The 51,308-nt window shown below is 59.3% G+C and carries 41 protein-coding genes and 6 pseudogenes; 21 read left to right on the top strand and 26 right to left on the bottom strand.

The window, feature by feature from the left end; genetic code table 11:
- Nucleotides 1-30: 30 nt before the first annotated feature.
- The 6 genes and pseudogenes from AC0L3A_RS30095 to AC0L3A_RS30070 all read right to left on the bottom strand — a co-directional run.
- Nucleotides 31-414 carry a response regulator transcription factor gene (locus AC0L3A_RS30095; protein WP_473255713.1) on the bottom strand — a complete coding sequence of 128 codons (384 nt, stop codon included), beginning with the start codon at nucleotides 412-414 and terminating at the stop codon, nucleotides 31-33.
- 1,023 nt (nucleotides 415-1,437) lie between these two features.
- Nucleotides 1,438-2,301: pseudogene (locus AC0L3A_RS30090) on the bottom strand (transposase); the annotation flags it as partial.
- 392 nt (nucleotides 2,302-2,693) lie between these two features.
- Nucleotides 2,694-3,116, bottom strand: coding sequence for a hypothetical protein (locus tag AC0L3A_RS30085; RefSeq protein WP_007601728.1), 423 nt, complete (start codon nucleotides 3,114-3,116; stop codon nucleotides 2,694-2,696).
- 17 nt (nucleotides 3,117-3,133) lie between these two features.
- A complete protein-coding gene (locus AC0L3A_RS30080) occupies nucleotides 3,134-3,355 on the bottom strand; it encodes a hypothetical protein (protein WP_007601727.1) in 222 nt (73 codons plus the stop codon).
- A 1,058-nt stretch (nucleotides 3,356-4,413) separates the two neighbouring features.
- A complete protein-coding gene (locus tag AC0L3A_RS30075; protein WP_007601725.1) occupies nucleotides 4,414-4,674 on the bottom strand; it encodes a hypothetical protein in 261 nt (86 codons plus the stop codon).
- A pseudogene (locus AC0L3A_RS30070) lies at nucleotides 4,671-4,802 on the bottom strand (SOS response-associated peptidase); the annotation flags it as partial. The gene AC0L3A_RS30075 and the pseudogene AC0L3A_RS30070, both read right to left, overlap by 4 nt.
- A 368-nt stretch (nucleotides 4,803-5,170) precedes the next feature.
- Here AC0L3A_RS30070 and AC0L3A_RS30065 point away from each other — a divergent pair.
- Nucleotides 5,171-6,913, top strand: a complete 1,743-nt coding sequence (locus AC0L3A_RS30065; protein WP_473255712.1) for an ethylbenzene dehydrogenase-related protein — start codon at nucleotides 5,171-5,173, stop codon at nucleotides 6,911-6,913.
- Nucleotides 6,914-7,060: 147 nt separating this feature from the next.
- The gene (locus AC0L3A_RS30060; RefSeq protein WP_219681336.1) at nucleotides 7,061-8,071 is read left to right on the top strand and encodes a 2Fe-2S iron-sulfur cluster-binding protein; all 1,011 of its coding nucleotides are present in this window, start codon (nucleotides 7,061-7,063) and stop codon (nucleotides 8,069-8,071) included.
- A gap of 30 nt (nucleotides 8,072-8,101) precedes the next feature.
- On the opposite strand, the gene AC0L3A_RS30055 is transcribed toward AC0L3A_RS30060, so the two are convergent.
- The gene (locus AC0L3A_RS30055; protein WP_219681333.1) at nucleotides 8,102-8,905 is read right to left on the bottom strand and encodes a substrate-binding domain-containing protein; all 804 of its coding nucleotides are present in this window, start codon (nucleotides 8,903-8,905) and stop codon (nucleotides 8,102-8,104) included.
- Between the two features lie 371 nt (nucleotides 8,906-9,276).
- Here AC0L3A_RS30055 and AC0L3A_RS30050 point away from each other — a divergent pair, with 371 nt between their 5' ends.
- Nucleotides 9,277-11,766, top strand: a complete 2,490-nt coding sequence (locus AC0L3A_RS30050) for a bifunctional diguanylate cyclase/phosphodiesterase (protein ID WP_007601719.1) — start codon at nucleotides 9,277-9,279, stop codon at nucleotides 11,764-11,766.
- 596 nt (nucleotides 11,767-12,362) lie between these two features.
- On the opposite strand, the gene AC0L3A_RS30045 is transcribed toward AC0L3A_RS30050, so the two are convergent.
- Together AC0L3A_RS30045 and AC0L3A_RS30040 are read right to left on the bottom strand one after the other, a co-directional pair.
- Nucleotides 12,363-12,872, bottom strand: coding sequence for a hypothetical protein (locus tag AC0L3A_RS30045; protein ID WP_219681331.1), 510 nt, complete (start codon nucleotides 12,870-12,872; stop codon nucleotides 12,363-12,365).
- A gap of 357 nt (nucleotides 12,873-13,229) precedes the next feature.
- A pseudogene (locus AC0L3A_RS30040) lies at nucleotides 13,230-13,466 on the bottom strand (DDE-type integrase/transposase/recombinase); the annotation flags it as partial.
- A 1,375-nt stretch (nucleotides 13,467-14,841) separates the two neighbouring features.
- Here AC0L3A_RS30040 and AC0L3A_RS30035 point away from each other — a divergent pair.
- Complete coding sequence (locus tag AC0L3A_RS30035; RefSeq protein ID WP_354202585.1) at nucleotides 14,842-15,012, top strand: hypothetical protein; 171 nt, start codon at nucleotides 14,842-14,844, stop codon at nucleotides 15,010-15,012.
- 34 nt (nucleotides 15,013-15,046) lie between these two features.
- Entirely contained in the window at nucleotides 15,047-15,259 is a 213-nt protein-coding gene (locus tag AC0L3A_RS30030) for a hypothetical protein (RefSeq protein ID WP_009859263.1), read from the top strand.
- A gap of 104 nt (nucleotides 15,260-15,363) precedes the next feature.
- Here AC0L3A_RS30030 and AC0L3A_RS30025 read toward each other — a convergent pair whose 3' ends face one another.
- Together AC0L3A_RS30025 and AC0L3A_RS30020 are read right to left on the bottom strand one after the other, a co-directional pair.
- Complete coding sequence (locus tag AC0L3A_RS30025; protein WP_007601715.1) at nucleotides 15,364-15,564, bottom strand: cold-shock protein; 201 nt, start codon at nucleotides 15,562-15,564, stop codon at nucleotides 15,364-15,366.
- Nucleotides 15,565-15,950: 386 nt separating this feature from the next.
- Entirely contained in the window at nucleotides 15,951-16,232 is a 282-nt protein-coding gene (locus tag AC0L3A_RS30020) for a hypothetical protein (RefSeq protein WP_354171677.1), read from the bottom strand.
- 437 nt (nucleotides 16,233-16,669) lie between these two features.
- On the opposite strand from AC0L3A_RS30020, the gene AC0L3A_RS30015 reads away from it, so the two are divergent.
- A complete protein-coding gene (locus AC0L3A_RS30015) occupies nucleotides 16,670-16,951 on the top strand; it encodes a hypothetical protein (protein WP_473255711.1) in 282 nt (93 codons plus the stop codon).
- 856 nt (nucleotides 16,952-17,807) lie between these two features.
- Here the strand turns inward: AC0L3A_RS30015 and AC0L3A_RS30010 are convergent.
- The 3 genes and pseudogenes from AC0L3A_RS30010 to AC0L3A_RS30000 all read right to left on the bottom strand — a co-directional run.
- Nucleotides 17,808-18,047, bottom strand: a complete 240-nt coding sequence (locus AC0L3A_RS30010; RefSeq protein ID WP_219681326.1) for a PilZ domain-containing protein — start codon at nucleotides 18,045-18,047, stop codon at nucleotides 17,808-17,810.
- Between the two features lie 457 nt (nucleotides 18,048-18,504).
- The gene (locus AC0L3A_RS30005) at nucleotides 18,505-19,647 is read right to left on the bottom strand and encodes an EAL domain-containing response regulator (protein WP_473255710.1); all 1,143 of its coding nucleotides are present in this window, start codon (nucleotides 19,645-19,647) and stop codon (nucleotides 18,505-18,507) included.
- 353 nt (nucleotides 19,648-20,000) lie between these two features.
- Nucleotides 20,001-20,473: pseudogene (locus AC0L3A_RS30000) on the bottom strand (ISL3 family transposase); the annotation flags it as partial.
- Nucleotides 20,474-20,838: 365 nt separating this feature from the next.
- Here AC0L3A_RS30000 and AC0L3A_RS29995 point away from each other — a divergent pair.
- The 9 genes and pseudogenes from AC0L3A_RS29995 to AC0L3A_RS29955 all read left to right on the top strand — a co-directional run bounded on the left by AC0L3A_RS29995 (nucleotide 20,839) and on the right by AC0L3A_RS29955 (nucleotide 32,350).
- Entirely contained in the window at nucleotides 20,839-21,327 is a 489-nt protein-coding gene (locus tag AC0L3A_RS29995) for a septal ring lytic transglycosylase RlpA family protein (RefSeq protein WP_473255709.1), read from the top strand.
- Nucleotides 21,328-21,512: 185 nt separating this feature from the next.
- Complete coding sequence (locus tag AC0L3A_RS29990; RefSeq protein ID WP_473255707.1) at nucleotides 21,513-21,752, top strand: hypothetical protein; 240 nt, start codon at nucleotides 21,513-21,515, stop codon at nucleotides 21,750-21,752.
- Between the two features lie 1,573 nt (nucleotides 21,753-23,325).
- The gene (locus tag AC0L3A_RS29985) at nucleotides 23,326-25,044 is read left to right on the top strand and encodes a pyrroloquinoline quinone-dependent dehydrogenase (protein WP_219681323.1); all 1,719 of its coding nucleotides are present in this window, start codon (nucleotides 23,326-23,328) and stop codon (nucleotides 25,042-25,044) included.
- A gap of 126 nt (nucleotides 25,045-25,170) precedes the next feature.
- Complete coding sequence (locus AC0L3A_RS29980) at nucleotides 25,171-25,503, top strand: c-type cytochrome (RefSeq protein ID WP_009859258.1); 333 nt, start codon at nucleotides 25,171-25,173, stop codon at nucleotides 25,501-25,503.
- 26 nt (nucleotides 25,504-25,529) lie between these two features.
- On the top strand, nucleotides 25,530-26,297 hold the full coding sequence (locus AC0L3A_RS29975; RefSeq protein WP_473255705.1) for a substrate-binding periplasmic protein: 768 nt from the start codon (nucleotides 25,530-25,532) through the stop codon (nucleotides 26,295-26,297).
- 6 nt (nucleotides 26,298-26,303) lie between these two features.
- Nucleotides 26,304-26,756, top strand: coding sequence for a sugar phosphate isomerase/epimerase family protein (locus AC0L3A_RS29970; protein ID WP_473255704.1), 453 nt, complete (start codon nucleotides 26,304-26,306; stop codon nucleotides 26,754-26,756).
- Nucleotides 26,757-26,849: 93 nt separating this feature from the next.
- Entirely contained in the window at nucleotides 26,850-27,167 is a 318-nt protein-coding gene (locus AC0L3A_RS29965) for a sugar phosphate isomerase/epimerase family protein (RefSeq protein WP_473255702.1), read from the top strand.
- 555 nt (nucleotides 27,168-27,722) lie between these two features.
- Nucleotides 27,723-28,563 (top strand): annotated as a pseudogene (locus AC0L3A_RS29960) (SMP-30/gluconolactonase/LRE family protein); the annotation flags it as partial.
- Nucleotides 28,564-30,229: 1,666 nt separating this feature from the next.
- Nucleotides 30,230-32,350 carry an MASE1 domain-containing protein gene (locus AC0L3A_RS29955; RefSeq protein ID WP_354129111.1) on the top strand — a complete coding sequence of 707 codons (2,121 nt, stop codon included), beginning with the start codon at nucleotides 30,230-30,232 and terminating at the stop codon, nucleotides 32,348-32,350.
- On the opposite strand, the gene AC0L3A_RS29950 is transcribed toward AC0L3A_RS29955, so the two are convergent.
- On the bottom strand, nucleotides 32,345-33,007 hold the full coding sequence (locus AC0L3A_RS29950; protein ID WP_219681317.1) for a response regulator: 663 nt from the start codon (nucleotides 33,005-33,007) through the stop codon (nucleotides 32,345-32,347). The two genes, AC0L3A_RS29955 and AC0L3A_RS29950, sit on opposite strands and share 6 nt — an antisense overlap.
- 557 nt (nucleotides 33,008-33,564) lie before the next feature.
- Here AC0L3A_RS29950 and AC0L3A_RS29945 point away from each other — a divergent pair.
- Entirely contained in the window at nucleotides 33,565-35,043 is a 1,479-nt protein-coding gene (locus AC0L3A_RS29945) for an OpgC domain-containing protein (protein ID WP_473255701.1), read from the top strand.
- Between the two features lie 236 nt (nucleotides 35,044-35,279).
- Nucleotides 35,280-35,768: a hypothetical protein gene (locus tag AC0L3A_RS29940; protein WP_246648707.1), complete on the top strand. Its 489-nt coding sequence runs from the start codon at nucleotides 35,280-35,282 to the stop codon at nucleotides 35,766-35,768.
- A gap of 974 nt (nucleotides 35,769-36,742) precedes the next feature.
- Here AC0L3A_RS29940 and AC0L3A_RS29935 read toward each other — a convergent pair.
- From AC0L3A_RS29935 to AC0L3A_RS29920, 4 genes and pseudogenes are all read right to left on the bottom strand, one after another.
- Nucleotides 36,743-37,064 (bottom strand): annotated as a pseudogene (locus AC0L3A_RS29935) (DNA polymerase/3'-5' exonuclease PolX); the annotation flags it as partial.
- A gap of 380 nt (nucleotides 37,065-37,444) precedes the next feature.
- Nucleotides 37,445-37,831 (bottom strand): hypothetical protein, encoded by a 387-nt coding sequence (locus AC0L3A_RS29930; protein ID WP_473255699.1) that lies wholly within the window; start codon nucleotides 37,829-37,831, stop codon nucleotides 37,445-37,447.
- 105 nt (nucleotides 37,832-37,936) lie between these two features.
- On the bottom strand, nucleotides 37,937-38,200 hold the full coding sequence (locus AC0L3A_RS29925) for a GlsB/YeaQ/YmgE family stress response membrane protein (RefSeq protein WP_219681314.1): 264 nt from the start codon (nucleotides 38,198-38,200) through the stop codon (nucleotides 37,937-37,939).
- Between the two features lie 24 nt (nucleotides 38,201-38,224).
- The gene (locus AC0L3A_RS29920) at nucleotides 38,225-38,683 is read right to left on the bottom strand and encodes a YidB family protein (protein WP_219681312.1); all 459 of its coding nucleotides are present in this window, start codon (nucleotides 38,681-38,683) and stop codon (nucleotides 38,225-38,227) included.
- 384 nt (nucleotides 38,684-39,067) lie between these two features.
- Between AC0L3A_RS29920 and AC0L3A_RS29915 the strand changes: the two genes are divergently transcribed.
- Nucleotides 39,068-39,250, top strand: coding sequence for a DUF3606 domain-containing protein (locus tag AC0L3A_RS29915; protein WP_219681310.1), 183 nt, complete (start codon nucleotides 39,068-39,070; stop codon nucleotides 39,248-39,250).
- Nucleotides 39,251-39,292: 42 nt separating this feature from the next.
- Here the strand turns inward: AC0L3A_RS29915 and AC0L3A_RS29910 are convergent, their stop codons facing one another.
- The 6 genes from AC0L3A_RS29910 to AC0L3A_RS29885 all read right to left on the bottom strand — a co-directional run bounded on the left by AC0L3A_RS29910 (nucleotide 39,293) and on the right by AC0L3A_RS29885 (nucleotide 46,291).
- Complete coding sequence (locus AC0L3A_RS29910; RefSeq protein WP_219681396.1) at nucleotides 39,293-40,192, bottom strand: 3'-5' exonuclease; 900 nt, start codon at nucleotides 40,190-40,192, stop codon at nucleotides 39,293-39,295.
- A gap of 1,073 nt (nucleotides 40,193-41,265) precedes the next feature.
- Complete coding sequence (locus tag AC0L3A_RS29905; protein ID WP_473255696.1) at nucleotides 41,266-42,225, bottom strand: alpha/beta fold hydrolase; 960 nt, start codon at nucleotides 42,223-42,225, stop codon at nucleotides 41,266-41,268.
- Nucleotides 42,226-42,403: 178 nt separating this feature from the next.
- Nucleotides 42,404-42,916: a phasin family protein gene (locus AC0L3A_RS29900; RefSeq protein ID WP_009859254.1), complete on the bottom strand. Its 513-nt coding sequence runs from the start codon at nucleotides 42,914-42,916 to the stop codon at nucleotides 42,404-42,406.
- A gap of 495 nt (nucleotides 42,917-43,411) precedes the next feature.
- Nucleotides 43,412-44,602 carry an extracellular catalytic domain type 1 short-chain-length polyhydroxyalkanoate depolymerase gene (locus AC0L3A_RS29895; protein ID WP_473255695.1) on the bottom strand — a complete coding sequence of 397 codons (1,191 nt, stop codon included), beginning with the start codon at nucleotides 44,600-44,602 and terminating at the stop codon, nucleotides 43,412-43,414.
- A 3-nt stretch (nucleotides 44,603-44,605) separates the two neighbouring features.
- Nucleotides 44,606-45,025 carry a CopG family transcriptional regulator gene (locus tag AC0L3A_RS29890; protein ID WP_354129107.1) on the bottom strand — a complete coding sequence of 140 codons (420 nt, stop codon included), beginning with the start codon at nucleotides 45,023-45,025 and terminating at the stop codon, nucleotides 44,606-44,608.
- Between the two features lie 771 nt (nucleotides 45,026-45,796).
- Nucleotides 45,797-46,291, bottom strand: a complete 495-nt coding sequence (locus AC0L3A_RS29885; RefSeq protein WP_354129106.1) for a YybH family protein — start codon at nucleotides 46,289-46,291, stop codon at nucleotides 45,797-45,799.
- Nucleotides 46,292-48,603: 2,312 nt separating this feature from the next.
- On the opposite strand from AC0L3A_RS29885, the gene AC0L3A_RS29880 reads away from it, so the two are divergent.
- The 3 genes from AC0L3A_RS29880 to AC0L3A_RS29870 all read left to right on the top strand — a co-directional run bounded on the left by AC0L3A_RS29880 (nucleotide 48,604) and on the right by AC0L3A_RS29870 (nucleotide 50,978).
- A complete protein-coding gene (locus tag AC0L3A_RS29880; protein ID WP_354129121.1) occupies nucleotides 48,604-48,858 on the top strand; it encodes a hypothetical protein in 255 nt (84 codons plus the stop codon).
- An 896-nt stretch (nucleotides 48,859-49,754) separates the two neighbouring features.
- Nucleotides 49,755-50,027 (top strand): hypothetical protein, encoded by a 273-nt coding sequence (locus AC0L3A_RS29875; protein WP_354129105.1) that lies wholly within the window; start codon nucleotides 49,755-49,757, stop codon nucleotides 50,025-50,027.
- A gap of 750 nt (nucleotides 50,028-50,777) precedes the next feature.
- Complete coding sequence (locus AC0L3A_RS29870) at nucleotides 50,778-50,978, top strand: hypothetical protein (protein ID WP_354129104.1); 201 nt, start codon at nucleotides 50,778-50,780, stop codon at nucleotides 50,976-50,978.
- A 147-nt stretch (nucleotides 50,979-51,125) separates the two neighbouring features.
- Here the strand turns inward: AC0L3A_RS29870 and AC0L3A_RS29865 are convergent.
- Nucleotides 51,126-51,308, bottom strand: a 183-nt coding sequence (locus tag AC0L3A_RS29865; RefSeq protein WP_473255694.1) for a hypothetical protein, incomplete at its 5' end; no start/stop codon positions are given.

Below are 51,308 nucleotides of genomic sequence, written 5' to 3'. Positions count from 1 at the left end.
TTGCAGAAGAAGACTCTTCTAGCGGTGCTCTCAGGACTGAGTACAAAAATTCTCAAGGGCCTCAACGCCACGCTTACAGTCATCCTGTGCGAACGGCTTGCGCAAATAGGCGATGCATCCGGCGTCCATCGCCTCATTGCGCGTGGCCTCGTCGTCGCTCGCGGTCATGAAGATGACCGGCCACTTCGATCCCGATGCCGCAAGCCGGCGCTGCAGCGCGATCCCCGAAATTCCCCCGAGGTGAATGTCAAGCAGCAAGCAGGTTGCCGTCTGCACGCTGTCGCTCTCAAGCAACGCCTCGGCCGAGGCGAACGTCCGGCTCTCAATGCCGTGGCACGCCAACAGCCGCGCCACGCTCTTCAGAAGGCTCGCATCGTCGTCGATCACGACCACAACTGTCCGCTGCGCCATCATAGCCATGTCCAGCCTGCCTAGGCGTATATGACCCCCAAGGGGTAGGCCAATCCCTTGATCTGGATCACGGAAAGTCTGCGGGCGCTGATGTCATCACTGGGCCTTGCGACGCGCAGTGCGACTGACCACTGGTAAGTCGTGCGACATGCGGATCTTTTCTTTACAGGCGTCTCTGGTTGCTCAAATATCTTCTGCGGTGGGTCTCAGGGTATCCACCTGGTGCCCCCTCCACATCTGTTACAGGTAGGGAGGCTTCTATGATCCTATTCAGGATAGTCTTCGCACTAACCGCTATCTTGGTAAGCAGAGATGCATTTGCGGAGTCAGGGATGTGGATCGGGACAGCCCCATTTTGCTATGGGTCGCCAGCAGACTGCACTGATCTGGGAATGACATACGTGAAGAGTGATTCAAAAGGGAACGGTGGCAAATGCTGGACTGGAACGAAAGTGTATTGTTCAGGTTATCCCGCCCCTGAAATTGCATTCATGGGTTATGATGCTTGTGACGGTTTTCAATGTCATCGAACGATGTGCGGTTACAATCCCAGTCCGGGTCCGAGGGTAATCGCAAGTGAGTCTTGGTTCTTCTGTCCTGTCTGCGTCAGTGCAAATGTTAGAACGATCATGAGATTGAACAAAGTTCCTAGCGCACAGATTGCGCGTGCTTGTCCGTGGCGATATTTCTAGGTTCGTGATCATCGGGCAGTGCGTAGGTCAGCCACATGATTCCCTTTTTCTCCGATGCAGGTCCGATCCTCGTCGCCGCCGTTGTGCTTGCAATCGCGGCATTTGGATAGGTAGTCACCTAGCGTGCGGAAGATTGATGCCCGGAGCGGCATCGCTCGAATTTCCACCGACGTTCAGCGTCCGCGTCGACTGGGTGATCGAACAGGTTGGCTACTTCCGGTATTGGCCGATTTTGTTGCAGAAGTCGGCCGTTAGCGATGGATCGTTCGGCCATTTCTCTAAGGACGACCGGCTTTGATCCGCCGGCCCTGACGCTCTCTACGCAACTCGAACGCTACGCAATGCACAGAGCCCGAGCGGGTGGTGGACGAGCGCCCAGCGACGCGAGCCGCCGCAGGTTCTGGGCGATGGCAGCAAGAACAAACTCGTCCTGAGCGCCTTTTGGTCCCCGCAGTCGAAGCCTACCGAGCTTCAGGATGCGCTTCAAATGTGCGAACCGCATCTCGACCTTCTTGCGCTCACGTCGTGACTTCTCAAAGTCTTCGGTGTCGGCAATCGACCGGGCAACGTCTCGGGCGTATTCATGGATGTCGCGCGGGATCTTGCGCGACGGTTCTTTTGGACAGCACTGCGATTTAAGCGGGCATACATCGCAGTCGAGCTTGCTTGCTCGATACAGCAGCGTCTTGCCTTCATGCACGGTACCGCTTGTCCCAAGCCGCTTACCACCCGGGCAGTGATAGACGTCGCCGGCCGGGTCATATCGAAAGTCGCTCGGCGAGAAGGTACCGTCATCCCGCTTCGACTTATCGAACACAGGGATATGCGCCCCGATGCCCTTCTCCTCGACCAGCCAGTTCAGCATCGGAGCAGCCCCGTATGCGGTATCTCCGATAAGCCGTTCTGGCTTGAGACCGAAGCGCTCCTCGGTCCGTTCGACGATGGTCTTTGCTGCGCCGACCTCGGCCTGGCGAATGGCGCGGGAGGCCTCGACGTCAACGATGACACCGAACTTCACGTCGATCAGATAGTTATCGGAGTACGCGAAGAATGCCGCCCCCTTGTGAGCCCCGGTCCATTGCGCTGCCGGATCGGATGGCGAAACAAACTTCGGGACGACATCGCTGGCGGCGCCCCACGCCGTATCGTTGAGGGTCGCCAGATACTCCTTCACCGCGCGTCTAGACTTGGCTGGATCGCGATCCCTGTGCCAGCGCGCGGTGCCTTCCTTGACGGCCTTGTAGGTCTTTATCTTTCCGGCTGGTAGTTCCTGGATGTGCGAATAGCCGGCGGCGCGAAGCTTAGCGATGATCTCCTCCGACGTCAGGCTGAGCGCGGACGAGGATCCCCAACCCAGTGCGAGGGCAGTCATGATGAAAGATCGCAGCACTTGTCCTCCTTGCGCACTCGCCGCCACCGGGTTGGCCCGTTAGCCTAACTGGCTTCAGACCCCGAAAGCGCCTCCAGCCCGTGTCTATCGCCGCGATGTCCTGCTCTATCTGGGCAATCGGCAGCCTGCAATCGAAGCCCTCCCAGGCCTTCAGGTCGACCACCAGGCGCTGGCGGTGCATCCCTAGATCCTTGGGCGACCTAGTAAGCACGCCGCACTACTCGGGGCAGAGACGGCAGTCTCAGAGAAAACCGGTGGGCAAGCGCGAGCACTGCGGCTTCGTCGGTTTCGAGCGCGATCTTCTGGGCGAGCATCACATCGCCAGCCGCCAGAGGACGTTCGGGAACGAAACACCAGCCGATCGCGGGCTGCCCTGATGCGTCGAGCTCTACAACATTGCTCAGGGTACCATATTGAACTCGATATCGTCTGCCGGTGTGAGAACCGGTGACTTCGAAATAGTTGTTGGCATCGAATTGCGCGCGCTGCTCTGGAGATAACCAATCCCGCAGCAGACGCCGCGAACGCGCTTCCGGGCCATTTTGCTCGGTGAAGCTCCGATAAAGCTCACGGAGGGCGCGGAAGCGCGTATTGTTAGCGTCGCTGCGTCTGGACAGAAACATCGTCGCATCGCGATAGCTTAGCCGCCGACGAGACGCGGATAGAATAGCGTCTCTTCCGCGGTGGGATCAAACGACCGTGTGACCTTCAGTTCACTGCCCGCCTTTCGCGTCGCGGCAGTAAACCCCTGATTGGTGAGCTGCTTAAATCGCCGTTCAGCCTCGGCGAGCCCCTTCGGATCAGTTTGTTCAAAGAAATGTCTGCTTTCGCCTGTGTGGTCCATCACGATCTGGGTATCCATGGAAGAGAACTCCGCAATGCTAGGCCTCTGATGAGGAAGGAAACCTCGCGGCACCAAAAAGTGTTCCTAAGCTCGGCATGACTGGCAGTTCTTCTGGCGACGCTCGAACTCCACAAATACCTGATCCGCCGCCACTAACGCCGGCACGGATCGGCGCGGTCGATCCGCCGCGACCCGACCCGCGCCAACGCGTAAGGCGCCGATCTCGACCGTTTCACGACGTCGCGTACCAACCGTCAGGAAATGGAATGAGCGGCCAGTGCGTGTTTTCGGCGTTGTCTTTCGCGGCGGCGGGTTTACTCGCAGTTGTAATATCGGAGGGGCAGTCCTCCACCTCAGCATCCCTCGCCGGGCTGCGCTCGGCGGACCTCAAATCGATTTGCATGAACAAAGCTCCCCACCGGAAGCGCGGTTAAATTTGCAGGGTTCAAAAGTCGATCAAAACTTAATCACCCAGAGAAGATATCGGGTCGCCTTGGTTAGCGATGGGAGCGCGAACCTGACTTAGTTGGTGGGCAGCGCTATCGGGCGTTGCCGCGCGGCCAACACTCATCCCTCGACCGAAAGAGACGGCGCGTCACAGTCGGCATGGTTGAGCAGGCAAACGCCGAAGCCAAGGCGCTGCTCCCTCCGGGGTCTCCATCCGGTGACTTTTTTGGTAGGGCCGTTGGTATCGCGCCGAAAGCGTGTTGGTAGAGCGGACGGGATCGTCACATCGACAACTTTCTTCCGCGCTCGTGAACTCGCTTTGTTACCCTTGGATGAGGGCCTCTACATCCTGAGCATAACGCCCGTGAGTGATGTGTGGGCATTGCCGCCCCCGGCTTGGGCGCCGGTGTTAATGCCGGGGCCGCTCCGCCGGCTCAATCGAACCAGCGAAATTAAACTTTCCACGGGCGCCGGGTCCTAAGGCGCGCGGACTGCACCCAAAGATTCCTAGCAGTCGTCGTCCAAGCATGACATGATGATTCTTAATTGCGTTTCGGAGGGAAAGCCCGATGCGCCTTGCATTGCCTTATCTCGGAATTGGTCTCTGCGCGTCACTGGCGACGTGGTTGTCATTCACGCTGATCTATTGACTGAGCAGCCCGTTCGACAGCCGTCAGCAGCCGCACGTAAGTCCCACTTTCGTGCAGCTCGAGCCAACCCTTTTCAACAGCGCACCTGATGCCGGCGCCGAACCCGGTACCTTTTCCTTTGAGTGTATAGAGGAAGGGATAATTGATCTTCTCGATGTGGATGCGGTCGTTGATCGGCTGCACGCCTGCGGCGAGTTCAAGGAGTTCTCGTGCGTAGGGACGTGCCTCTGTGTGTTTCATGCAGCAGTTCGATCCTCTTTCACCCCTCGTGCCACGATTCGCAGCGCACCGTCTGCAAGAGGACGCTGTAGGCCCTTGGCTTCATCCCATGTCGCGGTCATCCACGTCTCTCCGTCTGGCTTGGTGTAGGTCAACGGTTTCTGCCGAGGCTATGATGGACATGGTCTAGCCACCCGCCGTCTTGGCTGCTTCGGCGACCACGTCCATCTCGCCAAATCCCCAATGCTTCGCCTGATTGCCTTCGCCAGCAGGGTGTCCCCAAGGGGGAGCAAAACTGCCCGCCAGAAATCCCACGGACCTCGCGATGCTCGCGCCTTCTCGAATGTCCAGAGGACAGCCAACTGGGGACGAATTGTCGCCAAAAGAGCGATCTCGCCAGACTTGACAACTTGCTTATGATATCGCGGAGGTAGTTTATTCGCAGCTGTCCGCTTTTCCGGGAGAGCGAGAACCGGACGCTGTGGCTCTGCCGGTTGACCAGGGTAAGCTTTACGCAATGAAAAATGACACCGCTCGAACGAACGCCGACGCCTTGACCGAGAGAAGCCTCGCTCAAACAAAGCCTCACGATGGCCCGCCACGCACGGATGTCGGGACGATAACGCTCCATTGGGCGACCGCCCTCGCGTTCGTCGTCAGCCTCGTTACCGGCCTACGCATCGCAGCGGACGCGCTGCACGCCCCCTTCTCGAAATGGCTCGCTCCCGTCCTGCCACAGGGCGAGATCTTCTCCTGGCATTTGCTCGCCGGACTCGCCGTCTTCTTCTGCGGGTCGGCCTACGTCGCCTACCTCGCGCGCAGCGGCCTCGTCGAGCGCAACAGCCCCAAAAAGACGCGGATTCTCGCGATGCGCGCTCCGGCTCGCCTCAAATGGGGAGCCGTCAACGTCATCCTGCACTGGTTCGTCTATGCGCTCGTGATCTTGCTCACGGCGACGGGCGTCATGATGTATCTCGGCTATGGCGGCTGGTGGGCTTATCTCCACTCGACCGCCGCCTTCGTTTCGCTCGTCTATATCTTCGCGCATGTCGCCGCGCATTATCTCTATGGCGGGTGGCCGCAGATTTTCCGCGTGTTTCGGCCCACCCCGCTCGCGATCACGAAGGCCGTGCGGCCGCGGCCTCTTCTCGTCGCCGCGGCAATCGGGGTGGCAATCGCGTGCGGCGTCGCCGGGCTCGACTGGGCGACGCGCGATACGCTCGTCATCGCGCGGGTGAGCGACGCGCCCAAGCTGGATGGCGCCATGGGCGATCCCGCCTGGTCGCGCGCGCGCCCGGTCTTCATCCGCGCCCAGCAGGGTGCCAATCTCAGCGGATCGGGCGAATCGCTCGTGGAGGTGCGCGCCCTGCACGACGGGCAGAAGATCTATTTCGCCTTCCGCTGGGAAGATCCCACCCGCTCCCTGCGCCGCATTCCGATCATCAAGAAGGAGGACGGCTGGCACGTCCTCGACGAGCGTGCGGGCCTGCAAGACGCCGTCGACTTCTACGAGGACAAACTGGCGGTCATTTTCTCGGATAACCCATCGCTCGGCGGCGCAGGCGCGACGGATCTCGGCGCCAACCCGCTGCCCGGCAAACCGATGCCGATCAACGGCCGGGGCTTCCACTTCACGACGGATGGCAGCTACATAGACATGTGGCAGTGGAAGGCGTCGCGCGGGGGCATGCTCGGCCGTGTCGATAGCCAATATATCGGCCCGCCCTACGCCCCGACCCTGGACGACCAAAATTACGATGCCCGCTACCAAGGCGGCTATTGGAACAAGCCAGGTCGCTCTCTTTATTCGTATAATTTCAAGTTCATCCACAGGGACGACAAGGGGCCCGTGACGGTTCTGCGGCTTCCCAAGGACTGGACGGCGCAGGTCGCAGCGCTCGGCAAATTCGATCTCAATCCCGACAGCAGCGACGACGAAAACGGCCGCTGGTACATGTTCGACCGGGAGAGCGAACCCTACGCTCCAGAGGCCGACGCGAGGATTCCCGTTGGCACGATCCTGCCTGGCGTGATTATTGCCGGCGACACCGAAGGAGAGCGGGCCAATGTCACCGGTGTTTCAAAATGGAGCAACGGACGTTGGACGCTCGAGCTGACGCGCAACATGAAAAGCGATGGCAGATATGACAAGGCCTTCGTGCCAGCCCGCGATCTCTACATGTGGGTCGCTGTTTTCGACCATGCACAGACGCGGCATGCGACCCATAACCGCCCGGTGCTTGTCGTCACGGAGAAATAGCCACCTCACGGGCGGCCGCGAGCTCGACCGGAGGGCACCACGGCGTCACTGCGCTGAAGCATGGTTTCGCCCTCATCCTCGCATCGCATTCTGGCGCGGCGAGCAGCGGTCTGCTCGCGGAAATTCGCGGCGCCCGGAGGCCTCGCGATGACGAGGCATTGTCGGCTCGTCCTCAACGGCAAGCTCGTCGAAGCCCGCTCCGGCGAAAGCCTGATCGATGCGGCGCTCGGCGGCTCGATCCTGATTCCGCACGACTGCAGATCGGGACAATGCCAGAGCTGCCGGGTGACGGTGGTGTCGGGCTCGGTCGATGACGGCGGCTCAGGCCACGGCCGTACTGTGCTCGCCTGCCAGGCCGCGGTCGCTGGCGACGCAGAGATCGAATTCGAAGAATTGCCGCTGCCGATGAAGCGGGCGTGCGCCGTGACCGAGATCAACGAGCTCTCGCCAGAGATCGCCGAAGTCGTGCTGACGACCTCAGCGCCCCTCGAGTTTCGGCCGGGCCAATATGTGCGCGTCAAGTTTTCCGGCTATCCTGCGCGCGAGTTCAGCCCGACCTTCAGACTCGATGGTACCTTCAAGCAAGCCGAACTCGTCTTCCACATCCGGCGCCAGCCTGACGGCACCGTGTCGGGGCAGTTCGGCAAGGCCATCAGGCCCGGCCATGCGGCGCATGTGCAAGGCCCGTTCGGACAAGCCTATCTGCGACAGGGCCAGGGGCCGCTCGTGCTGGTCGCCGGCGGAGCAGGCTGGGCCCCGATCTGGGCGCTGGCCCGCTCGGCGCGCTCGACCCAGCGCAACCGCGAGATGGTGGTCGTCGCCGGCAGCCGGGATGCCGACAACCTCTATATGCTTCCCTCGTTGCAGTGGCTGATCGACGACGGTGTCCGCGACGTCATTGCGACGACGGAGGTCGGATCCACCCTGCCGATCAGGCCCGGGCGCCCGTCGCACTACCTCCCCTTGCTCGGGCTGGACGATACGGTCTACGTCGCCGGCCCCGTTGGTCTCGTCGATACCGTGAAGAACAAGGCGCGCTCGGCCAATGCGCAATGCTACGCCGATCCGTTCCTGCCGAGCTCGCAAACCTCATCGCTGATGGACAAGGTCACCCGTCTATGGCGAAGCCGGGAGCAGCCTCATCGTCCCGGTCTGTGAGCCGACGCGGAGCTCAGCAGCGCCGGCGGCTCACGGCTTGACGGGTAGACTACCGAGGCTGATGATGAGGTCGGCCGCCTTCTGCGTATCGGCAAAGCGTAGAAAGGCCAAGGCGTCCGGATCCTGCAACGTCCTCAAATAGATCAGCGCCAGCACCACGCTCGAGGGATAGTCCGCGTCGGTCGGGTAGTGACCATCCACGCGAAGCACTGTGAGCCCTTGTTCCAACGGCCGCGAGAACGGGCCGAAGCCGACCGCGCCTTGAACATCGCGAACCGTTTCGATCGCTTCCTGTGTGGTGGTCGCCGTCTTCGATTTCTCGGTGATCTCGAGATCATGCCAGCCGGGCATGCTGGCCCGCAGTACGGTGAGAGTGCTGTCCTGGTCCTCGCGCCGCACGACGCGGATGCGCAAATCGGCGCCGCCCAGCTCCTTCCAATTCGCGAGGCGGCCCGAATAGATCGCAGCGAGCTGATCGCTTGTAACGGCACTCACCCCACAGGCGGGATGGACGATGAAAGCCGATGGCAGGCGGGCGATCGCCTTGTAGACGATGCCGGAAGCCGCTTCGGCGTCGGTCAGCCGGCGTGCGACGCGCCCCAAGATCGCCTTGCCGGACCCCACGGCCGCGATGCCTCCGCCAGAACCGATGCTCGGCGGGACCTCGATCCGTGCCGATCCTTCCTGCTGCATGAAGCTCATCGCGATGACGCGCAGGACATCGATGCCATCTCCAGTCCCGACGATGTCGAGCCTGGGTATTTCGGCGCCAGCGGCATTCACCCCCGCAAGGCAGAGGCCCAGAATTGCCGCCGTTATCCTCGAAAATGCCATGGCAGACCCCTTCGAACCACGAGGTGCGCAATCTGGCAAAGAAACCTAAACCATCTGTTGTCGCAACGCCGTCCATTCGGAATCAACTGTGGCGGACAGAAGCGCAAAATTTGATGGTTTCGAAAAACCGATTGTTAATTACTCACCCACAAATAGCCGGTAAATAGACGATATTGAATGCTTCGCTCGCCTAATGTCGCCCTGGAACACGCTCAGGGGCCTCAGCGAGCGACATTGACCGGCCCCGCAAGTTCAGGGTGCTGGCGGTGGCGGCGATTGATACGGATTCGGAAAAGGCATCGAGGGCGCCACCCCGCTGGCGTCGTTGGGCCGTTGCGTCCGGAATTCCGGGCGTCCCCTCGTCTATCGCCATGCGCCTTGTTGCCGTCGTGCTCGCGACCGGCGTCCTCGGGCTCGGCCTCATCGGTGGCTCGACGGCGCTACGCCTGCAGCAGCAACTGAGGCACCAGGCTGCGGCACTGGGTGAACTCTCCGAAGACCAGCTCGCTCATCGCCTCGACGGCGAGGCGCAGTTGGCGCGAGCGCGAATCGAGGCCCTAGGCGCAGAAACCGCATCTCGCCTGCGTCAGATCGCTCAGCGCGCCGATGTCGCCAAGGCCGTCGCCTCGAACAACGATGTGACCATCCGCGAGCTGCTCAGCATCGTTGCTTCGACCTCCGGCTTCGAAAGGCTGATCGCCTTCGACGGAAGCGGTCGCGTGATCGGCGCCAACACGTCCCTCGACCTACTCGCGCTGAACCAGGCGTTCGAAGGTACCGCTCTCTCTATCAATCTCAACCCGATCCTCAAGGACAATAGCCGCTCGCACCCGCAGGGTGAGGAAGGCACTTATGAGCTCAAATTGGGTGAGTTGTCGGCGCTCGGACTGCCGCAGCGCCAAACCATCGCGCACACCGCGATCGAGCCCGTGTTTGACGACTTTGGCGACCTCGTCGGCGCGCTTGCCGCGATCCGACCGCTCGGCCGCACGGAACGGACTCTCGAGAACTTCACCTCGCTGGCCAATGCCGGCGTGGTCATTATCACGGGTGACAGCGAGATCGTGTCTTCCGCGGGGCCTCAAGGGGCGAGATTCAGCGGCGCCAGGACGCGTTTGGCCGGGCTGCAGCGCTCGGATGACGGCAACTACGTCGCGCGCTGTGTCGATTACGAGGCGACGCTCAAGGTGTGCACGTTTGCGAGCGCATCGCTGGTGACGACGACACGCGATCAGATGTTCCAGATCGGCGCATCCCACACGCGTTCGCTGATGTGGCAGTTCCTGGCATCCGCGGCGCTGGCGCTCGGTGCCTTGGTCGTCGCGCTATTGGCCGCCGTGAGGCACCTCACGAAAGGACTTTCAGCGCTGGCCAAGACCGCCCAGGAAATCGCGGGTGGCAATCTCGACGTTCAATTCCGCGCAACGGGCCTCGGCGAGGTCCGCGGCCTTGGCCTCGCATTCGAGCAAATGCTGACGCATTTGCGGGCCAGCACGCGAAGAATTCGTCAGCTCGCTTTCTACGACACGGTGAGCCGCATTCCCAATCGGGAGAAGATGCGCATCGATGCGCCGGCGCTCATCGACGCGGAAGAGGGCGCAGCGCTGTTCTTCCTCGACCTGGATGGCTTCAAATCCATCAACGACACTTTCGGGCACAAGGCTGGCGACGAACTGCTCAGGATGGTGGCCGAGCGCTTGAGCAATTTGCTGACGTCCAAAGGCGCTGCCGGCAAATGTCTGCTCGCCCGGGTCGGGGGCGACGAGTTCGTCGCCATCATCGCTGGTATGAAGACGGTCGCAGCCGCGAGCCTCAGTGCCCGCGAGATGATCGAGACGCTGCAGGTTTCCTTCAAGCTCCAGAGCAACCATGCGACCATCGGCGTCAGCATCGGCATTGCGATCTGTCCTACCCACGGCACAACCTATGACGATCTCCTGATCCGTGCCGACCTTGCGATGTACGTCGCGAAGAGTTCGGGACGCAATACCTGCGCGTTCTTCACTCCGGATCTCGCAGAGATCGCGCGTGCGCGCCATGCGCTCGAAACCGACCTCGCTTTGGCGATCCGCAATGAAGAGCTCGTCGTCCATTACCAGCCCAAGGTGTCCTGCAGGGATGGACGCATCCTAGGGGTGGAGGCGCTGGCGCGCTGGCATCACCCGAAGGAGGGCGACATTCCTCCTGCGCGCTTCATCAAGATCGCGGAAGAGATCGGCCTCATCATGGAGATCGACCGCTTCGTGCTGAGGCGCGCGCTCGCCGAAATCGGGGGCTTGATCCGAGCCGGCTCGAATCTCGTGCTCGCCGTAAATGTCGCAGCGACGGAAATCGAAGACCCGCTGTTCATCAGGGATATCATCACGGCCGTTCGCGAGGCCGACTTCCCGCCGCCAAAGCTCGAGATCGAGATCACAGAGTCGGTCGCGATGCGCAATCCTGACGTCGTGCGCGAGAGAATAAGCCTGCTCAGGCAATTGGGCATACGGTTCGCAATGGACGATTTCGGAGCCGGCTATTCGAATCTTTCGACCATGGCGAGGCTCCCCTTCGACGCCGTGAAGCTCGATCGTACGCTCGTAACGGGTGTCGCCGACGACCGCGAAAAGCAGACGATCCTTCGTCTGGCGCTCGGACTTGCGGACGAATTGGGGTTCGAAACGGTCGTCGAAGGCGTTGAAACGGCCGAAGACCTTCAGTTCGCGGCCGAAAACGGCGCGACCATGGCGCAAGGTTATCTTTTTTCTCGGCCCTTACCGCTCGAAGAGTTCGCTGTCCTGCTCCAGCCGCGCCGTTTGGCTTCGGCGTTCGAAGTGGTACCCAGGCGAGACGGAGCGGAGCGGAAGACCATGATCCGCTGAGGCGTCGGCGACGATGCCGGCCCAAACGGCCCGCTCACGAGGTGCCGCGTTGCGTTCACGCGACCGGCTGGAGTAAAGTCCCCGCACGACGAACTTCCAAGTCGGTCGCGACAACCTCCGATCCGCCTACGAAGCCCGACATCGATCCGCGCTAGAGCGCTCAGCGCGATATTCAGCTAGCTTACGCAGGAGTTGCCGGCCGCGAGGTGATCGTCACCGTAACTGCCGCCTTGACGCATCGGCTTAGCGTAGTGTCTCCAACTGATAAGCTTTGCGCCCAAAGCTTATCAGTGCCGACAAAATTACCCCTGCAGCAACCCTGAGGTTGTCGGCAAAGCGCTGGACGCCTCGGCGCGTTCGGGACCAGGGGTGTCTTGTCAACCTTGCTGAAATCGCTCGTTTTTTTCGTTCCCGTCGCGGGCAATCTACGGTCCTAGCCACGATCAGTTTCGCAGCCTCTCGACCGTAGTTTTCCGCCATCTCGCGCAATGCGCCGGCCTCTCTGGGCACCCTGCTCTCCTCCGCCAAATCCAGGCAGATGCGCTCCATGCGCGCGAGATCGTTGATGTCGTGCTGATGTCGCCCCATGCCGGTGATCAGACTCCGGCCTGCACCAAGCCGTCAAGGGTTGCCACCCGGAAATTTCCCAATATCGATTTCGTCGAGCCAGCCGGATGATCTCGAAATGAAATCATCCAAGCCAAAGCAGTGGACCGAGAGCGAAAGAGGCTTGCCGCGATGGCACGTCGGCGCGCCGCGTCGGAAATTGCGGCAGTCCTCGGGCGGCATACCGGATCGGTGAAGCGGATGGCGCGAGAGATGGGATTGCTCCTAAAAAAATAGAAGCGGCTCCTTTCCTCTACATGCTCAAGAGAAGCGGCACAGAGTTCGGTGCCGGCATCAAGTATGCCGTCGAACGCGGCTGGCTCGACCTGCACGAGAGCGGTACCTACGTGCGGCTGCTGACACCTGGCGATGATTTGCTCGGTCAATAGAGCAGCGTGAAGGACAACCACGCCGCGAGTGACGCGCAAAGACAAATCCCGAGATAAGGCAAAACAAGGCGCATCGGGCTTTCCCTCCGAAACGCAAATATGGATCATCATGTCATGCCTGGACGACGACTGCTAGGAATTTGGGTTGCACCGCGCTCCTTAGAAGCCCCCGCACGGGATGTTGCTTGAAGATTTGCTGGCTCGCCGCCCTGAGCTGGCGGAGCGGCCCCGGCCGACCCAAAAGCCCCCTGAAGCCGGGGCCGTCTCTCGCGCCGTCCCGCAGATAGTCGGCCCCGTGCCTAGGAGATCCGCACCTGAATCCGCAGCACGAGGACCGAGCGTCGGCACTGCCGCCGACCGCCGGCCCATCGTGCATGCGCATCCGTGCGACGCGACAAGCTATATCGGGGGCGGCCTGACCAATGCCGGTTTGAACGACAGCGAGCCCGCTCTGCAGCGAACACCGGACGTATCGCCCCAGGGGGAGCCATTGTCGATGTAGAAGGTCTCCGGCAGGCCGTTGCGGCGAAAGGTATCGGTCAGATGCCCCCGCACGGCGGAACGCTGCTCGTTGACGCATGCCTTCAGACACACAGCATAGCGCGAGTGATCGTCGACCATGGTCAGTGGATGACAACGCCTCCCGCTGGCAAGGGGCATGTGGCCCTTGAACTCCATCTGCCACAGCTGATCGGGCGCGTCCTCTCAGTGAGCCGACTGCATCTGTCGTTATTGGATCCACAGCGAAGGTTGCGGCCGGTTGCCGCCGCTCATAGCGCAGGGCGTCACCTCTCCTGCGGAGTAGGGCGAAGGCGAGACCTTCGGCGCAGCCTTCCTGGCGGGCTACACGGGACGAAATTCGCCTCAAAGCCGCTCTGATGTTGGCTGCCATATCACAATAAATCGGGCTGCTGAGACGGGCCGATGAGCATCTAGAATTTCTCTTCTCGATCTTTTGCCTCTTCATCCGTCGGCAAAAGAGAATCCGCCGGCAGAAAGGCGCAACTGAGGGGCACCTTCCTTATATCTCTCTCTCAATGCTTAGCTGCGAGGAGTCTTGTCTTCTCGGCTGAGCAGGCCAAGCCGTCGCTCCAGCTCTTGCTTCTTGGCCACGAGCCTCACGGCAAGAATGTCATTAACGACTGTGTGGAGTTGCCACAGCTCTTCAACCGACATGCTCTCAAACGGCTTCCGTTCCATGAATCCCCCGACTCACGTGTTCCCATAGCCTGGGCTTACAAGCGGGAGCCGGCAACTCTTTGTCGGTTGAGCGCGGAAGGTTATCTACCGTGACGGCGAGTGTGCGATTTTTCGGAAGCTCGCCGGCTCGACCTTAACCGGTAGCGTCGCAACTCAGCTTGCATTAATCGGTGTCGCAACACGCCCAATTCTGCAATCTGATGTTCTAGAAAGGCGACACGTTGATGCAAGGCGATAGCGGCATAGGGGATACGATCAGAAATACTCATCACGACCTCAAAATAATAAGACCGCAAAAACATCTCGACAATCTGAGCATTACACCAGACGATCGGCACAATTGCAAGGCGAAGCCCTTTCGCGCCATTGCACACAGCCGGCAGAGACGTGAGCCACGGGTTGACGCTTTGAAGGAACAGAAAGGCGCGCGGATATTTAATTCGCGCTAGCTCGCCCAAGCTGGCGGAGCGGCCCCGGCGTACCCAAACTCCCTCAAGCCGGGGCCCTCACTCCGATGACGCGTGGAGACGCCGCGTCACAGCTCAGCAGGTGGCGCACGAGCCATCAGGAAACGGTAGCAGAGGCCATTCGCCCGCGGTGTCATTTGCGGCCTCGGGCTCGGCGTCGATTGGCCCTCTTGCCGAAGGACGCCACGCAGGAGGCGCGCCCGGCTCGCGATCATAGGGGTGCTGGTCGGAAGGCCCTGTGCTGCTGAAGTGCATAGACTCTATCGAGGGCATCGTGCACCCCGCGCTCTTAATATTTCACAATTAGTTAATGCATATATTAAATAAATTAAATATTTGACTTCTTCAATCACGAAATGGTTGAATAGGTTTGTCCTACCGGCGCCCGTGAGCGCTTTTTGAGGCCAGCGACCATGTCCTTGGCATTCCCGCACTGGCTGATGATCGCAGGGGCCCTGCTGCTGGGCGCCGGCTATATTGGTGTCCTCGTCAGCGGAAAGAAAGCGAACAGAGTTGATCGACCTCCAGGCGAGCCGATCGATCTGCCGGCTTTGCCGCTCCTCAACTCTCATGACCCGCAGTAGCTCACGCGCGTTCCCCCAAGAGCGAGGGTTAGCAATGGCTGTCAGAATTGAATGGGGTCCGCTTGAGGCGATAACGAACGTCCGCAACGAAGCGTGCAAGGCCCGAGACTTCATCATCCACTCCCATGATGGACACGTGCAGGGGCAGATTGTCGTGCCTGACGACGCCGATCAGTTCGTCATGGGGGCATGTGAAATCCGGCTTCTCGAACTGCTAAAGGACGCCATCAAGGAACTGGAGCGGTGAAAGCGCCGAAGATCGCAGCACCAAAGCGTGTACTCAATTTCGATACACGTGATCAACGCGCCCGGCCCGCCGGCGCGAACCGGCGGGCCCTGTCCCAGCCACGACTACAGTCTCAGATTACCTGCGGACTGCTTGCCCCGATCGCTCACGATCTCGTAGCTCACCTTTGCACCTTCTGCCAAACCACTGAAGCCAGCCTTCTCCACTGCTGATATGTGGACAAAGACGTCCTTCCCGCCGTCGTCGGGCTGAATGAAGCCATAGCCTTTGGTCGCGTTGAACCACTTCACAATACCTGTTGCCACGCGCGTCTCTCCTGAAAAATGACCGTGGCAACATGACAGAAGCTGATAAAAACGAAAAGCCCGCCAACTTAGGACTTAGTTTAAAAATGACCGCTTATACTGGGACAGGCGTCATGTTGCCCACATGAGGAAGGCAGCCAACGTGAACCGGCGCCTCCCGTGAATTTCCAACGATGGACCAGCAGGGAACGAACACCTCAATAGGGAGCTTGAGAATCTTGCCGGCTCCCCGCGGAGCTGGCGGAGCGGCTCCGGCCACCCAAAAGTCCCCCTTGAAGCCGGGGCAATCTCACTGCTGGGCGCGTACACAGTCGGGACGAACTCGTCGGCTTGGAAATGGCCGTCAGTGTGAACCGGCGAATTTTGTTGCAATCAAATGCGACGCGCTAACGCACTGAGCGCAGATAATGGTCTTGTCGGTTGGCGCGGTTCATCTCAGCGAAGGCCTTCCCCAACTCTTCCGCCGTATGCTTCGCCTTGAAATTCTCCCATGCGACCATGAATCGCCCCTTCGCTTCATCGAGCGAGCCAGCTTCCCCGAACGGCGGACCGGGAAGCGTCACGATGCACGTCCACAACCAGAACCCCGGGGAGCGTTCGTTGGCGTAGCGGATGCGCCCGACTAGCTGCCGGTCCTCGTGAACCGTGTAATCATCCAGGCCGATCATCCGCAGTGTCAGAGGCATTGTGGCTTGCCGCAGGGTAGAAACGAAAATAAAGCGCGGCGGATTACATTGTGCCAATTAAACCTCGCCTGACCTGCGCGGCGAGGAACCCGTGTCCTCACGGCGCCGTTGCTGTCTCGCTAGCTCGCCCAAGCTGGCGGTGCGGCCCCGGCGTACCTCAAGAGCCAACCCTGAAGCCGGGGCCGTCTCTCCGCCATCGGTCTTTTCGGAGCATATGTTGTTGCGCGGCGCACAACGCAGGTCCTGCCGCCGTAACTCCAGCTTGCGTCACGACCGCGTGCACGAAACCGTTTCGAGCCTCACACGGAATGACGCGGAAACAACGCCCTCCAAAACTGAACGGCATTGACGTCCTCTCGAGGAGGGTAATATGCGGAAACTATTTTCGGTGCGGCCTTACTGCCGATCGCATTCGTGGGGTGTTCAACGATTATCTCGGCGGCCCTTTCTGCAGCCCGGGATGGCAAGGCCGCAACATTCTCCGAACGCTTTGCACCCGCGCTGAAGTCCGCCTCGAGCGGCTAAATGCACTCACAGCCCTTGTGAACCTGATCTGGCGACGGCTTGCTTACATGAAACTGGCGGGCATGCGGCCCAAGCTCGTGAGCAATGACGAAAAGGCCGGTGTGACCGGCGGGTCATTTTTCCACTTCCACAACATAAAAACCCGCCGACCGTACGACGGGCGGCGAGCTGACTGAGACGATCATGCGCGATCGCGTGCCGCTTCTCATCTACTTTCAGTTTCTCGCGTCAGTTAAAGCATCACGAGAACAATAAAAATTGCGATTTCAACCAGTAACACCGCTGCTGTCATAGGACGAGAAACAAGTCAGCCATGCGTAGCATGATCCGCCTCAGCATCGGCCAAGAAACGGCCCCTCACACCTCATGGCGTAAGCAGGGGCGGGATGCGGGAGCCGTTTCTCGGTAGCCAGACGCGTTCGTCCGGCGCCAGGCACTCTCAAATTATTCAATTTCAAATATTTATCAATATTTAATTTCTTTTTCGTTTCTATATTTTAATTAATAGCGACCCTATGCTTTAAAATCGCCAGCTTGCGTTAGAGCGAGCGCATCCGCCGTTCCCCATCCTTTGCTGCCTCGCAAGAGAGCAGGATGTATCCGCGGACAAACGCGTGCCGGCTGCTATCGCGCATGGCACGGATTGGACCGAGCGTTACCCATGGATTGCCGCGGCCGCTCTGAAGAACCACCAGAAGCACTTCGTCGTCGAGGTGAGGAGGTGGTGCTTGGCGTCGACGACGACGCTTCCGATTTCAACGCCCTGCACTCTCGCAAGCACAATAGCGAGGCTCAGCTTTGGGCCTTCGTGTTGGCGGTAGACGGGGACGGCCCACGCGACCTGCCACTGTATCTGCGAAACAAATTTACAGCGGCTGCTAGCGCGCCCGCCGGGCGCCCCTTGAGCGTGGCGAAATCGGTCCCGACTTGTGTCGAGAAGCATTGGGTCAAGGTGAAGAGCCGGATGCATCCCGCAACGGAGCGCGAGCTTTGATCGGGGCGAGCATTTGCGGCGCTCGTGGTTTAGAGGGCTTACTCGAACGCGATGCCGATCTGCATGTCTTTGCGCCAGATGATCCGAGCTGAACGGCGCTGACCTTCCAAGGTCAAAACCAGCGTGAAAAAGTCCGGAATGCCGAATGCGCTGGTCACGTTGAGAGACGCCCCAGTTTCAGAGACGTTGCGGACCATGCACGGTACTGCATTAATCCCGAATTCGATCATTCCGGGCTTTAGAACCTTCTCTCGTGACGCAGTCCGTTGATTGTCCATAAGCTCCAGTTTTGCTCATTAGAGCTGAATCTTCTGGAAACAGAATAGTTCGAACTGTCACAGTTTACCGCGGCGAGCCCATTCGAATTCCGGCCATGTCTCAGGAGCTTTGACCAGCCACAACTGCTTTAATAGGAAGTGGCGCTCATGCACAGCACGTCACTAGAAATGATGATCTGCAATGTACTTGATGCGGGTATGCGCCTCCCCGTCGGTACACAATGGGCGGCAAGCGGCCCTTGGCTTCGTCGAGCGAGCCAGCTTCCCCAAACGGCGGACCGGGAAGTGTCACGACGCAGGTCCACAGCCAGAACCTCGGCAACCCCTGCCATTCTCGCCAGCAACTCGCTTCAGGGACGCCGAGTGCCAACGCACCCGCAGTGTTATTCTTTGGTGCAAGCTCGTCAGCCCGTCGTAAACCGAGTATTGGCGATATGCCGCGCAAATTTCCTGCGGTTCATTGGTTTGCCAACATAACAACCTTGGGCCATGTCGAAACCCAATTCCCTGACCGCCAGGAAATCGGCTCTTGTTTTTCCGCCCCTTTCGCGACCGTTCGCGTCTTGCCTTCGGACATTTTTAAAATCCTCCTGCAAGCCGCGCGCTTTAGCCCGTCACCTGCGCACCCATCGATAAACTTTCGATCAACCTTTAGCTCAAAAAATGGCCACTCCTCCTGGCCGAGGAGCGAGGGCCATTCTGCACCTAGCCCATCAACGGAAAGGCCAACATTGTGGAACTTTAGCGAATGCGCGGCATCCCTTGCGAGCCTGAAGTCACGCAGAAGCTCCGTGCCATTGATTTCGATAATCAGCCCCGGAAGGGCCGGATGCCTAGGAAGAAGCTTCTCAATCGTCGTAAGTGCACCGTCGCTTATGAGAAACGAAAGCGGCAGATTGATAGCAAGTTCAATTGGCCCGCATTCCGAAACGAAGCAGTGCCAGTCCGCCACCGCTTGGTTGATAAGGAATTCCGACAAAGCTGCGTAATGCGGGTCTCTGTCGTCCGGTTTGAAACAGCTGGGAGAGACCATACCCCAATGAGGGTGTCTGATGCGGACGAGTGCTTCGGCACCGCCCACGCGCAGAGAGTGGGTGTTTATCTTGGGCTGATACCAGAGTTCAAGCCAGCTGTTATGGAGCGCCTCTGCCGCGTCGAGCCCGGGGCGCGGCGGTGGCAAGGGCACAAAGTCAGCAAGGCTCGCCTGCAGCTCTAGCTCGCCAAACGGCGTGGTGAGGACGGGAAGCATATGCAGGCCGAGTTGGGCTCCGAGCGTCGCCAATGCCAGCAACGCTTGCGAATGAGGAGGCCCGAACAAGAGCACCCGGCCACCAAAGCGCTCGCCCGCGAGTCGCTCCAAAACACGGACCGCTTCCATGCCCTCGCCAGCAAACCCGAGCAGAAGCAGATCAGGAATGTCGGCGTTGATTACTCCGGTTACTTCGGCTGAGTGAGCGCATTCACAGACGGCGAATCCGAGTTCTTGAAGCGCTTCACAAAGAAAAGATCGAATGTGTTTCTTCGAGTCAGCCACGCAGATGCGAGGCACGACTTTTCGTTGGCCAAACCTGATCGGTTTGACTGCGTTGTCTTTTTCCAAAGCCCGTTCCCCGCCCCAAAAGGTGTCACACGGCCTGTTCAATACCGCGAGAACGAAGTGGTTGCCGTCTCTGTTTTGAGATTGAACCGTTAGGCTTAATCGCCTCAATGAAAGTCAATTTGGATGTGCCGTCTACGCCACTACTTCTAGTGATCTGCGTCTCTCCGGCCAATGTTTGGCCACCTCTCTGAACCAATTGAACATCTCGTTCAAAATTCCAGCGGTCTGAAGCGCCACGAGCATCCATCGCGGTCCCTTCCGCCTGAGGCCGCGCAAATCCGCTCGCAGCAGCAGCGCCAGCGCGGCTGGAAGCTTTACTCCTTCCATGCCCCGGCATTGGGGCTTAACCCAGTTTGGAGTTTGGCGATCTGGTCTTCGGTCTGTCCGTTGGACCAGGACGTCGGTAATCGCTGCGCTGACGGGGGCCTTGTCCTTGATGACGCCGTTGGCGAAAGACACGACTAGGCTTGCGCATGCTCGTTCCAACGATGATTCAAGCTCTCCGTGAGCCTTCTTGCGGATCATCGCACGGAAACCGGCTATGATTTCTCGAGCTTCCACCAGGAGAGGAATGCCTTGCTCAATTGCCGCAATAGTGACGGTCTCTGACTTTGATAGCGTATCGCGGCCATTGGTCATCAGCGCGCGATAGGTCTCGCGGACGGTACGCGCTGCAGGCTCTGAGCATTGGACATTTCGGCACGCCAACGGCGTGTCCCCATTCGGCAACGATTCGCACCGGGCTAAATCCCTGCGCCTTGAGGCAACCCCACAGGTCGGCGCCATTATAGTGACCAGCGGCCCACTGAACATCGAGCCATGGCAGGCAACGTACGGAGCGTCTTAGGTGGGTCGCGGCCTCTCGCCCCACCAAACTGTGGCGGTCCGTTCAATGTCCTCCTCGTGTCTATAATCAGGGCGAAGACATTCACGCCACTGATTGAATCCCTGCACGTACAGGCGGTGTTGACGCTCGCTTCGCCAGAGAGCTCTAGAACTGATGCCGTTAACGTGGTGCGTTGCAGCGAGCTATCTGCTTGCTGCGCTGCGTCTACGTTCTGCCATGGGTAGTACATCACCTTTCTACATATGAATCGGGGATGTGCCGGAACGTGCGTTATGAGTTTGCATTGTTTCTCTGTTTTGTGATTTGTAGCGAGGTCGATCATGCGTCCGCTTTCTGGAATGATAATGATTGCAGCGGTCTCAACTTGGACGGGGCTTCACGCAACCCCTGCCGTCGGGCAAACATTCAATGACAGATGGTCCATCGTTCCAAAGGCTCACGCGGAGCCCGCTCCTGAAGGACTCGATCAGACAAAGAAGGAGGAGCCGCAAGCGCAGTCTCCGAACGGACAAGAGCCCTTGAAAGATCGTTCAGGGGCTCAATCCTTCAATCGATTCATTTCCGGAAAAGCCTCCTACTATTCCTATTCCAAAGGCAAGACAGCGAGCGGTTCATCGTTTGATCGGAATCTACTAACCGCGGCGCACCGCCGTCTGCCGTTCGGCACGAGAGTCCGCGTCACTGATCTTGAGACGAATAAGTCGGTGGTCGTTCGTATCACCGACCGCGGACCATGGGTCCGTGGCCGCGTCCTCGACCTCTCGCTGGCGGCCGCGCGCAGCTTGGGGATTACAAATCGTGGCGTTGCTCAAGTTCGTGCTGAGGTGTTGTAGCAGACGTGCATTGCCCTGCGAAAGCACGCAACCGCCGCCCACGCGCCCGTACGTCAATAGTCCGGCTTTTGGCCTGAAACGAATTTGCCGTGTCTCTAAAGAACCCTGACGCTATCGCGGCCCTCATATCGGCCCTTAGGCTCGTCCACGGAGACGAAGTCGCGCGAACCATGCTCCAGGAAGGTATGAGCCTCGCCACGCTGATCGACACGATGTTCTCCGCGCCGATAGCACATCGCGATGCCGTTCGATACGTCGCGAGTGCCTTAGATGACTTCGCCATTACACCAGAACTTGGCCCGGTCTGGCATCTTCGTTACCTGCATGATGATCAGCCCGGCTCATTTCGCGTGGTCGATTTGGAGATAGCCACGCCGGCCGGTACGCTGTCTAGCAACGACCTTTGGCTTCGGCTGCCCGTCTAACTAGCTCCCAAGCTCTGCAAGGCCGGACCGTGCTTCTACGATTAGCCGGAACCCCCTGCCCTACGTGCCGGCCTTGTAGGTCTTGATCGTGCCGGCCGGTATGTCACAGCATGAGAGGGCGCCGCTGCAGCTCATCGATGCCCTTTCTCCGCAGGGCTGCGTCTTTACATGCCATGGCCTGAGCCCAGCTGGCCGCGATGATCCAACTGCTCCCCCGCCCGTACACGTCGGCGAAATTGCGAGATCGGTGACGCCGAGCGAGGCCTGAAATCTTGATTGCACTTGCATCCTGCGTGCAGGATGGCAGCTCTCTTAAATCCGCGAGGGATCGACCTTCCGAGCACGAACGCGACGAAGAGCGACTGCAAGGACGATTTTAGAAGCTAGCAATTGAAACCGGCGTGTGCAGAAAGTATTCGCAGTTGAGCGGCGCGAGGCGTGCGAAAAGGACACTATGCCTGTCGAAGTCGCGAGAGCCCAGCAGGACGAAGAGGTTCACATCCTTGCCGGCGGATGCCCATAGTGGCATCACGTATTGCGATTTGGCCGAGTTACCGTAGTTCATTACCGTAGCTTATTTCTAGAACCGTCCAAGGCTTGCGAAAAGTGAACATCTTCGCGAGGGTTTAGCGCCCACAGTTTGGAGGAGTGGATATCCTCTAACTTCCGAAGTTTGGGGATTATCGACAGAAGCACTCGAGAACGCTCCGCGAGCCTCCTCCTGGGCGCAACAAAGCGTCCGCCACGTCCAGGTTAAATGTGCTCCATGCCGCGAGTTCCTCGAAGTCGCTAATGTGGTGTGCCGCGCGACAAGTTCGTTGCTCGCTTGATGCTTGCATCTGGAGGGAACGTTGGATGTTGCACCCGCATTAAGAGGCGTCGGCACTCTTGCCGGCATACAAGAGGAGATTCCATCAATGAGGAAGATTTATCTAGGAGTGCCGATCAGCGCCGCATTGTTGGCTATCGGTGCATTCGCAAACGCTCAAGGAACTTCGACGGGTGGGTCGAGTGGTCACGATCTCAAACAATGCTGGGACGTGGCTAATAAGGTGGTTCGGGACGTAAGCGGCGCCACCGCAACTGGACCATCCGGAAATACCACTATCGGCTCAACAACATCACCTGGGTCAAGCTCTGGCACTTCTTCCGCTGCTTCTTCCGGTACGAGCGCCAATGCCAATGCTTCCTCGCGCCCAGCAGGAATGCCCGACTGCTAGCGATCCAATCGCGCCGGTAAAAGTGCTGACCTGGTACTCCCCCGCTCAACGGGGGTTTTTTTCGCCGAGGCGGCTCCCCAGCCGCAAGACAGGGTAGACTTCGGTAAGAGGCGCTGACATTCACTAGCCGTGCCGCGTGGGAATTCCATCGTTGCACAAGACGTGATCCCGCGTACTCTGCGAGTGGGTTGGTGCACCAGAGCCAGTCCGGTCAGCGTAGCTACTTGTGAGAAGAGCGAGAGGAAGTGTGCGGCACCTGATATGTGGTGGCGAAGAAGCGCCGCATTGAACGGCGAAACTCCTCGGAGGCGGCTACTCAGTCCACAAATGTAAAAAAGCGGGAGGAACTCTACATGAAGAAGCAGTGGCGTTATTCTTGTTTCCCTGTTGTTGTTATTGGTGTGACGCTCATGGCGTCAGGGGCGTTTGCGCAATCCGTGGACACGGCCCGGATTGAATCCGCCGGTCAGAACGATTGGCTGACCTATCATGGCTCATACAAGTCGTATCACTACAGCCCGCTAGCACAGATCAATCCCAGTAACGTAAGCAATCTGGGCGTTGCCTGGATCCATATTCCGGGACGTTCCACGCGAGGGCTGCAATCGATGCCTCTCGCGGCCGACGGGGTACTCTACTACACTGGGTCCTACAGCCGCACGTTTGCACTGAACGGCGCTACCGGTGAGGTGATCTGGTCTTACTTCCCCGAGTTGGACGAGGCCCTGATCGCGCGGCAGACCCACTCCCCCTATAATCGCGGTGCCGCCATCGGCGAGGGGAAGGTCTATGTCGGAACCATGGATGGCCGCCTCATCGCGCTCGACATGAAGACCGGAAAGGTCATGTGGGACACCAAGCTGATCGATTCCCAAAAGCTGACCGTTGGTTTCACCGGAGCGCCGCTTTACGCCAAGGGCACAGTGGTGATCGGCGCGCAAGGCGGCGAATGGCCGGGCCGGGGTCCGATCTTCGGTGTTGATGCAGCAACCGGCAAGAAGAAATGGGAATTCCTGACGGTTGCCGGCACCGACGACGCCATAAAGACCTGGGGCAATGACTCGTGGCGGACCGGCGGCGGCGGCGGCTGGATGCCTGGCACCTACGACGGCGAGACAAACACAATTCTGTGGGGGACTGCAAACCCGGCTCCGCTCTACGACTGGTCGGGAGCCGATTACAAGACGCAAGGGGCGCGTCCCGGAGACAATCTCTACACCACCTCAGTGCTTGCGCTCGATATCGACACCGGCAAGCTGAAGTCCTATCATCAGGAGCTACCTCACGACGCCTGGGACTTTGATAGCGCGGTCGGCGAGTTTGTGATGCTCGATCGCGATGGCCAGAAGTACATCGTCCATCCGAACAAGAGCGGATATATCTTCGTTTACGACCGCAACCTCGCCGTCAAAAACGTATGGCGGATCACGCAGAACAGCAATTTCGTCAAGGATATCGATCCCAAGACGGGTGAGCTAATCGGTCGCCGCGACTTCTCCGCCGGGAAGGCTTCCGAACCATTGTGCCCTCACATATCTGGTGGGGTGAGCTGGAATTCCGGATCGTATAACCCGAAGACAGGCCTCTATTACAAGCTCGGCCAGGAATGGTGCATGACGCTCGAAGTTCAGAAGACGACTCCGATCGTTGCTCCTCAGGCCCAACTCAACATCGGAGCCGACTTCAAGATCGCTCCGCCGCCCGGCGGTGAGATCTATGGCCATCTGGATGCGCGCGATCCCATCACCGGCGCCAAGAAGTGGGAAGTGCGCTTCCCCGAGCCGCCGCTCGGAAGCGTATTGTCCACTGGAGGCAATCTGGTATTCGTCCCGGACTCGCGCGGCACGGTCCATGCTTACGATGCCGATTCCGGTGCCGAATTGTGGAGCCACGGCGACGGCACCGGCCACCAAGGCGGCATCATCAGCTACGCCGTCAATGGTAAGCAGTACATCGCGGTCGTCGCCGGCTTCGGAGGCATGGCGTCGGATGACTACGCGCCGACCTTCGGCGGCGTCTACAAGAGCATGCCTCGCGACGACGGCGCGCTCATCGTTTACAGTCTGAAATAATGCTCGTGACGCCGGGAGGGAGCGGCGTGACGCCGCTCCCTTTGTCAAAGCGGAGCTAACGAAGCTCGGCGCAAATTGGATCCCTGAGAGGTAGGGTTGGCCGGTATGCGATTGGCTTGGAAGATCATGACGTTGTCGACCTCGACACTGGCCGCGCTCCTTACGATTGCCAGCTTGCCCTCTCGCGCGCAGCAACCTACTCCGGGCGCTCCGGATAACCAACAACTCGATGTCGGGCAGTTGTTCGCGACCACCTGTGGTTGGTGTCACTCCGACGGCGGTCGCGCTGCCGGCAAGGGGCCGCAGCTCATGGATAGCAAGCGAGATGACGACTTCATCCGCAACCGCATCAAGAACGGCAAGGAAGGCGCGATGCCGGCTTTCGGCGTGACGTTCAGCGATGCGCAAATCGACGAAATCATGAAATACATCCGCGCCCTGAAGCCACATGAAGGCTAGGCGACATTGATCTACACAGGGGTTTCATGAAAACTTATTTAGCCCTCGTGGTCGGCGCCCTGCTGGAACTAACCAGTATTGCGCAGGCTCGTTCTCTCGACGCGATCCGCAACTCCGGTGTGCTTGGACTATGCGCCCACCCCAACTCGCTTCCTTTCGCCAACAAGGCCGGTGACCCTCCCGGATTTCAGATCGAGTTGGGCAACGCGTTCGCGCGCGAGCTTGGTGTCTCACTGAGGTCAGACTGGATCATCACTCAATACCAGATGCGGAGCGCGGGCTGCGACATCGTGCTCGACATCATCGCCGACCGCGAGGCGCAGGGCGAGACCAATCTGAGGATATCGAAGGCGTATTATCGCACAGGTGTTGCGCTGGCAGTTCCTCATGGAAGCAAACTCACCTCCTTCAAGAGTCTCGATGAGCACTCGAAAGTTGGTGTCCTGGTCGGATCTATGGCGGCCATGACCCTCGGTCAGCGCCACGTGCCCACGTCGACGTTTGGTTTCGAGGTCGACAGCCTAGAGGCTCTTGCCAATCATGAGATTGATGCGGCAGCGGTCACCCCGACGACGGCCAGCTATTTCAATGTGACGCATCCGGACAAGGCGGTACGCATTCTCGAACTCGATGAGAACGAGGCGAACCTTAACTGGAATGTTGCTGTTGGCATGGTGCGCCCGGATGACCAGTTGCGTGAAGCTATCGACGGAGCCCTGGACCGGCTGCGAACCGACGGTACGATCAATCGGATATACGAGCGCTACGGTGTCGTCCTACAAGCGCCAAGATAGCCCAGTATGCCGGCGGAACTCAGCAGGCGAGCTGTTTTAGGATTCATCGCGGCTGGGGCGATGATGACAATCGATTCGACATTCGGTGGAGAGGTGCGGAAAATTGGCCTGCAGCTCTACACGGTTCGTGACCTGCTGAAGGTCGATTTTGAGGGGACCCTGAGGAGAGTTGCCATTCTCGGCTACAGCGAGGTGGAGTTTGCCGGCATTCTCGGCTCAGACGTCAGCCACACCCGTAAGCTCCTGCTAGGCCTGGGTCTCACTGCCCCATCACTGCATATCGACTACCCCAGTCTGCGGGACAATGCCCAACCATCGTTCGAGATCGCTCATTTGCTCGGCAGTCGGTTTGTCGTTTGTCCATGGTTGGATCCGTCGGTACGGAAGACCACCGATGATTGGAAGCGGATCTGCGATAATCTGAATACGATTGGTCAATTAGCGTCGCGGTCGAACTAGACCCTCGCCTATCATAATCACGACTTCGAGTTTGCTGCCCTGCCCGGTGGCATCCAGCCGTATGATGTTTTGCTGAGGCGCACGGACGAGCGCTTGGTCAAGTTCGAGCTCGATGTTTATTGGGCAACCAAAGGAAATCTCGATTCTGCGCGCGTCTTGAGGGCAAATCCATCGCGGTTTCCACTGGTTCATCTCAAGGACATGGCAAAAGATGGTTCGACCACCGAACTAGGTCGCGGCACGATCGACTTTGCCAGCATACTCGAAGCTGCGCGCCAGAGCGGCGTGAGACATGTTCTCGTCGAACAGGATGTTTCAACTGATCCGCTGCGGAGCATAGAGACAAGCATCGCATTTCTTCGGAACCAGCCATATCTTTCGCGCGGGTTCATTCGGCCACGCACACCGTAATGCTTGTGATCAACCACACCTGATCGTGACTCCCCTGGAGCCCCTGGAGGAACTAGCATGTCGGTGCCGGCGGTCCCCTTGCCGGCCGAAGCGAGAGGCTAGACCCCAGTTTCCCCGACCCGGGAGCTGGGGCTTTTTTTGAACCCGTTTGGCTCATCTCATCCCTACGCGATCGATCTCGGGGCGGGTGCGCACAGCGAGATGCGCCCCATTCGCCAAGGATTGCCTTCTTCACGCTCAGCGCACTGCTCGACTTCTTGGCCCATCTTTCTCGTGCTACAATTTGCGATGTCCGAACGACAGCACTGCTTGGCAAGCAGTTCGGATCGCCGATCAGCGTCTCGCAAAAATTGTCAATGCAACAGGGAGGTGATGATGAACAGACGCGCGTTTCTCACCACAACAGCAGCCGCGACAATGGCAGCAACCGTGAAAATGGCTTCGGCTGCGAGCGTAGCGCCATTCGGTCAAACGGGCGCTCCAACCAGGTCGACCGAGCCGTTGCCATTGGGGCCGCTATCGGGAAGCCGCTACCCGGATGCTCACCTGGAATCCATGAAGAAGGGCAAGGCCACGTTCGGGCCGGCTGACTTTCCGGCGTTCGCCGGCACGATGGCGGTAGAACGCGTCGCAACGGGATTTCGATGGGCCGAGGGGCCGGTCTACTTCCCGGCTGGCCGCTATGTCCTGTTCAGCGATATTCCAAACAACCGCATCATGCGCTTCTCGGAAGACGACGGTCACGTCAGCGTGTTCCGCCAGCCATCCATGAACTCGAACGGTAACACCATCGATCGCGAGGGCCGTTTGATCACCTGCGAGCATTCTGGCCGACGCGTTACCAGGACTGAATTGGACGGTTTGATCACAATCATTGCTGACAAGTACAATGGCAAGAGGTTGAACTCGCCAAACGACGCGGTTGTCACGTCCGATGGTGCGATCTGGTTCACCGATCCGGCCTACGGCATCGGCGGCTTCTATGAGGGCATCAAGGCCGAGCCCGAGCAGGAAAAGCACAACGTGTACCGCGTCAATCCTAAATCAGGGGATATCAAGGTGATCGCCGATGATTTCGTCGAGCCGAACGGGATTACCGTTCGCGCCCGACGAGAAGAAGCTCTATGTGATCGACACCGGTTTCACCGACGGGCCCGACAATCCCGCTCACATCCGGGTGTTCGACCTTGATGTCGCCGCTGGAAAGGCGTCGAACAGCAAGGTCTTTGCGGAAATGCCCAAGCCCAGCATTACCGACGGCTTACGCTGTGACACCGAGGGTCGTGTCTGGTGCTCCGTCGGTTGGGGCGATCCGACCGAGGACGGGGTGCGCTGCTATACGCCAGGGGGCGAACTGCTAGGTAAGATCCACATTCCGGAAACCGTCGCCAATCTTTGACGCGGGCTGCGCCTCACGCGGCCCGCGTGAGTGGACCTGTCTGCGATGTCAGGTTCGGCGTGCTCTTCAACACGCCTCATTGGGCAAGGGATCCTTCAGCGGGCGGATACAAACGTAGCTTACAACCGTGGTTTTGATGTGAGGCAGCCGACGATCATTGGAAAAGCGTTTGAAAAACAATCCTGTAACCATATTGGTTTGGAGGAGCAGGAGGGATCGAAACCTCCGCCTGCCAAGGCAGTAACCTATTGAAAAGACGCGCTGTTCACGTCTCTTGCCTGAGTGAGTGCTACACGCCTGTGATACAACGCGCAAGCGGATCATCAGAGCCTTCGCACTGGCGAGGGGCTATTGGCGGGCGTCGCCGACCAATCGCGAGCCACGGCGGCGATAACCGCAGGAGCCGCTTTCGCGCCGTCGGCCTTGCCCTTCTCGAAGGCGTCTTCCGTCCGCGCCATAGCATTCCTGGCATATCCTCTGCTCGCAGCGTCTCGCAAGATGCTTACTGCCCACAGCTACGAGTGCTGAAAGCGCCTATTTCAGAATCGTGCCGCCGACGTGATTGTTACCGCGCAAAGGATCGCACTCGTCACGAAGGATCCCACGCCGCGATTTCCGCATTGATTGGCGATCACGAGGCGCTCAAGAAGCACCTAGATTTACTCCGCAGCGATAGCATTACAAACCGCGTTCGTGCCCTGCTGGCAATGGAGCCACGGACACGCGATCCCGTATTCTCGACCGCCGCGCAGGCGCTTCAGTGGTGCGACGATCCGCGGCCACAACGCCTCTCGAACTTAAGCACGTTCAATTTCGAAGATTTCTGCCGTGACCAGGCCAATTATTCCTCTCCTTGCTAACGGAATCACTCGAGACGCTCGCACCTTTTATGCGATGGTTCCTGACAGACCTTTTTGCGACCGTTCGCAGAACAGCGCCGATCGAACGTGCCATAATATTCGTTGATGAGGCTCGCGGCTGGGCCGGTAAATTGGCGCCCAGCCTTCGCAGCTGGACTGACACCGACTAATAAGCGGCCTTCGAAAGAAAAACGGCCCCGCTCTTTGGGCGGAGAAAGCAAGGCCGCGCATTCCTAGGATTGCGGCAGGCGTCCTCGGATTTCCGCTTGATCTCGGTGATGATCCGGACCGCATTATGAAAGACATCCGCACGCCCCGCTGTGGCTGAACTAGAAGCGGACCGGGGCGGCAGCGTCATGCTGCGCCTCCGATGCTTCCATTTTTGAGTGAAGCTTGCGCGCCCTCGTCGCGCTGTATGCAGGCTATCGTGCAAGTAGTTCAGTCCTGAGACTCCAACGAGAGATAGGGCTCTCGTCGTACAGACCGACCTGATCCCGATCCCAATCCGGACTTTCGGAGAGCCTATCTTCGTCGTACGATGCGTCCCCCCAAAGCTCGGGAGCACGAGACGACGCGAATTCGGGGGCGCAACGTCCCACTGGTTCTGAGGCAATTCGCGGGATTTAACAGCAAGTCGGCCAAATGCTCCATCGCACGCGCCGTCTCTTAGTCCGCCAGCAGACCGCGATGATCAATTCGATCGGAGCGCATCTGCCGTATTGACCTTGTGATCTTTGATCTCCGACCAGCGATCAAAAGTCAGTCTCGATGGACGAGCCAATTGCCTGGTCCAGGCGCCGACAATGTCCGATCCACGATCATTAGCTCTCAGGACAAATTCTAGCCGAGCTATCAGCTACGTCATCGATCTGGTCGCAATTGGAGCCATCTATCTCGTCTTGGCAAAAGGCGGGCTTACTCTCGCCTCCATTCATCCCAGTGCAACGCCAATTTGGCCACCGACGGGTGTCGCGCTAGCGGCGGTGCTGTTGCGGGGATATCGGATCTGGCCAGCAATTTTTGCGGCCGCGATGATCGCTAATGTTACGACGGCAGGCTCCGTTGCCACCGCAATTGCGATTGCGGCCGGTAACTCTCTCGAAGCAGTTACTGGCGCTTATTTTATTAATCGATGGTCGGGTGGGTGTAACACGTTTTCAAAGCCCGACTCTGTCGCAAAGTTTGCTGTGATTTGCGTCGTGATCGCGACACCGATCAGTGCCAGCATTGGACTGACCAGTCTGGCAATGTTCGGGTACATCGAACAGCAGAATTTCGCGGACGCGTGGATCACCTGGTGGCTGGGCGACGTGACTGGCGCGCTGGTCATTGCCCCCGCGGTCGTGCTTTGGACATCAAGCCGCTATCATCCGTTCAATTCCCGTGAACTTCTGGAGACGGCCGGCGTCCTCACGACAGCGTCGGTTGTTGGACTGATTGCATTCAGCCCCCTGATCGAGCAGACGCCCGGCCGAGATCCGCTCGGTTTTCTCGCCATCCTGCCCATGTTATGGGCGGCGCTGCGTCGCGGGCCACGCGATACCGCAACGGTTGCCCTCGTGCTTGCGGGCATCACGATTTGGGGAACGCACACGGGCGGCGGCCCCTTCGCGACGCCAGATCCCAATGCGTCATTCCTGCTCGTGTTGATGTTCTTGATCAGTATTACCGTTCCAAGCTTGCTGCTGAGCGCTGATGTCGAGGTCCGCAAGAAAGCGGAACGAAGCCTGCGCCGCGCGCACGTCGAACTCGAGCAGAAAGTCGCAGAGCGTACGCAGGAACTGGAGCTCGCCAACGCAGCGAAATCGCGCTTTCTCGCCATGGCAAGCCATGATTTGCGGCAGCCCTTACATGCGTTGGGGTTGTTCGTCGCCCAGCTGCGCACGCCGCTCAAACCGGAAGAAAGGACAAAAACGGTCGAGCGAATCGACGCCACCCGCAAGGAAATGGATGAAATGTTCAATTCGCTCCTGGACATTTCCAGGCTGGATGCCGGGATGCTTATCCCCCAAATCACCGAGTTCCCGATCGGGCGCCTGTTGCAAAAAATCGAGACGGCGTTTGACCAGGCGACGCAAAAAAAGGGTCTGCGGCTACGCGTCAGGCCAAGTGACGCATGGGTGCGAAGCGACGCGATGCTGCTCGAACGCATCATGCTGAATCTCGTATCGAATGCGGTGCGCTATACCTTGCGGGGCGGTATCGTGGTCGGATGTCGCCGGCGTGGTGAAATGTTGCGTATCGAAGTATGGGATACCGGTCCTGGCATTCCCGAGGATCAAAAGCACAATATCTTCGGTGAGTTTTTTCAGATTCCCACCGCCGAACAGAACCGGTCCGTCGGACTGGGCCTCGGCCTCGCTATCGTCGACAAGCTTCGCGTGCTTCTCCACCATCAAATCGACCTGGCTTCGACTATGGGCCGAGGTTCGCGATTTGCAATCCTGGTTCCGAAAATCGATCAATGCGTCAGGTCCGCGGCGCCCGCCGACTTACCATACCCCGGTGCCTTCGCAATCGACGGCAAGGCAATTCTCGTTATTGCCGATACTCCGATCGTGCAGGAGGGAACGGGCGGACTGCTTAGCAAATGGGGATACTCGGTTCTTGCCTCCGGATCCGACGAACCTGCACTTGTCCAACTTGCCGAGCGCGAACAGCGCCCAGATCTCATAATCTCGGACTATCATCTCGCAAGCGGGAAGACCGGCATCCGGGCAATTGAACAAATCAATGCGGCGTTTGGCTCGTCAATTCCCGCCATTCTCATCAGCGGCGATACCGCAGCTGAACCTCTGCGGGACGCTAGGGACAGAGGCTACATTTTGCTGCACAAGCCGGTCGACCCGATGCGGCTCCGCGCTGTCATGCATGAGCTCCTCAGAGATCATGATGGTGGAGGAGGCACCCGGGCAGTCTCATGATTCAGACTTCGGCGGCCATTCCCAGCCCATTTTTCCGACTTTTATGATGGCTTCAGTGCGGGTCGCTACCCCGAGCGCCTTGAGAACGACCGTCATGTGATTCTTCACTGTCGGCACTGCCATATTGAGCGTCCTGGCAATGACCTTGTTGCTTTTTCCCTTCATCAGGAGCGCAAGTACGTCGATCTGACGATCGGTCAATCCTCGCCCCTTGAGTGAGTCGCGAGCCAATGGTTTATCCGCAAACCGCGGACCTGCCGTTTCCTCCAGAATCTCCGAGGGAATGTAAACTCCGCCGGAGAACACCAACTCAATAGCATTGAGCATCACTTCACGTTCCGTGGTTTTCGGAATGAAACCCAGCGCGCCAAGTTTGAAAGCGCGCCTGACCGTGTCCTGATCATCGGAGGACGAGAGAATGATGATAGCAATCGCCGTATAGCGATGGCGCAGTTCGCAAAGGACAGAGAAGCCGTCGCGGTCAGGCAAATTGATATCGAGCAAAATGAGGCTGATATCGGGATGCTCCTCGACGATGCGCATGGCCTCTCGACTGCTCGAAGCCTCGAATATCACGGCCTCTCGCTTCAATTGCTTCAGGACGCCGTGCAACGCCTCGCGGATTAATGTGTGATCGTCAACAACAAGAACCTTCATAAAACTGCTCTCCGTCCAATGACCGCCCGGAGATCAATGAAAGAATCATACACCCACCTTGGAAGCCGTTCACCTTCTATCTCTGGTCCAGTGGTTCGCCGTCAGGCACTCAAAGTAGGAGCCGAGTGCTGCTGTGCGTTATGGTTGCAACCGGCACACAATCGTAATGAGCAAGGACTACATGAAGCGCGGTCCTCGCCGCCCTACCGTCCACGCGAGCGATGAATTGCTCATCGCGTGGTTGAGGGTATCAAATAGATGCCGCCGCCCCGACGGTACCTTCGTCATAGGACCTAGGCACCTCTTCATACCGACCTGCGGCCAATTTACACACTGCGCAACTTAAACGATGATGTCGACGGTCACCCTCTACACCAGCGTTTTACTCAAGCGCGGCCATATGATCATTGTCGCGATTGGTGTCGTGGCCAGGTCGACGTGAAGCAACGCTGGACTGCGGCGCTGTCACGACCGGAGCAGGGCCGCGCTTTTGTTCAAATCGGTCGCTTTCGATCGTTCCTCTTTAAGCGTGCGCGCACGCTAGACGAGGCAAGCCAATGCTAACCGCCACCCCGAAGCCATCAGCGGCCGCACTGCCGGAGCTGAAAGCCAACGGCCGCGACCTGCGGATTGACGCCTGCCGCGGCATCGCGCTCTGGTGCATCTTTCTTGATCATGTCCCCAATAACATTGGAAGCTGGCTGACGCCGCGAAACTACGGCTTCAGCGATGCGGCGGAACTGTTCATGTTCGTCTCGGGCGTCACCTGCGCACTGGCCTACGGTAAGGTATGGAGGTGCGAGGGATGGACCCGCGTGATCCGCCGAACGCTGCGGCGAAGCTGGGACATCTATGTCGCATTTCTGCTGCTCACGCTCGCCTGCGCCCTTCTAGTCCGCATCGCTGGCGTGGAACGCCTCGCTGACGAGAGCAATACGCGCATTCTGTTGGATCAGCCCGGCGCGACGCTCGCGCACGCGGCGATCCTGCAGTATCGTCCGGTCAATACCGACGTATTGCCGATCTTCGTGCTTCTCCACCTCTTGTTCGCGCCGTTGCTGTGGTTGCTGCTGCGACTGCCGAACGTGACGCTTGGCGCTTCGCTGGCGCTTTATACGCTGGTGCATATATTCGGCTGGTCCTTGCCGGCGTGGCCGAACGGCCACTGGGCTTTCAATCCACTGGCCTGGCAACTGCTCGTGGTCCTTGGCGCGTGGGTGATAATCGAGGGCGAAAGAGTACGCCCCTGGCTAACGTCGCGCATGGTGCTTGTGCCTGCCGTTCTTTATCTGGTCTTCAGCCTCGCCATCGTATTGAGCTGGAGAATCAAGCCGCTGGAAGCGTTGATACCGAAGGGGCTGACGAACTTGGCTTACCCGATGGACAAATCGAATCTCGATCCGTTGCGTCTGTTGCATTTCTTGGCTCTTGCGGTTGTAGCGGTATGGTTCGTGCCACCCAATCGACAAGCATTGACGACTGCGGTGATGCGCGGCGCCATCCTCTGTGGCAAGCACTCGTTGCCAATCTTCTGCCTCGGCGTTCTGCTCACGCTCGTCAGCCTCCTGGCGCTGCTCGACATATCTGAGGGGCTTGCGATGCAGATCACGCTCAGCGTTGGTGGCGTCCTAACGATGATCGTGGCGGCGACGCTGCTGAACTTGATCAAGATCAAACCCAGGCCGCAGCCGACCGCTGTCCTGCCTATGGGTGTGCGCGACACCCTTGGCTGGCGCCCCCTGGAAGCGTTTCGACGAGGACCGCGCGAGCTCGCAGGGGCCGCCGGCCAGAATGTCATCATCGATTGCCGGTTCGGGGAGAGGCAATCCCACGGGGTGCTTCGCGTCGCCGACGAATTGGTAGCTCTCAAGGCAGATGTCATCGCAGCGTCGCCGGCGACTGCAACCATGGTGGCCAACAATGCAACCGCACGGTTCTATAGTCGTAATATAGCTATTGACACGTCGGTGCGGACACTTCCCAAAGACCAGAGCTGCTCCCGACATGTCGTCGCTTCCAGCTCGGCCAGCCTGTAGCCCTGCGCCAACGGCCGCACCCTTGCACCAGAAGGGACCTCAACAAATCTCACCCTTGCCGAAACCGCATTAGATTCAAAGAAACCGATCGTTCTTCTGCCGCTCATAACGGCCTAGTTGCCAGTCCGATTTCAGGCTGAACTAGCCACCAAATCAATAGCTGGTCAGGGTTCTATTGGTGGCGGTCTCGAAGTCTCGTCCCAAGAGCCGTGCGCTTTGTCACTAGGGAGAAACAGTTGGCGAAGTACGCTTACGTCACCCTCGCAACGTGGCTGGGCCGTTCCGTTGTCGTTAAGGTGGCACACATCTTTGAAAGGACTGGACTGGCCATGGTTGGCGCCGCAGGCGGCCTGTACGTGGGCGTAGGACTGATGCGCATGGAAACCGAGTTGTTTCGAAATGAATGGATGGTCCTCTTGATGGTGCTTTACGGGGCTTTTGGTTTCTATATGGGCATCGATCTGCCAAGCCGTGTTGCACACACAATAAGATTCCAACGGCCGGAAGAATGGAGCTTCGGTGCCGACGCGGCGGCGCTCGCCAGCGCGGCTGGAACTTTCTTTGCGGCGCTCGCTTTTTTTCTGTCCGTCAGCATGATTGTCCTCGATGAGACCGTAGGCGATGGATTCAGAGTTCTGGTGGGATGCTGTTGGGCGACTGGCACTTCGTTTCAAAATTGCTGCCGGTGCGATAGGCCGCAGCACACTCGGAGGACCTGGGCATGAGTAAAGATAAATCAATGTCGCTTTGGACGCCCGAGGATTTAAGCAGAAAGGCCAAAGAAGACGCTGAGAACGACAACTACAATCCACCGCATTCATGGTGGCCCGGCCGATACAGCGTAGGTACCGAAGCCCGCGACAGGTACGATCGAGCTTTTGATCTTCATCACAGCGACGGGAACGAGTACTAGGCGCTTCAGGCGGCCTCTTCTTTCAGCGATCTTTGTTTGCATCAGATTTGCTCGGACCAGAGAACGCAATGACAGCGTCTTCCTTCATTTCGAAATGCTTGTTGCCTGTTGACGCCTGAGTTGACAGCGCACGGCGATCGAGATGTCGGTTTACGGAGGGCGACCCTCGCTGATGGACGTCCTCACCTGAGCTTTTGAACCCTACGGCACATTCGGCGCGACGATCCGCGGCCCGCGCCGGGTGGCCGCTCTTAAAATAGGAACTGAAAGCACCGGCAGCCTTTAGCCAGGGTCATCCTCTGCTGTTATCGGTGACCGAGAGCCCGTGTGCTCCCGCCTCAAGTTGAGCGGGTGAGCCAATGTGCGACGCTTGCAAAGAGCTAGACGAGATAATCTCCCACTACCAACGGCTCTCGGCCTTCCCCTTCGATCCGCTCACCGCAAAGCGTATTATAGGAGTGGTCGCCGACCTACAGCAGAAACGGGACGCGATGCATCCCATTGTTCTGCCCTCGCTAAAGTTAAGCCGCTGATTCGCCGCGTTCGGGCGTGCTTTTTAGGTATCGCTGCGCGTTGTTTAAGCCCAGGGATGTCATCCATCACCGCCCCGATCAGTGGTCGGCGACTGAGAGCATTGCGCTCCCGCCTCCACCTGAAAGAAGGCGGTCAGATGCCCGATCCCGGCAAGTTCGACATTCGTGAGTGGCTCGTATCACCATTATTGGTGCCGATCTTCCTCTACTGGTGATCGCGGTGGCGGCCGTTCGATAGCGGCAGGTCCCCTGATACCTTCTCCGGCCGCAAACCTGGCACCGAAAGCATCTTGAGTACACCCTCGGGAAACTTCTTGCGCAGCTTTTCAAGGCTCGGATGAGAGCCCGTCTTGTGAAGCTTGACGATAATGTCGGCGATCGCCTCGCCGACGCCGGGGATTTCCGTGAGCCGGTCTTCGGCGATGAGCACGTCCAGAGGGACGGCAAGGGCCGCCAGGCTGTCTGCGGCGCGCGCATAGGCTTTCGCCCTGTACGGGTTGCCGCCACGCAACGCCGCTCGCTGTGCGTATTCTCGCAGGAGACTTACTTACGGTGCGACCATCGACGGAAGCCACTCAACGAGCCTCCCGTTCCGCGCCCGGCCTCACCGGAGCAAAGGCTCCTTTAGTGGGTGGGCCGTCATCGCGCCGGCCATCGAGAGATTCCTCAATTTTGTGCGCTGCCCGGAAGTCCTCAAGGTGCTGCGTGTTCGGGCTATAAGCGGCCTCCTTCTTGAGGAGATTGTAAATTCGTCCCGCAACCAGCTGCAGATGCTTCATCCTGCCCTGCGGCATGGATCAGGCCTTGCAAAGAGCCCGGACAGCGTAGGCGCGGAAGTAGTCAAAAGCGTCCGACATGATGTCGGTAAACGCCTTAGTTCTGTCGGCATCGTCAGCCCGCAGGTCCGTTATGGGCGACATTTGGCGTGCACCTATAATCGTCAGCAGCCCACAGCTCAGCGCGTGGCGAGAGCAATGAAGGCAGGGGCGATGAAAGCGCCGCTGCGACCTTCGTTTGCGGCAGGGCCTGTTCGAAACGTTCGGACGTTACGTTTTCGGACTTGGCTGCGGAGTGGGGTAGCTTGGGAAGGCTGAGAAGGAGTGGGATTATTCTGCTGCTGAGGTGCTACGGCGTCGCCGCCCGCATGAGGAACGCACGTACCGATGTTGCTGAGCAGGCGTTTGGTCTGGAGGTCGCGGGCCTTAGAGTATTCGCGGCGTCGCTCGATATTGGCCGGAGCCCATCTGTCCCAAGCCTCGAAAGCGTCCGTATAGTGCTTTCGCATCTGCTCCTCGGCGGCGAGGCAATCGGCGAACTTGTCGAAGACCAGGTCGGTGTCCACCGGGGTCATCCTCCTACCAGAACAACGAGCATCCATTTCATCTTGCCGATCGCCTTTCGCGCGGGGCGAATTCTCCGCAAACGCGAAGGATACCCTTCACGGTGGTTAGATGGCCCGGCGGCTGCGACCGGCCACAAAACCGTAGACGAAAAGCACGATGATGGCGCCTACCACTGCCCCCACTAGCCCCGCGCCTTCTCCTGGCCGGTACCAGCCGAGAGATTGGCCAAGATAGGTCGCAACGAACGCGCCCACTATTCCCAGGATCGTGGTCAGGATGAAACCCGAGGGCTCGTTGTCGCCGGGCATGATGAACTTCGCGATGACGCCTGCGATGAAACCGATGATGATCGTCCAGATGATGCCCATGTCTCTCTCTCTCGATCGCTGTGATTATCCCGCCGATGGAGCCGGAAGACGTCCATCAGGTGTGTATTTGTCCACGGCTGTCGGAAGCTCTCGGGACAAGCGGTCGAGAATCTCCTGCTGCGACAGGCCGGTCTGCTGCTCCAGCTTTTGAAGGACGTCCGGACCGATAGCCTGCTGGAGTTCGGGCGGGGTGACTTCGCGGTTTGGCCCTTGATTGATCCAGGATTGGGCTGCATCGCCCTGCCCGTTCTGCTTGAAGTGCTGGAGCAGTTCGCCGATCCCGCCGTTCAGGAGCGAACCCACGCCGCCGCCTCCCACAAGGCCGCCAAGGTTGCCGAGCATGCCGCTCAGGGAATCCTTGGCACCCGCCGACTGACCGGAGTTAGCATTGCGAAACATGTCCGCCAGCTTGTCACGATTCTGGTAACCGGCGATCGCGAGCATACCCAGGAGGGCGGTCATCGATGGCATTCCACGACTCATATTCGGCTCCTAAGTTCGACGATCGGCAACCAACCTACGCTGGGCTGAGAAGTTCCAGATTTTCCCGGTCGGTGGGTTCGGAACGGAGGATCTAAAAAAGCATCTGCAAGAAAACGGGAGCGGGCTCCGGGCGCGTACTTGAAGCTCCGGAGCGTTCGGAGCTGGCCAACTCGGGCGACGTGCGCCAAAGGGCCGCTGTGCTCATGCGGTGCGACGAAGCCTTCGTGCAGGCGGTCGAGCAAACGAAAATGGAAAGGCCAACAAAGGTGGAGCAGAGATGCTGCCGGCGCTCGTTCGGCTTCGGCCCGCAACAGCTTCTTTGAGGGAACCCCGCGATTCCTTGAAGCGTTGCACTGGCCATCAGTTTCGCAGACGGAGGAGCAGATGGCCGCGAAGAAGAAAACCCCACGGGGACGCAAACAAGATCGCGCCCGCGTGGCTAAAGGCCAGGACTACGAAGTGCGATACGAAGCAAAGAAGACTGGCCGCTCGGCCTCGGCAGTGAAGAAGGCCGTGAAGAAGGTCGGCAACAGCCGCAAGCGGGTCGAGAAACGTCTCGGCCGCTGAGGGCCAGGTTCGCCGCGTATTCGGCATGGCGGTTGGCGGCCATCAGATCCTGCAGGAGAAGCGGGTGAAGGCGGTCAGCGTCTGCAGGCGCGGCTCCACGTCGCGCAGGTAGATCTCGGTCCGGAGAAACGCGAGCTCGGTGTCCAGCGCGGACTCGCAGACGTCGACGTACCAGGATTTTGGCCGGCCGTCTGTGCCGTCGCTCCACCGATAGCCGCGCCGCTTCAGCGAATCCTTGAGTTCGAACGGCGACTGTTCGGCCCAGATCCGGATGGTCTTCTGTCGTGCGGTCTCGAGCAGGACGGCGAGCGCGGGCGCGCCGGTCGTTGGTAGGTCGAAGTCCAAGATCTCGAGCAGCGCGTGACAGTCGTCAACCGCGCGGTGCGCCTGGTGGAAATAGCCGGCGCCATTCAGAAGGTAGCCGAGCTTCGCTCCATCGAAGCCGTGCTGCCGCCACTGGACCTCGGTCGCGGAGCATGCCCACGCCTTCCGCTCGAAGATGGGCCAGTAGCGTTCGGAAAACTTCCGATCGAATCCACTGTTATGCGCGATGACCAGGACCACGGAATCATCAACGAAGGCGTTCACGGCGGCCTCGTCGATCCTGTGGCCGGCCACCATTTCGTCGGTGATGCCGGTAAGCGCCGTGATCTCGGCCGGGATCGGCTCGGACGGCTCATTGAAGGCGGAGAACGTGTCCCTGACATCAATGATGCGCCCGTCCGGCGTGTAGCCGAACTTGACCATGCCGAGCTCGATGAGTTCGTCCTTGCGGTGGTCGAGGCCGGTGGTCTCGGTGTCGAGCAGGATGCCGATCCTCAATTCCTGTCCGGAGCCCGCCACCGACCTCGGCCGCGGCACCAGGCGCCGGAGCACCCGGTAGTCACTCGATCGGCCTAGCTCCTCGGCCATCGCGGCCAGATCCGATGCGTTTTGAAACATCTCTTCTCGTCGTGAGCCGGTGACGTAGTCCCGTGAGGCGCCACCATAGCGGGGGTGCCGGTCACGAGAAATCTGAAAGACGAGCAATTCACGGGCTTTTGGGGAGTGTCGGTGCAGTTGGATCCCCTTGCGGGACGCTCGCGCAGGGCCTCGATCGCGAGCGCACCGGAGAGGTCCGCGCCTGTGAATGGGGCGGATCGGGCGGGCATCTCCGGGCGGCTAGGCAGGATCCGCGTATGGTTGTCGACCCCGGATTGCTACGGTCACGCTGGTGCGTGATCGTTTACGATCTGCAACTATATTTGTATCCATGGATCTCGAGTACGACCCCAAGCGCGAGGCCGTCGCGGCGATGAAGCTTGCCGCCCAAGCCAATGGAGCAGAGCGGCATAGATGGATCACCGCCGCGCTGGCGTGGTCGGAGCTCACCCGCCTAGGCGGGGCTGCCGAGGACAACCTGCGGGAAGAGCGCCCTACGCGGCAGTTCGTTACCGGTGTGCAAGGCGCAGCGCCTGCCCCACCGCCTTCCAAGCCGCTAGGATCGCGTTCAGGGGGAAACGCGATGCCGCACCCGCTGACGCGTGATGAGATCCGCCCTTAGCGCTCAACATTACCACACGGCACGGCTTTGTCAGAGGTCCGTCATTGGACAGGAAGGCTGAAGATTCGTGAGCGGCCGAATGGCTCATTTCCACGTTGAGTCATTCGCGTCGATTTGCCCACCTCTTCTCGATGTCCGCTCTGACCCCGACTGCGGACGTGCCGGACACGATGGCGATCTTCGTCTTCGGGTCAAAAACGTAAGTCACCACCTCATTCGATCGTGTTGTTGGCACAGGAGATCAACCCAGGCGGCATTTCGAGACCGAGCGCTTTTGCAGTTCTAAGATTGACGATCAATTCAAATTAAGTCGGCTGCTCAACGGGCACATCAACCACTTTGGCGCCTCGCAAAAGCTTCGCGACCTGATGGGCGCAGTGACGAAAAATGACGCTGAGACGCGACAACCTCCGAACCGAAGGGAAAGTCTGAAATTGGCCACTTCCGGACACCGGCATCACAACAAGACAGCCTATGCGGTCCTCACCGGCGCGGTGAGCGCCAGCGCCGCCACGGCATCCGCTATTCCCGCAGCATCTGCATAGGTAACCATGTGACCGGCATCCTCGACCAGATGTAGCACCGAGCTAGGCAACACCTCGTGCAGGCGGCGCGACTGGTCGGCCTCGATGAGCCGGTCACCCTTTCCATGCAGGATCCTAACGGGAGACCGGATGCCCTGATACTGAAGCTGCAACTGCGCAGCCGCTGGAATAAGGAACGCGCTCTCCTCGGCGGCCGCCCTCAACTGCTTGGGCCGGAGAGCCAACGAGATCGGAAATTCATTCTTGAATTTCGGCGGAATGGCACGCGGCGCGAACAGCGTGCGCATCAGCTTCGGCGTAATAGCCCACGATATGATCGGCGAGATAGTGTAGCGCATCAGATCCCCGAGCAGCGGCAGTGCCGGACCTGACATGAGCCAAAAATCCATCCGAAAGGTTGGAAAATAGTAGCCGGACACAAGCACGAGCCCACTCACGGCATAACCGCTTCGCAGCGCCAGCGCGATTGCCACCAGCGTTCCCCAGGAGTGGCCGAGCACCACGGGATTGCGCACTCCAAGCTGATCAAGAGCCTTCGCGAACAAGGAAGCTTGCGTTGTGGCCGTCCAGATGCGCGTGCGCGGACGGTCGCTGTGGCCAAATCCTGGCCGGTCGAAGCAAACGACGCGATAGTCTTGGGCCAGGCGGTCGACCAAGCCGCTTAGGACGAGATCCTGAATCATGGTGCCGTTCCCGTGAAACAGGACCACGCAAGGGGCGGCGGTATCGCCCCGTTCAATATAGTGAAGGCGCACTCCGTCGCACTCGGTAAAAACGCCGATCGGGGGATTCTTTCGCTCCGCTGCCACCTGAAACGCGATGTTGCCGAGGATCAAAACGACAAGTCCTGCCAAAACGATCATCAGCACGGCTTCTGTTGTGGACATGGTGTCAACCTATATGCGCGATGGCGGGTACCTCGGATTGGGCGCACCGAGGCCGCTTAGGGCCGATGCTGATTCGGCTCCCTCGTTGTGAGCCGCGCGCCCCAGCCGAAAGCAAGCAACCGCGCGTGCGTGATCCGCGTTCGCTTCCATCCTTTGCCGCAGCGGATACGGCTTGCAGTTATCGTCCCGACAGAGCGGTGAGCTCTTGGGGCGGATTGATGCGCCAGACCGGATAAGCCGCCAGTTCTTTCGAATGCTGCCCGACCATATCGAGCCGTCTGTTTGTAAACTCCGTAATGACGCCAAAAAATTCAGTCGGTGACTTGATCGTCGCAAGTCTGAGGCCGAATTCAAAAGCAAATTGCGCGTTGGCCGCGGCTATCTCAAGAAGCTTCGCTTGATACGCCTGCATGTTTGCCGTCGCTAAAGCAACGCCTTTCGTTGGATCGCTATCCGTGATTCTCGGACTGAGGTCATCCGGTAAGGCATCCACCCGAGGCTCAATGAGAGGAACCTCGTGTTTAGAGTCATCATAAAGCCCAAGGGGCGGTTCAATCGAGACTGCCGCAACAGAGCGAAGTAAATCCTGTTTCGGGCTTCGAACAATGGCCTGCTTGTTCTGTTGGGCCCGCGCGGCCATTTTCGGATTGCGGGCGCGCTTCGGCGCTGTCGCCGGCTTGCGTTTGCTCATCTGACACTCCAAGAAAATGGGGGGGCGACCACAACGGTCATTTCTGAAAGGACAACAGGCTTTGTGACGTGGCGTTCCAAGCCCTTGCATTGTTGGAGTCCTGCATGAACTGAGATCAATCGGACGTTCTGCGCTGTCGAGGATGATTTTAGGTAGCAACTCCAACCAACAAACGTCTAGCTGGCGATCTTCCAGACCTATGCTCAACGGCGTCAGTCTGAGAACGATCGGGCCTCCGCACGTGGCGCTCTCCAAAGGACCGCTTTATCGCGGACGTTCTCATCACGGACGTCAAGCCGCCCGGAGACATCGACGGATGGCACATACCGAACGTTGCCGAGAGGATTATCCCAAAGTCCCGGTGATCTATGCGACCTGTTTCTCGCCCGTCGCGCCCAGCGCTGGCGGATAGAGGCCGGCTTCGGCGGCGACGCCAAGCGGTCCGGACGCTCGGCGACGTGCTCGAGGACAACCTGAGCGCCCTGTGAAGCCATACTACCCACCCAGCGAATGCTCGAGGAAGAAGCGCAGCATTTCCCTCGTCGCATCCGGCCCTTGCGGATCAGTGTAGGACCCGGCGGGGCTACCTCCTGACCACGCGTGTCCGGCGCCATCGATGTTCCAGTGTTCGGAAATGGTCCGACCGGCCCCGTCGATCAGGACGGTGCGAGTATAGGCATGGCCGTGGGGTACGCGTCCGCGAAGTACCGTCGTCGTCGGCCTCGTTGCCCTGGCGGACTGCTCGATAATCTGGTCGCCATTCTTTGGATGCACCGTAGTGTCGCGATCGCCATGGAAAACGATGGTCGGCACGGAAATTTTGCTATCCGCAATTGCCTTGAAGCCGCCTCCCTGCCGCATGGCTACGAACGCGGAGGGAAGATCGCTCGCGGCGCCGCACGCGAGGCCTGAATGAATTCCGACGGCCGCGTACAGGTCGCTATACGTTGCGCCCATGATCGCGGCGGCGGCCCCGCCGGCGGACAGCCCCCCGACGTATACGCGTTTCGGATCGATCGCATGGTCGCGCATGATCTCGCGGGTAATGCCGGCGATGATCGAGGGCTCGCCCCCGCTGCGGCGCTGGTCGCCGGTGCGAAACCAGTTCCAGCACTTCGACTGGTTGGCTCCGCTCGGCTGCTCAGGATAGACCACGAAGCAATTCTGCTCTTCCGCCAGGAAGTTCATCCGGGTGCCGGCCGCGAAATCGTCCGGCGACTGGGTGCAGCCGTGAAGCATTACGATCAGGGGAAGCTGTTGTCCCTGACATCGGCTTGGGATGAATAGCTTGTAGGTCCGGCTTCCCGCGGCGTTACTGAAGGTACCGGCGATAAATCGTGTGTTCTCGGGCACGATGTCCGATGGGGACAGAGGAACGCGCGTGATCGGACTTCGCAGGCCGAGCCCGGAAAAATCCCGCATGCCGTCGACCGGTAATGAGCGTCTGCGTCCCTGAGCAGAGCGGGTCGGCGCAATCTGCGGAGCTTCCCGCTCCTCGACAACTTCGGCCGTGGCGTCGATGGTGAGCGGATCGAGCCGCGGGAGCCGAGCCTGAGAGGCGCTGCGAGACTCCGGTCTTGGAGCGCTACCGCCCTGGAGCATGCGCTGCAGCAGCGCGGTGGCCTCGACCAATTGGCCGGCACGCGTGAGGCGGGTTGCTTCGCGGACTATGTCTTGATTCAGCATCGTTCACCTCGTTCTGTCGGCGAGAGCGGCCTTGACCGCGGGAGTGGCGTGAAGGGCACCCAGCACCGAGACCGACGCGATTGTGGCGCGAGCCAACTCGGGAGTGACGTCCTGGGCGATGGTGGCTAAGCCCAGAACATTAATCTGCAGCATTTCGCCGGCGCGCCGCGCCGCTTCGAGATCCTCGCGAGTGTAGTTGCGCAGCCCAAGGTCCAGGTTCTTCCGGGCCGTGGATTGTCTGACGACCTCCACGTGGCGCGCGAGCTGGTTCCGGATTGCTGTCCGGATGAAATCGGTCCGGTTCGAATAGAACCCTTCCTGCACCATAAGATCGACATGACCGAGGTCGACGTAGCCAAGGTTGATCGTGATCTTCTCAGTGTCGGGGGCTTTGGGTCGCAACTCGCGGACATTGTCGGCCATAGCGCTAAACACCTCAATCACCATCCCACTGGATGGCGTGCGGCTGATATTTAGATGTCCCTAGGGGACTTTCAAGGGATGAGCGGATATACCGCGCCCAAGAGCGCGAGATCTGAGAATGGGAGCGTCACCCGTTTGGACTTTGGCGTCCATCCGGCGAGCACGCCGCTTGCGCTCCCCGGCCACTGGGAATGCATCCAATGACCTTCGAACAATTCGCAGGCGCGCCGTCACGTCGAGAGCGGTCGCCGCATCGTCGCGCGCCAGGCAAATTCCTGGCGAAACTCGCCTCGATCATCGCAAGCCCAAGGGCCAGCTCGTTCAAGGGCTTCAAGCGGAAACAGGTTCGGCGTGCTCCCACGCCGGGCGCACACCAAAATCGAGAATACCGTCCGGTACCTGGGAATTGAAGTCGACGATGCACTCGCAATAGCAGGGCAGGTCGACGTCTGAATTGGCTGAGCAGAGCGGACCTGCTCTGCCCCTCATTACCAGCGACGTCGGACATCACGGCGGCTGAACCGCTCTTCGGCTTAGGGCCAGACTCGGTCCTGCAGGGCTGTCCTTGCTGCAGCCCGGTCTTCACTCAGAAGCTGTTGTTCGGTCCGATCAAGGAGCCGCGCCGCCCCGTCATTTTCGAGAGGCGAGGCCCCTTGATCTCACGCAGCGGATGCGAGTCGGCTTCCGTGGCCGAAAGACCCACGTTTCAGTTGCTGCCTCCGCCCGTTTGGGCGCGAAAGCCGGTTACGACGAACTACTCTCGGGTGGGCACTATTTTCCACTCGGCGCGTTCCCCGTTGTAGTCGCCGTGGCCCCCGCTTGCTGCGGCTGCGGCGGCGCTGCCTTAGGAGCCGACGTCAGCATACGAATCTTCCATTGCCCATTCTCACGAACATCAAGAGCAGTCCAAATAGCGTTTATTTCTAGGGCATCGCCTTTCTCACTCTTACCAGTAATGTGAGCTTCGCCAGTTGATAGAGCCATGTTTTCTGACAATGGCTGAACTTCGGTCACCTTCACCTCGAGGCGATCAAGTCCAGCTTTGAAACCGTCCTCGTAAAACTTGGTATTGTCGGGCTCAATTCCATTCTGAGAAACACGCAGGTAGTTCTTCGTATAGAGTGACGTAATCCCGGCAGCATCTTGTTTGTTGAAGTGCTGCTCGTATGCTGAAGCTATCTTCCCAATTTCCTCCTTGAGATCTGCCGCAGTCGCAGGAACAGCCGACAGTAATAGTGAGAAACATACAGCTCCAAATGCGCGCATGATGTTAACTCCCTGCTGTTGATGCCTCCCTAGAATAGAGGATGGAGACGAGGCTTACCTCCGTCCTCCTAAGCAACGTCGATCGCGCGGTCGCCCGGTTTCGAGGAACAGGTCCTGTCAGTACTACGGTTGGTACACCTCGGGCGCACTAGCGCCGACCTGCCACTTTCTTGCTGATTCATCGGATGATCGCGAAGTGACGTTGGCTCCTGCTCCAATATAGCTCAACACCGCGATGTCGGCCATGGGTCAAAGACTGCCTCGGCCAAGCCGAATTGCGCTGTTCGGCTCGCCTTTCGAAAGCTGCCCCCCTCAGTTTTCTGAGCGAAGGGCAGCCACGGGCCAACAGCGGAAGTCGCGATGTTAGTAAGCATATCGCACCACGCCCTTTGGCGTAGCTGCGCGTCACGTTGGAGAACTGCGGCCGTCGGCCAGCCGTTGATCCATTTCATTTCGGCGGACCGGTCAGCAACCGTCTGCCGTGCGCCGTTGACCACAAAGCTCGTCCCCCGCAGCGTCTGAAACTGGCGTTTATGAGACGCGGATAGAATAGCGTCTATTCCGCGGTGGGATCAAACGACCGTGTCACCTTTAGTTCACTGCCCGCCTTCCGCGTTGCGGCGCTAAATCCCTGATCAGTGAGCTGCTTAAATCGCCGTTCAGCCTCGGCGAGCCCCTTCGGATCAGTTTGGTCAAAGAAATGTCTACTGTCGCCCGCGAGGTTTCCTTCCTCATCAGAGGCCTAGCATTGCGGAGTTCTCTTCCATGGGTCCATCACAATCTGGGTACCGCGACGCTCGAACTCCACAAATACCTGATCCGCCGCCACTAACGCCGGCACGGATCGGCGCGGTCGATCCGCCGCGACCCGACCCGCGCCAACGCGTAAGGCGCCGATCTCGACCGTTTCACGACGTCGCGTACCAACCGTCAGGAAATGGAATGAGCGGCCAGTGCGTGTTTTCGGCGTTGTCTTTCGCGGCGGCGGGTTTACTCGCAGTTGTAATATCGGAGGGGCAGTCCTCCACCTCAGCATCCCTCGCCGGGCTGCGCTCGGCGGACCTCAAATCGATTTGCATGAACAAAGCTCCCCACCGGAAGCGCGGTTAAATTTGCAGGGTTCAAAAGTCGATCAAAACTTAATCACCCAGAGAAGATATCGGGTCGCCTTGGTTAGCGATGGGAGCGCGAACCTGACTTAGTTGGTGGGCAGCGCTATCGGGCGTTGCCGCGCGGCCAACACTCATCCCTCGACCGAAAGAGACGGCGCGTCACAGTCGGCATGGTTGAGCAGGCAAACGCCGAAGCCAAGGCGCTGCTCCCTCCGGGGTCTCCATCCGGTGACTTTTTTGGTAGGGCCGTTGGTATCGCGCCGAAAGCGTGTTGGTAGAGCGGACGGGATCGTCACATCGACAACTTTCTTCCGCGCTCGTGAACCCGCTTTGTTACCCTTGGATGAGGGCCTCTACATCCTGAGCATAACGCCCGTGAGTGATGTGTCGGCATTGCCGCCCCCGGCTTGGGCGCCGGTGTTAATGCCGGGGCCGCTCCGCCGGCTCAATCGCTCCTTGGGCTCATCCTCGGCATATTGCTGGGCATCGTGCTCCGCGAGCTTTGGGCGCGGTGTCTCCACAGGAAAAACTGGAGCGCGTAAAGTAAGCGGATGCGATGACGGCGCAATCGATCTAATATTCTGTTGTTGCACTGGCCGCGGGGTGCTGGAGCAAAGAAAGCATGTGTTACCAGTAACCCTCGACGACCTCTCGAGGCTCGTCGGGATTATTGGCTCGTTGGTCGCACTCGCCATCGCCATTCGCGGCGAAATGCGAGCCTCCCGAAGAGGCAAGCGACCGGCCAAGCCGAAGCCGCAGAGCCGAAGACACAAGAATTGAAAGAAGGCCGCCGCACGGGCGGCCTTCTCTTTTCCACACCCACGACACTCAGTAGCTCTCGCGGGCGTGGAGCTACTAGGAATCGATATTTTGCGCGCTACTTACGATGCCGTTTTGATGGCGGCATGCGCACTCGCCGATTTATGAAATGGGCCGGTCATTATCCGCCCCGCAGCCCCGCTGAATGGCTGGCTGAGGGCCACGTGACCTGCAACATCCAATGCCTGAACGGCCGCTGCCATCGTAGGGTCGACGTGCGGCTCGATTCACTCCCGCAGGATCAACCGTGGTCGCGCGTCGGGTTGCGCCTGGTCTGTTCAGCATGCGGCGCCGCAGGATCTGTGCATATCGTTCCGAACTGGCATGACAGTCGCGGGCAAGTCAGGCCAAGCATGGACGCTTGAGGTTTTGATTCCAGCGATGAAGCACGTCACCGAACGCCCTTTTGCCGATCCGGAAGTCGCCGCGCGTCAGCTCGTTCAGCTGGCTTCGGGCATCGAGGCAGTACAGGACGGCAGAATCCATATCGAGAAGATCAACTACCCCTTCCTTTACACGCTCAAGGCAAGCGGCGCAGAGTTCGGTGCCGGCATTAGGTGCGCTGTCGAAAAGGGCTGGCTGGAGCTACATGAGAGCGGCACCTATGTGCGGCTGGTGACAGCCGTAGGAACCTAGCATCACTGCCCGGCTTGCTGTCTTGCTAGCTCCTCTCCTGAGCTGGCGGAGCGGCCCCGGCCCATCCTTCCAGCCCCCCTGAAGCCGGGGCCGTCTCTAAGCCGCGCGGCCTTGCCTTACTCGGCGGGGCTTCCTTGGGGAACATAAAGCTGCGTCCAGAGTCTGCCCACGTAGTGGCGAGACGTTCCTATGACATCAAGACAAGATTCCGTCCGATGTCCCAAGTGCGGCCGACCGACACGGGTGATAGAGCGCATTTGGAATTCAAGGCCACCCGGCTTCCTCCGGATCTTCGAATGCGAATGCGGCGAGTTGGTCTGGGAAGAACAGCCACATGAGGACGTGGAGGCAGGCCTTGAACAGGGCGCCCGCCCTACGCACGCCGATGGCCGGCAGATTTGAACCGCAGTTTATCTGCCAAGGCTGCGGTAGTCGCGGCGCTGACGTTCGGCCTGTCTTTGCCACTCCAAAGATGGGAACCAACGTATAAGGCCCGCCAGCGTGAACCCGGCGCATACGGACCATGCCGCCAACTGAGACGACCTTACTTCTGGGCGTTCCGCTTATAAATACACGCGGTGCGAACAAACGAAGATTATAATTATCACAATCTGTTCTCGCCCGGAGAACAGCGGGGCCGCCAGCGTGACCGGTGGGCCTCGATCTTCAATGCGAACTGAACCTTCACACTCCACCCCCATACTCAACAGTATCCGGGATTTTTGCTGATCCCCATCTCGGGGCTGGACTGAAACAAGCGCCGCCGGGATGCACATTTCGAGTCCGGCGGCGTGATTTGCGACGCGCTCCCTAGCTTGAACCCGCGGGCCAGTTTGGCGAAGGCGGGTAAGGTGGACACTAAGCGATTTACGGCGCGAGTTGGCGCTTGGAGCCCCATGAACATCCGTTCTGGTCTATTGCTGGCCGCGATTTGCTGCGCATCCGGAAATGCTTGCATTGCCCAGCAGGGGGCGGCGGGGCCAGACGGGCTATATCCACCACCGCCCGAGACTTCCCTGCCCAACCAACGGACCCGCAAGCGTGCCAACACAATGGGGCAAAAACCTTCGTTGGTGTCTAAGCCGATGACCTGGGAAGAAGAAAACGCCCGACAGCAAGCGGATGAAGATCAGCTGAAACGGAGAATGAATATTTGCCAGCGCTGCTGAGAGACAACATCCCAGAGCTTCCCCACGACGCCTGGTAGCTCGCGCGCTTTCGCCTCCTTCTCGTAGTTGTGAAGCCGGTGCAGCTTGTGGGGAAACAGTCAGAGCATCAGATAGGGCAGTTGCGGGATTGGAACTGATGCTATGCGCTCTGCTTTGGCGGTGAGTTTCGTGGTGCTCCTGTGCACGTCGGCCGACGCTGCAAAGGTGCGTCACTCTCGGGCACGTCAACCCGCGGCGGAACGTCCGAGCCTGGATGTCAATTCTCGGGCGCGCTTCGCAGTCCCCGGATGGAGTGACGATGCAACGCGGCGATGGCTGGATAATGCCTCCTCCAATGTCGGCCGCGGTGGCTAACGACCGAAATCGCTTGCGGACACTACGGCCGCGCCAGACATTCGTAGCGCGTTCGAATGGAAAGGGAGCCAAATGCGTAGCTCTCATAATCGCCGGCGTCGCCCTCGCTTCGCTAGTTTCAGCCGGGGCGGCCGATGATGGTCCCGCAGACAAAACAAAGAAAATAGACAGCTGCAGCTACATGCTTATGGATGGGCAGTTGGTCGATCTACCCGTTGGCGCAAACGTCTGCGTCCGCTCACCCGCGCCATATACAAACGAATACGCGCTGCTTCACTGTTATCCGCCCCTTCAAGAGATTGACCTCGTAAAGCGCGGCGATTCCCGGTGTAGGGAAAAGTACGAAGATCGCGAGCGGAAAAGGTAGCCTGATCGGCTCAAGGTCGGGAGGTGCAGATGTCTCATTTCATGATGGATTGTTATTTTCCTGACGTGACGAAGCCGGATGGGGTGACCTGCGATTCTTTTCCGATCAAGGCTCTAAATGACGATGACGCAATCGCAGAGGCGAAACGGGTGGCGATCTGGAAAAAACCCCTACGGTATGGCGTTCTCATTGTCAGCAAAGCCGGGGATAAGACTATCTTTCACTCGTAACCCGGCCGAAGGCTGCGGTCTAACGCCCCCTTTTGCTCAAATGAAAACCCGCCGGCTCCGGTAGCCGACGAGTTCTCTATGCCCATGCGTACCGCGGTACTCGTCACCAATCCGCGATGCTGCATCGTAAGGCGGTACCTATTGACGTCAGGTTACCGCCTCAACCGCAGGCGATGTGGCATCAGCCGCTGCCGGTCGCGCTTCCTGTGCCGCCAGCACGAACCGGCGGTCGAGGAAGGCGCTGTCATCAACCTGTCGCGCGCCGTGGAAAACTGCCCCCTCTGCGTCACGAGGAATTGCCCCTCCTCGAATAGCTGAGGAGAGAGTGAA

This window comes from Bradyrhizobium sp. MI1.3, assembly GCF_055811695.1.
The sequence above is the reverse complement of the archived record's forward strand: the minus strand, read 5'-3'. Positions and strand labels throughout refer to the sequence as shown.

Excerpts from the sequence above, each read along its gene's own strand:
- AC0L3A_RS30095 (WP_473255713.1), bottom strand. The coding sequence starts at position 414 with ATGATGGCGCAGCGGACAGTTGTGGTCGTGATCGACGACGATGCGAGC.
- AC0L3A_RS30085 (WP_007601728.1), bottom strand. The coding sequence starts at position 3,116 with ATGTTTCTGTCCAGACGCAGCGACGCTAACAATACGCGCTTCCGCGCC.
- AC0L3A_RS30080 (WP_007601727.1), bottom strand. The coding sequence starts at position 3,355 with ATGGATACCCAGATCGTGATGGACCACACAGGCGAAAGCAGACATTTC.
- AC0L3A_RS30075 (WP_007601725.1), bottom strand. The coding sequence starts at position 4,674 with ATGAAACACACAGAGGCACGTCCCTACGCACGAGAACTCCTTGAACTC.
- AC0L3A_RS30065 (WP_473255712.1), top strand. The coding sequence starts at position 5,171 with ATGAAAAATGACACCGCTCGAACGAACGCCGACGCCTTGACCGAGAGA.
- AC0L3A_RS30060 (WP_219681336.1), top strand. The coding sequence starts at position 7,061 with ATGACGAGGCATTGTCGGCTCGTCCTCAACGGCAAGCTCGTCGAAGCC.
- AC0L3A_RS30055 (WP_219681333.1), bottom strand. The coding sequence starts at position 8,905 with ATGGCATTTTCGAGGATAACGGCGGCAATTCTGGGCCTCTGCCTTGCG.
- AC0L3A_RS30050 (WP_007601719.1), top strand. The coding sequence starts at position 9,277 with ATGCGCCTTGTTGCCGTCGTGCTCGCGACCGGCGTCCTCGGGCTCGGC.
- AC0L3A_RS30045 (WP_219681331.1), bottom strand. The coding sequence starts at position 12,872 with ATGATGATCCATATTTGCGTTTCGGAGGGAAAGCCCGATGCGCCTTGT.
- AC0L3A_RS30035 (WP_354202585.1), top strand. The coding sequence starts at position 14,842 with ATGTCCTTGGCATTCCCGCACTGGCTGATGATCGCAGGGGCCCTGCTG.
- AC0L3A_RS30030 (WP_009859263.1), top strand. The coding sequence starts at position 15,047 with ATGGCTGTCAGAATTGAATGGGGTCCGCTTGAGGCGATAACGAACGTC.
- AC0L3A_RS30020 (WP_354171677.1), bottom strand. The coding sequence starts at position 16,232 with ATGATCGGCCTGGATGATTACACGGTTCACGAGGACCGGCAGCTAGTC.
- AC0L3A_RS30010 (WP_219681326.1), bottom strand. The coding sequence starts at position 18,047 with ATGGACAATCAACGGACTGCGTCACGAGAGAAGGTTCTAAAGCCCGGA.
- AC0L3A_RS29995 (WP_473255709.1), top strand. The coding sequence starts at position 20,839 with ATGATTGCAGCGGTCTCAACTTGGACGGGGCTTCACGCAACCCCTGCC.
- AC0L3A_RS29990 (WP_473255707.1), top strand. The coding sequence starts at position 21,513 with ATGAGCCTCGCCACGCTGATCGACACGATGTTCTCCGCGCCGATAGCA.
- AC0L3A_RS29985 (WP_219681323.1), top strand. The coding sequence starts at position 23,326 with ATGAAGAAGCAGTGGCGTTATTCTTGTTTCCCTGTTGTTGTTATTGGT.
- AC0L3A_RS29980 (WP_009859258.1), top strand. The coding sequence starts at position 25,171 with ATGACGTTGTCGACCTCGACACTGGCCGCGCTCCTTACGATTGCCAGC.
- AC0L3A_RS29975 (WP_473255705.1), top strand. The coding sequence starts at position 25,530 with ATGAAAACTTATTTAGCCCTCGTGGTCGGCGCCCTGCTGGAACTAACC.
- AC0L3A_RS29970 (WP_473255704.1), top strand. The coding sequence starts at position 26,304 with ATGCCGGCGGAACTCAGCAGGCGAGCTGTTTTAGGATTCATCGCGGCT.
- AC0L3A_RS29955 (WP_354129111.1), top strand. The coding sequence starts at position 30,230 with ATGTCCGATCCACGATCATTAGCTCTCAGGACAAATTCTAGCCGAGCT.
- AC0L3A_RS29950 (WP_219681317.1), bottom strand. The coding sequence starts at position 33,007 with ATGAAGGTTCTTGTTGTTGACGATCACACATTAATCCGCGAGGCGTTG.
- AC0L3A_RS29945 (WP_473255701.1), top strand. The coding sequence starts at position 33,565 with ATGCTAACCGCCACCCCGAAGCCATCAGCGGCCGCACTGCCGGAGCTG.
- AC0L3A_RS29925 (WP_219681314.1), bottom strand. The coding sequence starts at position 38,200 with ATGGGCATCATCTGGACGATCATCATCGGTTTCATCGCAGGCGTCATC.
- AC0L3A_RS29920 (WP_219681312.1), bottom strand. The coding sequence starts at position 38,683 with ATGAGTCGTGGAATGCCATCGATGACCGCCCTCCTGGGTATGCTCGCG.
- AC0L3A_RS29915 (WP_219681310.1), top strand. The coding sequence starts at position 39,068 with ATGGCCGCGAAGAAGAAAACCCCACGGGGACGCAAACAAGATCGCGCC.
- AC0L3A_RS29910 (WP_219681396.1), bottom strand. The coding sequence starts at position 40,192 with ATGTTTCAAAACGCATCGGATCTGGCCGCGATGGCCGAGGAGCTAGGC.
- AC0L3A_RS29905 (WP_473255696.1), bottom strand. The coding sequence starts at position 42,225 with ATGTCCACAACAGAAGCCGTGCTGATGATCGTTTTGGCAGGACTTGTC.
- AC0L3A_RS29900 (WP_009859254.1), bottom strand. The coding sequence starts at position 42,916 with ATGAGCAAACGCAAGCCGGCGACAGCGCCGAAGCGCGCCCGCAATCCG.
- AC0L3A_RS29895 (WP_473255695.1), bottom strand. The coding sequence starts at position 44,602 with ATGCTGAATCAAGACATAGTCCGCGAAGCAACCCGCCTCACGCGTGCC.
- AC0L3A_RS29890 (WP_354129107.1), bottom strand. The coding sequence starts at position 45,025 with ATGGCCGACAATGTCCGCGAGTTGCGACCCAAAGCCCCCGACACTGAG.
- AC0L3A_RS29885 (WP_354129106.1), bottom strand. The coding sequence starts at position 46,291 with ATGCGCGCATTTGGAGCTGTATGTTTCTCACTATTACTGTCGGCTGTT.
- AC0L3A_RS29880 (WP_354129121.1), top strand. The coding sequence starts at position 48,604 with ATGAAGCACGTCACCGAACGCCCTTTTGCCGATCCGGAAGTCGCCGCG.
- AC0L3A_RS29875 (WP_354129105.1), top strand. The coding sequence starts at position 49,755 with ATGAACATCCGTTCTGGTCTATTGCTGGCCGCGATTTGCTGCGCATCC.
- AC0L3A_RS29870 (WP_354129104.1), top strand. The coding sequence starts at position 50,778 with ATGTCTCATTTCATGATGGATTGTTATTTTCCTGACGTGACGAAGCCG.